This window comes from Halococcus hamelinensis 100A6, from assembly GCF_000336675.1.
Classification (GTDB): Archaea; Halobacteriota; Halobacteria; order Halobacteriales; family Halococcaceae; genus Halococcus; species Halococcus hamelinensis.
Genome location: NZ_AOMB01000037.1, coordinates 1 through 57,671, shown reverse-complemented (window position 1 = coordinate 57,671; position 57,671 = coordinate 1). Strand labels below are relative to the sequence as shown.

The window sequence follows — 57,671 nt, the reverse complement described above, 5'->3', positions numbered from 1 at the left end:
GCGACAGCGGAGCCCCCTCCCGTCGGTTCTGGCGATGGTCGTGCTCGCGCTCGTCGTCACGGTCGCCTGGTGGAACGTCGGAGTTGGCCTCTGAGCGAGTCCGCGCAACCCGCTCTCTCGTTGCGGACGATGGGAGATCGATCCGGCGACGACGACCGAGAGACGGACACGGACCCAGACATTCCGGGACCTTCCCCCGTGGATGACGATAGCGACTTTGATCTGGCGTCGTCGGCGCCGACGGAGTTAGCCCGTGGGCTGCTCGAACGGGTCCGCCGCAAGGAGCGCACCGAACAGTTCCGTCAGTCGCTGGCCGATCTGAACGAGCCGTCGCTCTCGGCAGTGCGGACGGAGCGGCAGACGGCGCTGGCCTTCTGGTTGAACGTCTACAACGCGGCGGTCCAGCTCCTGCTCGATCGACGGCCCGCCCTGTTCGAGTCCCGGTGGCGATTCTTCCGGGCTCCGGCGGTCACGGTCGCCGGCGTCGAGTTGAGCCTAGACGACATCGAGCTCGGGATCCTTCGGGGGCGCAAGTCGAAGTATGGGCTGGGATATCTCCCTCGGCTCGGCCGGACGGGCCTGTCCGCGGCGTACCGCCTCGATGCCGACCCGCGGATCCACTTCGCGCTCAACTGTGGGGCGGTAAGCTGTCCGGCCGTACTCGCCTACACCCCCGAGACCGTCGACGAAACGCTGGACAACGCGACTGAGACCTATCTGAACGGGACCGTCGAGTACGACGCCGACCGAGACCGCGTGACGCTCCCGCGGGTCTGCCTGTGGTTCGTCGGCGACTTCGGTGGACGGTCCGGGCTCCGCTCGTTCCTCCGTGAGTTCGGGCAGATTCCGACCGACGCGACACCGTCGCTCCGCTTCCATGAGTACAACTGGCGTAAGGCGCCCCGAAAGTTCGCCGACCGTCGCCGGCAAGGTTGACACCGCGCGAAGAGCCCGCGACTACGTTGAACCGTCTCCCTGAAGTCATACTCACGGGGCGTAAAACGCGTCCCGCCCGTGAGCGTCTTGCCAGGTGAACGCGAACAGCCGCCGCGCCGGGTTTCGCTTGAGCTGTCGGCCATCGGCGCTCTCACCCGTGGCGCCGTTCCAGGTCGTCCCGTCGGCGCGGGTTGGAACGTTGTATATACCCTCCACACCGGGGCCTCACCCAGGAGTGATAGCTCTCCACGGCTCACAAGCCTACGTTCTCCACGAACTGAGTCAACTATTGGCCACACACGGATACGCGACAGTTGCGCTGAAATACTTCGATGGACCTGGACTCCCATACTATCTCGAGGACATCCCGCTCGAATACTTCGCGAAGGCGATCCGATGGCTCACGGGGAAGGAACAAGTCCAGAGCACCGGCATCGGGCTTGTTGGCTTCTCGCGCGGAGTGGAAGCCGCTTTGCTTGCAGCAGTTGATTACGAGGGGCCTGCGACAGTTATTGGCTACTCAGGGGGCGGCCTCATTGCACCGGGAGTGCGGGGGATACCACCACGAGAATATCTCGACAAAGCTGCATGGACACGCAACGGGACGCCGATCGTGCAAGGTAACCGAGTTCGAAGGGTGTTCGAGACAGTCCAAGAGCAGGTGTATCAACACCGATGCAATGTTGAATCCACCCCCAATTCGGTTCGCTCGAAGGTTCCGCAACGAATGCTCGAAGATACCCTCATCCCAGTAGAAGAGATTGATGGGCCTGTCTTGTTGCTCACCGGGTCAGACGATCAGCAATGGCCGTCACCCCCGGTGGCGGCCCTTGCTATCGACCGACTACAACGTCGAAATCACTCGTCGCCGTACGGTCTTCGCACGTTTTGTAAATCCGGACATATCTTTCCATATCCCTATCGCGACTATACGGGAGAGCCAACAAACGATGTAAATGGTGGTACACCGGCCGCAAACGCGCGTGCGGCAGCCACTTCTTGGCCACTCGTAGCCCGGTTTTTAGGGCTCACATCTCAGAATCAAGTCTAGGCCAACATATCTTGCAGTAGCTCAACGCTCAATAGCAGCTTCGGTCGAATCCTGGATGTATCGCTCACAATTGTCGTCGGTCGCTCTGACCATCGTGCGAATAATGTTGGCTCTGTGGGCGAACTCGCGTTTACTCGCCCCCTTGCCAAGTTCTTTGAAGATCGCCGCCTCACCAAGCTTGGTCACAAAGAAGACGCTCTCTCACATCAAACGCTGGCGACGCTGAGTGCCATTGACCCGCATGTTATGAGTGTAGTTGACAGACTGGAAGATACGAGCCACGCTTACTCATCCTTTGCTCTCTAACCGTGAACAGCCGGTTTCAGTTTTCTCGAAATCCCTTGAGTGGCATTCCTTCAGAGATACTGATGGACGAAGTCTCGGTGTTCGGCCGCACGTTCGTCGCGCTCAGAGGGCGTAGCATCCTGGTGCCAAAGAGGGAGGCACGCCATAGCATCGATACGACACGTGAGTCGGTATACCTCCATTTGTTTGAGGGTAGCATCATCAAACGACCACTCTGGCCGTCTTTCGGCGTAACTACGTCGAAGCGTTTGACGCAGCTCGTTAGTTCTCTCCGACGAGTCGACGTCAGGCGTGAGCAGCAGTGATTCTGTGTTCGCGAGGTTGTAGGCGGGAGGGGCTGAGCTAAAGATTCCCCAGTCGAGGACAGCCTGTGTTCGGCCTGTTGTTGGTTCAACGAGGAGATTCCCATAACGATAGTCTTCATGGCTGTATGTCGAGGACTCAGGAGTCGGAAGTTCCGGAATCGTCTCTTGAAGGTACTGTCGGAGGGGCGGGACAAGGTCTGCAAAACGGGTTTTATCATCGGCGAGATCTACAAAATGGCCTCCGCTTGCGAGACTATCTAAATTGTCTTCGTAGGATGCCAGCAAGCGTCCGTGAAACGACTCGTACGATGGGAATTCGTCAGTATCCAGTATAGCGAGCTCTCCGTCGACGACACCGATTCTGCCGGATTTAGGGAGCGGCCCAAGAGTATGGAGCTCCGCGAGATTCTGGCCTGCCTCACGAAAGATCTCCATGCGCGCAGTTTTTGGGAGGTCGCGAATCCGACCCTCGTAGTTCTCTCCCTCAACGTGAGACATCAGGTAAAACGGCGTGGGATACTCGTCGTGATCATCACCGTAGCCAAATACAGTCGGAACTGGTATCGAGGTTTCTCTCCCGATAAATTCGAGAATACATGGCTCTGCGAGGGCCGTCTCCGAGGAAACGTGATCGGCCGTTGTTGCTTTGAGAACCGTGGTTATGGGTCCGTCCGGCGTTTGAACATCGACGCTGGCTACGAAGTCGGTGCCGTTGGCTGCCCGAGTCACAGCCTCTACGCTCCACGATGGCTGGAGCAACTGAACCATCTCGGCAACGATCTCATTGCTAATGTCTGTATCGAGTGACGAGCCAGCACTCACACCCTACGCTGCGGAAGGGTCATACAAGAAATAACCGCTGTGAGGACTCTCGCCGATTACTATCCACTGAGATACCTCTCTACATCGATCTTCGACGGCCACTACCGGCCAGTAGTCTCATTCGAATAGACGACGCGTGTGAGCATAGTCGGGTGTGATTCGGTCATTACATACCATATCGGCAAGAGATCATCTATTGTATGACTGGTTCGCTCACTATACTCGGGTATTCGGATCTCGAAGGGATTTACGACGAACCGGAATCAATTGCTCGACTTGGTAGCTTTCTTCTGTCGCAACGAGATGACGAGACACTCGTAGTTGGTGCTGGTGACAATACCGCTCTCGGGGTCGCAGCGACCGTTTCACACAACAAGCAGGGAATCGAACTGCCAACTCGTTCCGGACGTGCGATCGCTGCCCCGTTCTATCGGATCATTGAGCCGGACATCGAGACGTTCGGGAATCATGACCTCGACCACGGACCTACTAATGGGAAAGCCCTGGTTCGTGATCTCCCCACCGGCTGGACGTGTGGAAACCTCCATGATGATGACGGGTTGTTCGGGGCTGAGGAAGGTGTTCAGTCCACACGTATATTTGAGACGGGTGCAGGCCGTGTTGGTGTCTTTGGCGTGACAACCACCCAGATCCCGGAAATTACGCCGAACGCATCCACTCTCCAAGCCACTGACCCAATCGATGCCGCACAAAAGGCTGCCGCTGACCTTCGTGAACAGGTCGACTACGTGATCGGAGTTTCCCACTGTGGGCGTGATGACCCAGAGATAGCAGCCGCCGCTGATGCTGATATCGTGGTCGGAGGCCACCGCCACAAGCAGTATGCTGGAAAACACGACGGAACACTACTCGTTCGAACGGGAGGAACCGGTATTGTAGAAGCGACCACCGAGGGCGAATACACGTTCCATGACTCGATAGAGATACCACCTCATCAGACTCTACTCAATACCTACACTCGGGTTCGAGAAGCGCTCGGGCTCGACGATTCCATCGCTCAGGTCGACGAGCCAATTATCCGCGATAGAGAGACGCTTACGGCAGGTGAATCGAGACTCGGGAACTTCGTCGCTGATGCATATCGAGCAGCAACTGACGCTGATGTAGGCGTAATGCATGCCAGTTCCCTTCGGTCAGGTGCTCCGCTTGGGGGTAATGTCTCTGCTGGGGACGTGATTTCTGTGTCACCATTCGGTAACCGATTAACGACGCTTTCTGTATCTGGAGCTGCGTTGCGAGAAGCCTTCGTCGTTGCTTGTCCCTCAGCTACCGATGATCGATGGCATCTGTCCGTCTCTGGTGCATCAATCGTCTGGGATGATACGACGAACACATTCCAAGAGATCCGTATCAACGACGAACCACTCTCCGAGGAGCGCGAGTACACTCTAGCGATTCAGAAATACTTCGTCGTCGCTAATGCGATGTCAACACTGACGGAAGGAGATGTAGTATCTTATCACGGTTTGCAGTATGATAATCTCGTCACCCACGCAAATAATGGAGGACTCGCAGTCGGTATTGAAGATCGAATTATCCGGAGGAAGGAATGACGATCTCCTTCAGCTGCCGTTGCTAACCAGTGTGTAGCTGGGAAAGCATACTCCCCTATGAACATGAATTACGATGTCCAAAAGGCACTAACAAGGTACATGAAACGGATTAGGTGAGGAGAGAGTGATAGACAAGTATGCCTAAACTACGACGCTGGGAACTGATCTATCCGCTGTACATGGTCGTGTTTTTTCTGGTCATTGGATATACGGATCTGACCGCCCAGTATCCGCTTCTTCAGGAGGCTGGGTACGCTGGGCTGTTTCTCAGTAGCGTTGGATTTCTTTGGACGTTCTATCTACGGGAGCGCCTGACAGAACGAGATTCTATCTGAGCCTTACCATGAGGCTCCAGCGGCGGACCGGCTGTAGAACGAGGAATAGGGTGCCTATCACTCCAGAGATGATCACCCCCAGAACACCTCCAGCATAGCCAGGGTGACCGAGGTATGTAAGGTAATAGAGTTCGGTTACTGAGAGCAGAAGGAACACGATTGCAGCGACAAAATCTAGTCTATTCATTTCTGTTGGTCGGTACTGAGTGGTTGACCTACCTCCATCGTAAAATGTTGTGCTGCTCTGGCTCGGTGGACTTTCAGGTATGTATCGCGTCGTGTCACAGGTTGGCTGTCCTTACGCGAATGTTGACCTTTCGCGGCGGGTGAGAGATAGGTGAAGGATTCATGAGGTGGGTGAGGGTTATATGGGTTCTGTAGGGGTAGCTGGGAGCATCATGAGTAAATTGCTGTACATTCGAGGACGGTGTTCGTTGGTCAGTGTACACTCGGCCGCCGGGAGAGTGGAGGAACATGATCAGTAGAACTCGTATTCGGATGGTTTGTTTGCTCTATTTCATTACCTGGGTCGTCCTGGACAGCTATACAAGCATTTTCCAGCAGTATTCGACATTCGGTGCTTTGGCTGATCTTGGATTCGTAGTCATCACAGTCGGTATACTCTGGACAGGGTGGGTTGGTTGTCGCGAATGGTGGGCAGGAAGCGCTAGCGAATAGAAGGAATGTCGTAGTTGTCCCCTGACTACGACATCTTGTTTTCTGTGCCCATTCTTATATGGTATCGGTTAGATTGGGTACAAGATAATGGATGCTTTTTCTGATGGCTGGCAAAAAGAGAGTTGGGTGAAGATCCTTCTGATAGTCTGTATCGTGGCTTTGCTCACCTTAGCTGGGTGTTCAGCGGATACGCTCACGGAACCATCTAACCAAGGTGGTCCAGTTCATCTTAATGTGACAAATGGGGCGAACGTCACACAAACGTTTGAGGTGTCTGTTGTTGAGCTGCCAGCGAATATGTCGCTCGTGACTCCCGATGGTCAGGTCGGACGTGGCGATATAGGTCCTGGCTTGAGTACATATGATCCCGGCGTTCGGCATGTGTACTCAAGGGTAAAACTCCCTAATTCGGCTCGGCTTCATGGTCAGTATACGCTGAATCCGAGTGAGACAAATGTGAGCAATATCAGTACCTCGTCTACAAATTTCGCAGTGGTTGTTACTGTTCGCCGTAGTGATGGTATTGTCTCACTGGTGACGGCCACCTGTGGGGGTGACTTGACATATGTGGAGGTGGCCAGTCGCTACTCCGGGTCTGGCTCGGTCTATGACTGTAACGAAGGTCTGTTCTAAGACGTGGGCTTACAGATTCTATGACCTGTCTGTTCTTTCTTTGACGTGAGGTGGTAAGCTATATATGGCGACCTTGAGAGCGTGGATGTAACTCAAGAAAGTGAGCCGATGTCCGGGAGAAGGCCCCGGACAACCGCGTGCATTCCCAGCCCTCAGCTAGGAACATGATGGCAACACCACGAATGAATATCTTATTGAACTAGTTGGCAGTTACCAGCTATGTATATGGACCAAGACCGAGCCGATTCTCGCTGCTATCGGTGTTTTCATCGTGCTAGTTCTCTATATTCAGCTCACGCCACCTGACGCCTCACTCGTCTTTGCCGGACTAAATGTTCTCCTTGTGCTCGGAATACTCGCCTGTCTGTTCATGGATATACGAGCGATCCGCCACTCCTCGATGTCTTGGAATCCGAGTTGGGTCTACTACATTCTCGGGTCATTTTTCTTCCCGATCCTGTTTCTCTACATCTATCGCCGTTGGCGGCGCGTTGGACTGTTCTGATATCGGAAATCGACTCTAGGACTTGCAATAGTTAGTCCTATTGCGCTCGTGCTGATGGCGGTTTTCAAGCTGGGGTACTTTATAAGAGAAATAACTCTAGCAGCATTCTTGACGGTTGTCCAGTCTTTGATCTCGTCGGCAGCGTGGTTCGTGAAGGTCAACAGGAGGAGATCGTCAGGTTCGACGCCATTCTGATCAAGAATATTCGCGTATCGTCTGGTGACGGTGAACGTCTTGCCCGTGCCGGTGCCCGCATTGACGAGGTACGTGCCCTCGGTTGCGTCGATCAGTTTCTACTGCTGGTCGTTAGCGCTCTCATTTGAGCCTGGTTTGTGCACCTACCGCTCTTTGCGATACATATAGAGCGAGAGCGGTGCGAACACGACGACGATTAACGCAGAAGCGATGAGCACCCATGTCACATCCATCAAGGCCACATTCCCATGCATGAGACCCCGAGAGGCGTCGGTGAGATGCGTGACGGGATTCACACTGACCACGGTCTGGAGCCACGACGGCATAGTTGCCGGGTTGACAAAGATATTGCTCACGAATGTCAGCGGGAAGAGCACGAGAAAGCTCGCCGTCATGACGGACTCTGGGGTATCAACGAGCAACCCTGCGAGAACCCAGATCCATGAGACACTGAATGCGAAGATGAGGACGAGTGCGAGCGCTAGGACTACTCCTATAATTCCGGCTCTGGGACGGAAACCCAGAACGACACCGAGTCCAACGACCATGACTGCCGCCATCGAGTAGCGAAGCACGTCGCCAAGGAGTGCTCCGACTAGTGGCGCAGGCTGCCAGATTGGGAGTGACTGGAAGCGGTCGAACAGGCCCTTGTCGATATCCGTGTTGAGCCCGACGCCTGTGTAGACGGTAATGAAGACGATGGATTGAACGAGGATACCCGGCAGCAGGAACTGGATGTACTGCTGTGGTGATCCGGCGAGAGCGCCCCCGAACAAGAACGTAAATAGCAACGTGAACATCAGCGGGAATGCCGTGACATCAAGAAGTTGAAACGGCACGTGCTTGATTTTCAGGAGTGCTCTCCACCCAAGGGCAAGTGAGGCGGAGATTGGGCTTGGACGAGACGGCCGTTCGATTTGCGAGAGGACATCGTCGAGATCGTCCTCGACGATATTGTTTGAGGGAGTGGTCTCGCTGCTCATGTGGCCACCTCTTCAGTTGTATCCTCGGCGGGTTGACCGGTGAGTGCGAGGAAAACCTCATCAAGGCTCGCCTGCCCAAGCGAAAATTCGGCGACGCTCACACCAGCATCCGAGAGTGCTGTCAGCACCGCTACTGGCTCCTCATCGTGTGGAACGCTCGCCGAAAGGGTATCTCGGTCAGATCCATGGTAGACAGCCTCTCCGAAGTGGTCCCGTAGGATGGCTTCAGCCTCTTCTCGACGTTCCGGGTCCTGAAGCTGAACAGTGAGAGTACTCGCACCTACGGCGGCCTTCAGTTCGCGGCTTGTCCCCTCTGCAATGACATGGCCGTTGTCGATGACGGCGAGTCGGTCAGCGAGACGATCTGCCTCATCAAGGTACTGCGTGGTGAGAAGAACAGTGGTTCCCTCGGCGGCGATAGCTCGAATGATGACCCAGACTTGGTTTCGACTTCGGGGGTCAAGTCCCGTTGTTGGCTCGTCTAAAAAGAGTACCTCGGGCGTAACAACTAGGCTCGCGGCGACATCGAGTCGACGCCGCATACCACCGGAGTATGTTCGTACTTGGCGCGTAGCAGCCTCCTCAAGACCGAAGGCAGCGAGTAGTTCGTCGGCACGCTCCTTTGCAGCGCGCCAGGAAAACCCGAGTAGACGTCCCACGAGGACGAGATTCTCTCGTCCAGTGAGGTCCTCATCAACTGATGCATACTGACCTGTGAGACTCACTTTTGCACGGACTTCGGCTGCGTCCTCGACGACGTCGTATCCAAGGATAGTCGCCGTACCGGTGGTTGGGCGGAGCAGCGTGGTGAGTATTCGGATTATCGTGGTCTTGCCAGCACCATTGGGGCCCAAAAGCCCATACACTGAACCCCGAGGTATCCGAAGATCGACGCCGTCCACGGCGTTCGTTTCTCCGAATGACTTTTTGAGACCATTGGTCTCGATGGCGAAAGTCGAGTCGTCGGTCCTTCCGAAAGGTAACTTGCCATTCTCAGTCACCGATGGCGATGAATTGACAGACTCTATCTCCACCGAAGCCGTGTCTTCTGAGTTCAAGGTTCCTCTAATATCGGCAGTCCGTTGCAGCGATTGGGATTCGTTCATGCGCTTGATTCTCCATTGCCAGCTCGTGGTCGATCGCTTGCGGGTCGACGCGCTGTTTCGGTTCCGTCTGAGTGCGTTCTGTTGATACCCCGAATGCAGATTGCAGTCTGCGGATTCTCGACATGCTTATCGGTAATCATTGCTCCAGATTCCTCGAATTGTTTAGGCCTTTTTAGACGATAAACTTGAGCTGTATGCAGGGTGAAAGTGAACGATTGAGGGAATAGAATTGCTTGTCTTAGGCCTTCGTGGCATTTATTCGCAGTGCGAAGGAGTTGGACTTCGGACGCGAACTCTGTCCAAGAGATCCCTGTTCCGATGATGTCAGAACTATCCTTTTGAACAAACAGTCTTTACTGGTTTGCAAGCGGCAGTACTGCAACTCGACCTCAGGACTTAAATTTGGACTCGTTCGACTTCTAACCGTGGTAGAGGTCGTTCTTCGGCGAAACTGTGTACTCCTTCGTCGCTCGGATTTTGAAAAGCCGAAGGGGAGATTTGAACCCCCGACAAGCTCCTTACAAGGGAGCTGCTCTGGCCAAGCTGAGCTACTTCGGCCCGCTGTTTGCAATTAAACCGTCCCTGAATCAGTAAAAAGCCGTGGGTCACTCTGTATCGTCCTCGATACGTTTCATGTCTGCCTCACTCAAATCAGTCTAGTCTGCCGGCTCCCGTTAAGTGCTGACCAGTGCTCTCCGACCCATGGACTTCCCCCAACAGATGGATCGCCCTCCTTAGCGAGCAAACGATACTCGCTGATTGCTGGTTGACTCGAGCCGCTGCGGACGGTCACAAGGATTATTACCTGATATCAGAATAGAGGGCATCGATTCAATGTTTGGTTCGTCATGAACTCTATAGAGGTGATGCCATGGTGGTACGGCACCTGAAGTAGGTCTACGTTCACGAACCGACCAATTTGGTTCTCTCCAGTTCCACCGACCGCGGTGAACCATCGGACCAGTTGGCCAGGAGTCGTACTCCTCGATGGCTTTTGTCGTAGTCCTCTGGTCCTCATTTCATTCCCTACTCCCAACCGGGCGGTTAAACAACTAAACTCGGCAGGGTTGAAAGGGAATATAGTCTCGGTGAAGGATTACGATGTCCAAAAGGTACCTCTTTCCAACCTTTGACGCTCCGGGAAATCGCTCCGAGCGTACNACCTATTCAAAGACTTTCTCACAAGTGAGACACTCATAGTCCGGGTTTTCACCCGGTTCAGCGCCGACCGTCTGAACATTGTTCGCCCCCACAATTCGGACAAGTAACATTACTGGTCGTTGGCGGCAACGGACACATACTCAGGTGTGTGCTCTCGGCTTGTTGATAACTACTCTGTTCCACTGTGTTCGAGCTAATCTAGTGTTCGTTGGTTGAATGTGGCCGCCTCAGACTGGCAGAACTATTACCCCAGACACGCCACAATATACAGGAGCACACTGATGGCAAGCATTCATGATGTGGCGATGACCGTTCACACGATCTTCGCCGCGATCTGGACAGGTGGAACATTAGTGATCGCTGGTGCTGTTATCCCAGCAGCTCGTAACGAATTGCTGAGCATCGATGGCTTGACCCTTATCGCACGGCGATTCTGGTATCTCACAGTTGGTTCAGTTCTCCTGTTGATGTTTAGCGGGGGACATCTCGCAGGAACACTCTATACCGTCGAAACACTCCAGTCAAGCAGCCGGGGAAATCTCGTACTACTAATGGTTGGATTATGGTTTGTCCTTGCAGTTGTACTCTTCTTCGGCTTCCGTCGACTCACCAGTAGTAAGCCGGGACAATCAGCAGTGGTGGCTGCAACGAAGGCACGCCCATGGTTTCTTGGAGGGAGTGTGGTTGCAATCGCACTGCTCATTATCGCTGGCCTCCTGTAGCTCAGAGCAAATTCGTTAGCAGGTAACCCATTCTTGGGAAAATAGGCCACGCAAGAAGTTTTCCCATAGTCTTCACGTTGATCGCAAGAAACGACTTACTCAGCGGGGGTGCAGAGGGATTCCATCTTGGTAACGAGCTTCTGTGTTCGGGAGTAGAGAGCGCCAACGTTCTCATCAAGTTCATCGTACCCGTAGTCGGCTTGTTGGCGAAGTTCCGAGAGTTGGCTGAAGAATCGACCATCGTCCCGAGAAGCGTCACCGACGGCGATAACCTCTGAGCCGAAGAGTGAAAGAACTCCTCCATGAGATGAGGGGTCGAATTCACGGGCATAGAGAACGGCCTGAACGGAGTGAAACGCGGCATAATAGAGTCGGTTTATCACTGCCGCGTCTGAGAGCTCAGCATCTTGAGCTTTGGCAGCATCGTCGAGTGCCTGCTGGGCTTGCTGAATTTCTCGGTCGACAGCAGCGTCTCTGTCGTCATCAACCATACGACTGCCCCTCAGAGAGAACGTTCTGGATGAAGGGGTTCTGTTCCCGTTGATGGCGCTCGAATGCGGTCTCCGAGAGGATATGTAACTCGATTGCTGGGCCATATTCGAGCATCACATCGAGGGCGATATCGCGAAGCGATTCCTCAAGAGCACGCCGGTCGTTCTCCTCGACGACAACTAGGACATCAACATCACTCGATCGTCCGTGGGCTTCACCACGAACAGTTGAACCAAATACGTACAGATCGATTATGTCGGTGCCGTGTTTAGACCGTGCGCGTTTGCCAAAGGCCGCCGCTGCGTCCGTATGGGCGTCGGCAGATAGTGGCTTACGTGCGGCCTTCCCGCTCATCTCTGGAGGAACATAGGTGTTGAGGTCATTTATATTTGCTTTCCAGAGTGACTGACCGGGCGTGAGCTTCTGGGTAGAGGACTGAACCCGAAGGAGAGTCAGAGGTTACTCGTCCTTTGCTCTCCAACCATGAGTATATCTCTCCTCGGTTTTGCTGACATATCATAGCCGACACTTACAGATTGCTTGATGAAACTGACATTCGATTCATGAGGCTACTGATAGTCCTGCTAAATTCTAGCAGTCTACGTACTCTGTATCGTGACCTTTGCCGCAGTTTCCACAGGGTGGGAGGGTATCTGTTGAATCGTCCAGGTCAACCTCCCAATCACAGTTGGTGCAACAGTACGTCCCGACACCGGGTTTTTCACCCACATCGTACGTCATGATTGATCCAACTCTTCGATGCGGATACATCTGTTGTCCACCAACATTCCCTGACTTGCTTCCACAGTCCGGACAGTACATTGGATCGAGAAGGAGTCCCCCGTCTTACCAAACGCTATCTCTCACAATGCGCTAAATGTTTGGTAAGATGTTGAGGACAGGCAAAGTCGATGGCACATTATAGTCGCTGATTCTTTAAGTGCTTCTGGCGACAAGGTATAGATACGAGGGAGGAACGCACTGGTTTCTCGGTGGAGGATTACTGCACATAGCCATGCCTTTCAACTACGAGTAGCCAGTACTGGCTGCGTAATGACCGACGAGGATACTGGTCGGTATCTACTTCCAGCGGTTGAGGACCGCCACCCGGAACTGCTCAGCGAACGCGATATCTCGCCACTCAGCCAGCTTCCTGGAGATAGTACTGTTTCGCGAGCAGACCTCCAGCGCGACGAAACCGTCCGTCGATGGGGGCTCGTCACGCCGAGTGCGACGCGTATCGGTCGCGCGGACGCACCCGAGCACGACCTGAGTGAGAACGTTCGGCGGCTCCACGACGAGCGCCATCCCGCGATGGAGGGCTACAGCCGGCGTGCTCACCGGCTCGAAAAGCTCCGACTGACCCACGCTCTGTGTAGTAGTCTCGATCTCACCCCGTGGCAGCGCGACCGCGCCATCGGGACGATGGTCGATCTCGACCTCACCGCCTTCGGTAGTCAGCGTGCTATCCCCAAGGTCGCCCTCGTCGTGATCCGCCACGTCGTCGACCGCGAACGTGAGCATCATCTCGGTCTCCACGACGACGAGTGGATCGCCGATCAGTCCCCAGAGAAACTCGCAGCCCTCTACGACCAGTTCCGCTCCATCACCGATGAGGAATCGTTCACGAGCCTCTGCGAGAACCACGACCTCGACACGACCAGTCTCAATCGACTCCGTCGAACCCTCGTCGACCAACTCGACGAACGCGACCTCCACGATGCGGTCTACGGCCGCAATCCCTACCGTGACCCAAGTCTACCAAATACTGCGATTAGCTCCTTGGCCTGATTTGATATCTCGCCTTCGTCCACTACTATAATTTACAACGACCTAATTAGGCATTCAATAATCTCACGCCAGTTGAAGAGGTGTTGGAACAGTAACTAGACAGTACCCTAGTAACCAACTATTCAACCAAAATGAATGTAAAAACGGAGATTGGATTGTCCAAGATAAAGTATTAGTTCCTCTCCATCGCAGTCATTAGCAGTGAAAGAAGCTGAATTCGTTGTAGAGGTCAGACAAAGACTTGCTGACCTCTATGGTTCCGAACGCATCGGAGTGGGGCATTCACTCGCTGGTACAAGGCTCAGACCAGATTTAGTTGTCTATGAAACCACTGACCAGAATAATATATTTCTGGTTGTTGAGGTAAAATCTGGTAAGGAGAGTAATGAGCGGTTCCGAAGCGGACGAGAGGAGCTGTTTGAATACATCCGTGAGAGCGGGTCACAGTATGGAGCAGTGATAACACCAGCTCTTGACTACATTTTTAGCTTCAGTCCTTCTGATCAAGAACCGACAATTCTTCCTTCGTTCCCGGGAATCCAGACAAATAGCAGTAATCGGCCTCTTGACTCCGTTGTCGAAGTTAGATTCTTACTACGTCTATTGCTGGAAGACCTCGGAGCGCATGAGCAACACAGCTATGAGTCTAATTTGAAATCTGACGTTTTTCTGGCCCTCTTATACCAATTGACCGCCGAGAGAGACAGTGTTCAACTTGATCACTCTAACAACCTCGAGAATCAGTTGGTGCAACTTGAGGACCCTCTCAAGTCACATTATACCGCACTCGAGCCCGTCGACATAGTGCCACATGACTTAGAAACAGTTCGAACAACGCTCAGTTATTTCGGTAGTTTCGAGCTATCGAAGACATCTGCAGACGTAGCATCAGGATTTTTTGACGAACTTGCAGGTCACACGGAGCTCGGGGCTGAGCAGCTCTCGCGGAAAGTCTCTCGCCCTATGGTAGACTTTGCAGGAGTTGAACCAGAGGATCGAGTGCTTGACCCCGCTAGCGGTTTTGGAGTTCTATGCCGTGAGCTCGCTACTCGTGGGGCGAGTGCTACCGGTGTAGAAATCAACGAAACTGCTGTAATCATTGCGGCATTTCTTAACGAGCTCGGGCAACAAGATGACGCGATTGAGAGTGTCTGTGCTGACTTCTTTGAGTGGAGTTCGCAAAGTCAACCTGACTCAGACTCCAGTCTGGCTTTGGGATCGTACAGCACGGATAAGACATCGCATACCCATCGTGTCAACTCGGTCAGCCTATTCGACCGGATCGTCTTGAATCCCCCAATAGGTGAGCGAGTTTTTGCCGACCGTGTCCCTGAGTTTCACAGTTCAAGGAATCAAATTCGAATTGAGGAAGCGTTTGTGGCGCGTGCACTCTCTTTGCTAGATGACAATGGCACGCTGGTTGCCCTCATTCCAGAATACATTCTTGCGGGCGATCAATCGAAGGGGCTTCGGGATCATCTTCTTCAGCAAGCAACAATTGAGGCTATCATCACGTTTGGCGGTGCGGTGTTTTCTGATGTCAGCTTCCGGGGAGCTATCATTCGGATCCGCAACTCACGATCACCATCGCATCAAGCGATTGCAACAGCAGAGGTCTCTCCTGAGCCAGAGCACGACGGACCGAACGACATCGCCACTGCGATTGAGGTGGTTGATAGTGGACATGCGGACGTAATTGAAATTGACCCTAGAGAGGTCCGAACACTTCTCCCATCTCAGATACAGGGCGAGCGAGACGTTGTAGACGAACTCTATAGACAGTATGATGCTATCACAAAGTTAGGAGAGGTTGCGATAATTGAGTCAGGGACAACGAGGGAACCAGAACAAGCAGACTCCGGACTACCATACCTCGACACAACTCGTGACATTGAAATCGAAGATTTGTCTCTCCGTTCTCCCGATGACGTATCTACGATCGCAACTCCAACAGACGTTCTGATATCCGTTAAGGGTGGAGGCACGGTTGTCCGTCGAATCGATCGTGATGTCATCCCCTCCTCTCGGTGGGCTGTAGTCAAGTTTGACTCTGATCAGCGGGCGGACCTGTATCAGTCGTTCTTCGAATCAAAGTTAGGGAATGATATTTTGGAGGCAAATCGAACCGGGAGTGCGATAAGATACATCACGATAAGTGCATTACATAACCTTCCAGTACCGGATTTCTCAAAGGGGGTGTAAACATGGTGTTCGATACTTATACACCAAGTCAACTACTTGACGAACAAATCGAAGATACCAGGGAGATCGCAGAGACAATCATAATTGACGAACTAGAAGAGGGACCAATTAGAGAGGATTTTGAAAACGCATTTACTTCGGCTGTAGAACTCACACGCGCTTCAACAAGCAACAGTTCTGTCGGACAATCACTGTATTCGAACATAAAGCAAATTGTCGGAGCAAGTATCCGTCAGCAGGGATTCTACGATAAACTCGAATTCAAACCCGATAGACACAGTGACAACCTCGTGAACCTAGTTCGATGGTTCCGCCTATATGCAAGCGTCTATCTAGAAGAACAGATTGAATTTGAGGAAGAGTTCGCCCTTGGGTCATTCAAAAAGTACCGTGATGATCAAGAGCACGCTGGCGAGGAAGGACCACCAGTATCTCCTGGACAACCCGACCCAGTGTTAACGAGCATGCTGAATTTGATTTGGAAAGTCCTGGAGCAAATCTTGGAGGTTTGGTTGCGAATTCTGGAGATTGGGGATTTCACGCAGTTTATGAAAGGGGGTGAATTGCTTGGGGAGGAAGACCACGAAGTCGGGTTCATAGACGTCATTTACGATGATAGGATGGAAGGGAAAATAACGACATACTCAGAAGCGGAACTCGGATACCGGACGAAGTTCAAGGCACCTCTTGCCTTCTTCCCCTCGGAAGGAGATATCGTCAAAGTTCGCCCAGCCGAAAAACCAAGTAGCGACCCGGCAGAAGACGTTGAACTGTATGCTCCATGAGTACACATATTGTTCCGCACGGACGGGCGATTGAGCATATTCACCGTGGTCTCCGAGCGTTTGGGAGCGTCGAGACAGTGTATCTCCTCACAAGTGATGCCTTCCTTGATACAGGGAACGACTTAGCAACTGAGCTTGATCGGTTCGGATATGATGTCCATCGACGGACGATCAACGCCTTTGATCTTCGTGATGTAGTAGATCCAATTGTCGATATCGCAAAGAACAATCCCCAGGCAACGATGTATATCAACATTACTGGGGGAACCAACCTCGTCGCAGGAGGTGCGACATCATCATCTTTCTTTGTAGGTGCGACGCCGTATTATGTACTAGAACCTCAGACCGGTGAGGAACCGATTGATGATCTTGTGTTAGAACTTCCAACACCGAAACAGCCCCTTACCTTCGAGGTTGAGGGACTTCAACGAAATGTGTTAACGACTGTTGGTAGGTGGGACAAAGAAGGCCGTACAGGAGTTCTCTATCGAGATATCGGAGAAGAACTTAAAGAAGCAGCCCAAAAAATCAGCTACCATGTCAATAGATTGGATGAACAAGGCCTGCTAGAAACGGAAACCGATGGTCGGAGTAAACGGGTATACCTGACTGACATGGGTAGATTGTACCTTTCATGGACGCGCTAACCAATTATTGCTCTTATCATATCTGGGTGGTCAATGATATTCGTATTGATAACGACGACGCCTGATCAATTTATTGGGAAAGCTGAATTTAGAACCCGAGCAACAGGCTATTCAACTCTGAATCTCCGCATCTGAAACATCCAGTTTGTGCTGACACGGGAGTTATCCGAGTGATTTCACAATGGTGCATCGACACCTGTTGTGCGGTATCCAGTCATCCATTCGCCCTGGTGTTCCGTCGTACTTTTCGGCGTTCGTTCGCAGAATTTCCTGTAGCTCGAGGATTGAAACGGCCCCACCACGAGCCTCAATTTCTTCTGCAGTGGCCTCGCAAACAGGCGAACACCCCCGCTCGTCGTTAGGGACCAACCACTCAACGCCATTGATAAAGTCACGCTTGGCTTGGTCGTGAGCATCTGCAATGTTCCGGCGAGTTTGTACCCCGCCTAGTTCAGTCTCGATTTATCAGGGGTTTCGTCGTTCATTGATTGCTTTGTATTGTAGGTGAATTAGCTACCGATACCTGATCTCGAACGATGGAGTCTAATAACTTGGTTCATGGAGTCGCTCTTCATCCCTACCGACCCGCTTCATCGTTCCACAGATTGACGTGCAAACGTGGAGTGTAACGATATCCGTGCTCCATTGCCAGGTCAGCGACGTCCTCACGTTTCTTCGCAATCTGATTTTCAGTCTGCCCTTCTGGCATTAGCAGGATATCCTGATTCCGTACTCGAACGCTCGTTTGTTGGCGAACTCGTTCGACGAGATTAGTTATCTCATCGATATCAGTTGAGTCAGTAACGACAAATTTGAGCTGGAAGGGATAGTCTTCGATGAGACGTGTCAGCGCCGTCATATCAGTTCGTTGCTGCTCGTGCTTCTCGGCCCACTCACCATCGCCTTTGGGGTCCCTTGCTGGCGTAGGTATACTGCTGGCGAGTTTAGGACTAATGCTCGCAAGGCCGATCGACGTATCTCGGTATATCGTTCCGTTCGTTTCGACTGTGGTGTGATATCCCTCGCTGTCGAGAGCATTGATGAGTTTACCTAATTCATCGTGGATAAGAGGCTCTCCTCCGGTGACCACAATATGGGCTGCCTGACTATACGAGGATACCTCTTCGATGATGTCCTCAGCATCCATCCAGGCATGCGTCGGCTCCCAAGAGGTGTGGTAGGAATCACAGAACCAACAGCGGAGATTGCAGCCACTTGTTCGGACGAAGACGGATGGGACACCCGCAAGCTTCCCCTCTCCTTGTATCGAATAGAAGAGCTCGTTGATCGGAAAGCTCGCAGTTTCGGAGCTGTCCGGCGAACTCTCACTCACGTCGACCTCTGAATTCACAGGCATGTTATCTCAAAGGCTGTGTCCGAAGTTCACTCGTTTCACTCACTTCCACTGCTATGTCAGTGACCGAATTCGGTAATCGTTCCTCTAACCGGTCTTCAAGAATGATGCCCATCACCTCAGCTGTCGGAGGATGATCAAGAACTACAGTAGCATCTCCGTCTCCGCTCTGCTCGAACGCCTCGATAAGTGGATCACCCCGTTGGAGAAGGAATTGATGGTCCCATTCGTCAACAATATCGGTCACAGCACCTTTGTCCACGACCCAGCCTTCTTCCCTCAATTTACCAGTTACCTCGACTGCGATCTCGTAGTTGTGCCCATGTGGTCGACTGCACTTCCCTTGATGATGGAGTAACCGATGCCCAGTACTGATACGGATTGGGCGGTCCGACCCAATCGACAATATCCGTTCCTCATCAGTAAGCGACGACAGATCATGTCTATGTTCGCTTGGGACAACCTCAGGCATACTCTAGTATTATCTCGCATTCACTTATAGGTAACTGCCGATGGAAAACTAGAGTTTTTCTTCGTGCTCAAGTCTCCCATGGCGCTCATCAATATCATCCAGAATATCAAGCGTCTTGCGCATAGATGCGCGAATCGCGTCACTACGATTGACGAACTTCCCTCCATCTCCAACGTGCTCATCAAGATCATCAAGCAGCTCCTGTGGAACATCGACGCTGATTTTCGGCATATCGTATAATACCTGTGGAATACTATGAACCTTGCCTGCCCATGGAACTCAGAAAGCAGTATCCAATTAGACAGTGACTGAGTCCTGAGTTTGATGTAGTAATCCTAGTAACTACTCACGAAGACCGCTGTCAAAGGCTGCGAAGCGCCTAGGCGAGTTAGGTGGCGTGGTCGAGATAGAGGTCAGAGTTTCAATGAGTAATTAAGAGGATTATGTCGATTATTCTACTGTCGAAAAGGTACACCTAATAGGTGGCGATAGCACGCCTGCGGTGTCGCTCAAAGGTAGCCCAGTCCATCTAGTTGCTCCTTGACATCCCTAGCCGTCCGAACGTGCGTGTGCCCTTCGGTTCGGTAGGCCTCCTTGAGGTCCGGTGTGCCGGTCACCCCGCTCGCCGGTGTCACATTCTCGATGGCTGATCGGACGTCGAGTACGGTATCGGCGCTCTCGGGAATCCCCTTATGGGTCGCACCAATGAATGCGTCGGGAGTATGATGACCCTCCCGGATCCCATGATCCGAGACACATACGACCTTATCTGTCTCTAGCAGTGCCTCCCGAAGTTCGCGCGTCCAGTCGGCAGCCAGCCGATAGCTTCGCTCTTGCCACCCCGGCGCTATCTCGCCGGCGATGGGTGCGAGGTGCCCGACAGTGTCAATGAACCCAAGCCAGACAAACACTAGATCGTACTCACGCTGGACTGCCGACCGGACGATGCCGAACTTCCGGGATGCTTCACCCGCAAGCAGTTCCTCAAGCTGCGGGACCAACGCTGCCAGTGCGCGACTGCGCCCGCCGCGTTCGCCGGCCCGCAGAAATCGCTCGAACTCCCGACCTCGGTCGAAAACAACATCGAGATCGTAATCGCGCGTCACCCGGTAGTTCGGAATTGCAATCGGTCTCGCTGTACGACCGTCAAACACCGTCGAAATGTCCCGCGTTCGATAGTAGTCCGCAGAGAGGAGACCGAGTTTTGCGCCGCGACCTTCAAATCGTTTCTCGAGCGCCGCCCGGAGTCGCCGCGGTGTGGCTTTCCATACTGTCTCGCCAATCGCTTCGAATAGCGGGTGATTCGGGGCGGAGTCCTCATCAGTAGCGATGTGGACACCGTGCTCATTCGGCGGTCGGCCGGTGATTATCGACGGCCACAGTTCGTAGGTGTGAGGCTTGCCGAGAATCGGGTTGTCGAACGTTTCGAGCGGCGAGTAGTGTGGACCGAACGCTTCCGTGAGATCGTACTCCTCCACGAGAGTGCGATCGAGCCCGTCCCAACCGAGGACAACGGTCGTGCTAGTCATAGACACGGATTTCCCGGAACAGGACTATTACTGTTTTGCCTGCACGACTCCCAAGGCGAAAAAGACGCCGGATTCTCGCGGTTCAGCAATAGAATGCTCTGTGTCCCATCTATTATCGACCTTTCTGTTCTTCAAATACGAGACTTGGTGAATCTATTAATACGCGTGAGTTGGCCTCGTTGGTACTCAACTGTTCTCCAGAATCTGCAAGTGGTGTATCCCTCCTCACAGAATGATAAAGGAATATAATACAAAGAAAGAAGGCCGTTCAGAACAACGTATTTGTATAAATGTATCCGATCTAGTTGCATTATTAGCTTCCACCAACTAAGACCCACAAATTCGGTTATCTCTTCATGGTATTTCGCTAATTAGCTAAGATAGAGTTTGCTGCCGCTTAGGCGACGTTGCGACGGGGGGGAACCGCGCCTTCCTGGCGCACAAGTTCATCTACTAGTTCGCGATACAACCTGTTCTTGGTCTCAGCGTATTCGGAGTCATTCCACCGGTTATGGAGCTCCTTAGGATCCTTATTGAGGTCGAACAGTTCGCCGTACTCTTCGCCAGCATAGACAGTAAGTTTATATCGATCTGTGATAAGAGTCCGCGCACGCATTCCGAGATAGTCCTCGTCGTTTTCAATTACGACCGAGCGCTCCATCTCGTCGACTTCACCAGTCAATAGTGGAGCGAGCGAACGGCCCGCCCACGAAGACGGATCGTCACGATACGAGGGCTCGTAAGCCGCATGTGGTGAAGTCACGTCACAGCAGTCGAGTAGGGTGGGCAACAAATCCGTATGGCTACAAGTAGTCTCGATGCGTTCATCCTCGACGAACTCGTCGGGCCAGCTCCAGATTGCCGGCACGTGAAGCAAACTCTCGAATTGGAAAGGTCCCTTTCGGAGCATCCAGTGGTCGCCCATCATTGCACCGTGGTCCGAGAGGAAGATTACTATGGTGTCCTCGCGGAGCCCCTGAGCTTCAAGCGCATCCATCACTCGACCAACCTCATAGTCGATATAGCTCACCATTCCGTAGGTCTGGGCAATGAGTTCCTCAACAGAACCTTCATCGACCTCTGGACGCGGATCGGTGTAGAGGCCTTGGAGCTGGAAGAATTCACCTTCGTAAACGTCGTTGTAGAACGGTGGCAGATCCTCGAGTTCACCCTCGCGCCGTGCCGGTGGTGACACGTCCGCTGGGTCGTACATCGATCCCCACGGTTCGGGTGCGGCGTAGGGGTTGTGCGGGTCGGGGTACGAACACCACATAAAGAAGGGGTCGTCTTCGTCGGCTTGCTCTTCGAGGAAGTCGATGCTCCGGTCGCTGATCCAGTGGTTATAGTGGGCCGATTCGGGGAGTGACCACTCATCGAGGACTTGGAAGGTATTCCCGCGGGTGTTGTCAGGATGGGTGAAATCGAGTCGGTCGTAGGCGTCCGGATGGGTCTCCCGAAGCCAATCTTTGTACTCGCCAAAAATTTCGTTGACATGCCCACCAGTAAAGTCCGTAGTATCGAATCCGTAGTAGGACTCTGGTAGTTCGTCTATTCGCCCAGATTCCCAGACTTCTCGAGCCTCAGGGAAGGCTTCAGGATCATACTGAAGCTCAGAGAACTCCGTCACATCAAGTTCCTCAAACATCCCCGCTAACTGTCGTTCGAGTTCCGCTGAAAACGCGTCCCACTCTGCTTCTGAGAGGCTGTCAGCAGGCCAATCTTCAACAGTATTTTCGATAGCCTCACGAAATAGAAGTGCGGTATCGGACCACTTCGGGACGTGGATTGCTTCAAGTACGCGGGCGAGCGGGCTCTTAGCGCGGCCGGAGAACCCCTCGTGGGATTCTCCAGACGTGCGGCCCTCGCTGAAGTCATCGGGACACTCTAGCAATTCGTGGAGCACGCCGCTGAGAGTATCTCGGAGCCGCTTGGCAAACGGGGTGTCTGCCTGGGTTGAAAGTTCGGTCATTATGTGAGCAACCTGCTGAGGGACCGGAAGAGTATAGAGATCGAGGTGGATCTTCCCCGCTGAGTGTGTACGGTAACCGTCTTCCGAGAGGAGTTCGGGGAGGGCAGGAATATCCCGTGATAGTGCAACGCCATTCGACCGAACTCCGTGTTGGTGAGGGTTCTGCCCAGTAAACATCGTAGACCGGGCCGGTGTACACATTGGGTTGTTCGAGTACATTCGATCGAACGTCACCCCGGTTTCAGAGAGTGCGTCGATATTTGGGGTCTCGACGAGGTCATTACCAGTACACCCCAAGTGGTCATATCGGAGCTGGTCACAAACGAAACAGAGGACGTTCGGCCTATCAGTTGCCGCCATGTAGCAAGGCGGACCCAGGGTGTGGATTAAAGGTTGGTGCTTTTGGTATCCCTGTTTCAAGCGGTAGTCTCTGCAACCATTTGATGCATGGAACGCCGAACTGATTGCGCCAGATAAGCTACCAGACGACGCTCGGGGGCTACCGAGAGAAGTACGACAGTCAAATTCACTCTATCCCACCGACCTCTGCGACGACCCCTGCGGCATCACCACCTGGAATCCCTGGGAGTGAAACCGAACCGTAGGTCCCCGCTCGGAAGCGCGTATCCACCGCGTTCACGCTTGCAGCCCGAACCTCGAGGAGGACCTCGTCCACATCGGGAACTGGCCGGTCTATCTCATCGACTTCGAGGACATCCGGCCCACCATACTCGTGGTAGCGAACGGCTCGCATACTCCTCCTTCGAACCCGACCAGCAAAACCCTCCGGGCACGGGTGACACCTTTCTCATAGGCTCACGGTAGTGGTTTGAGGTTTGCTCGCGTAGACCCAATGTGCTCAGCCTGCGGTACTTCGTGTGTGAACAGTGCGGGACGGTCTACGCGTCGCCGGACGAGCCACCCAAATGCGACGATTGTGGTGAGCCGTCGCTGAGAGAGATCACTCACGAACTCCACTCGGACACATACTTCACGCGGTGAGAGTACTGATATCGGTCGTTTCGCTACCACGAGAAGGAATTCCCGTCTTACCAAACGCTAGTTCACATGGCGCGCCGAATGTTTGGTAAGACCTTGAGGCCACAGGAAAATGAAGATGTGTGAAGATCGCTGATTCTTTAAGTGCTTCTGGCGACAAGGTGTAGATACGAGGGAGGAACGCGCTGGCTTCTCGGCGGAGAATTACTGCACGTAGCCACGACTTTCAACTACGAGCAGGCAGTACTGGCTGCGTAATGACCGACGAGGACAGATCGAGTTGTGGACCAACCGATTCATACACCATCCGGCACGTCACCACCATGTTCAGTAGGTCTGCGGTGGCTGCTCAAGAATTTCGAAAATTTCTCGGGCACGATATTCCTTGTTGCGCCCCTTCCCGGTCACTTCTTCCAGAATTCCTTCGTCGACGAGGTCGTTGATTACTCGTGATGCCGTCGGTTGCTTGACGCCAAAGAGCCGTTGAACAGTCTTGCTTGTGACGTAGGGCTGTTCGAAGAGTTTCACGATAAGTTGGTTCTTCGTGTACGACTTTCCCCCATACTCAGCGTCGTACTGACGCTTGAGGCGGGCCAGCGAGAGCGTTCGGTCGACGGACTCGTGGGCCTGGCGAGCGACACCCTCGATAAAGAACGATAGCCACACTTCCCAATCGCCATCGTATCGAACGGCCTCCAACCGGTCGATATACGTCGGCTTGTTTCGATTGAAGTACTCACTGAGATAGAGATTCGGGCGTTCGAGGTAGCCAGCGTCGTACAACTGGAGCGTGATGAGAAGTCGGCCGAGACGACCATTGCCGTCGCCATATGGATGGATGGTCTCGAATTGGTAGTGGAAGAGTGCGACATCTACGAGCGGGTGGTAGCTCCCGCCAGTTCTGTAGTAGGTGAACAGCCCATCCATTAGGCCATCGACCTGATCTGGAACGGGTGGGAAGAACTCACCGATATGGTTCGGTGTCGTCTTGTATGCGCCGAGAGTATCGGTATCAACGCGGTCGTCTGGAACGCTCGTAAGAAGGGTCTCGTGGAATTCGTGCAATCGTTCGACGGTCAAGTCTTCGCCTCGGTCGAGTGCCTCGATACCATCCTTGATAGCGTCTTCGTAGTTGAGGACTTCCTGCGTGTCCTTCGTTTGGCCCTTCGTGGATTCGACGCTTATCTCGTCTTCACCGGCGTCAAATGAGCGTGTTTCGAGGCTGTAGAGAGCATCGTAGTCAACGTCGGCACCTTCGATTTCAGCGGATTGCATGGCTTCCTTACGGAGGAGTGAGGTGTAGAGTACTGGCGGGAAATCGAGTTCGAGACTTATTCCACTGAGTTTCCCTAACCAGAACGTTGCGTCTGAGAGCGTTTCATAGAAGTCGGGTCGGAGAGCGAGGTCGCGGGATGGCGGCAGCGGAGCAGGCTTGTAGTACGACCTCCGTCCGTACGAAATGAGTTCACCAGGAGCGTTAGAATCGAGGTCTGACTGTTGCATACATACTCAACCAGTAGATCTCCCCGAAGTATTAATCCATTGGTGGTAAATGAATAGATAGATGGTAGGAATCGGCTGTAGATGAATTTACCTACAGCAGATGAATCTCATGAGGTCATATTGTGTTGGTAGATACAGCTCACAGGGACGGTCGGATAATTGGGCACGCTGACCGCTCTATTTCAGAAACAGACTAGCTTGCCCTCACAGAATTCCATCGGTCGGAAGGTGTGAAGTCGTGGTCTTCAATTCGATTGCCTTACCAGAGCGATTCACCGTCTTCTATCGCCGTCTGGACCCTCGAGATGGTTGCAATCTCGGTGAGTCCCTCGGTGTCGATCGTGAACTGACTTGACGGTGTCCCGGAGGCGTAGGTCTTTTCGACCCGTGGTTCGCCATCCGTTGGGTTGTTGAGTGCGTTGAGGACATCGTGAGCACCATCCCGATGCATCACCACCCAGAGGGCATGGTCCGGTTCACACGCCGCCATTTTATCGAAATCGTCCGGAACGGACGTATACCGGTCGTTGTTGCTTCGTTCGGCTTCGACCGCCACGACGACCTCGCCATCGGCATCCAGGGCAACGAGATCGAGGATATCGCCCTCAGTCTCATAATCGTTGAGTAGTAGGCTGTACGCCCCGGTCGTAGACTTCTCGCGAGCAAGCCCGAAGACTATCCTCGCCAATACCTTTTTAGATTATGGATTACTCTAGTGAATACAGAATGAGTACGTCGAATCGATTACTAAACGAACGAGCGAGTGAAAATCATGTATCTCCATTCTTCGAGGTAGCAGATAATGGTGGGCTACTAGCGATCGACCCCATCGAACGCCATCGCTATACGCTGTCGACACCAGAAGAGGTATTTCCCGAGCCGGCTACGACGGACGACTTTCAGTTTCCCGTCGATACTGCTACTTCGATCACCACTACCGCCATCTCGCTACCGAGGGTTATCTCAGTACACATCCGCGATGAAGACGGGTCACCAGTCTGCAAAGCGAATCATTTCGCCTATGAGGAACTCCCAGTGGGTGAATACACGGTCGAGTTACACGCACCCATCAAGCTCTACCTTCGGGTTGAGAGCGCCATCACACTGAGTGCGACTGCAGAGAGCATGACCATCGAATTCGATGGGCCCACGGAGGTCGTAGTGGGGGCTCGCTCATATCACGATCAACCAGCGGCGACAGTCACGACCACAACGGACCCTGAGGATCTGATGCGAGTAATTTCGGCATTTGGTTCGGCCCTCAAGACAACGAGTTCGGAGCGCTCGTACCCCACGCTCAGAGGTCATCCACCGATGGTCGAAGTAGGCGATGAACTCGATCTCGCCGGGCTGGAACCACCCAAGACCGGCGTTGCTATTGAAGTCCCGCCGGACTGTCGTTCAGTATTCCTCGTTGCATCACTGGCGTACTATCTCGGTGCACGAGTGGTTCCCGGTGACGAACCTCTCTTACGAACCGAGAAGGGATTCGAATACAGTCTGGATGGGCCAACGGGATTCGAGCAGACGGTCGAACGCACGCTGAAGCAGGTCTTCTTCCTCGATTGTCTCACCCGGACTGAGGGGCTCTACCCTATCGAAGTCCACGAACGACGTATGCTGGAAGCGAAGATCGGTCTCGATTTCCCTACGTTATACGACACCTCGCTAGCCGATCAGCTCGAAGCCTACCTCGCCGTGCCGTTCGAGACGCTCGAGGACCATCTTCCGGAGTGGAAGCTCACCACTCACGTGAGCCCTACTGCTTCTAGTGTCGAAATGCTCCCGTTTGCCGTCAACGACCTCGCGACGATTCGGTGTGAAGATCCAGAACCCGCCCCGAATCCCGCGATGGCTGGGGCCGTAGAAAGCGGCGATGTTGCGATATCCGAAACAGCCAGGAGTGAGGGCTTCACGCGGAGCGCGACTTCGAATAAGGGAGTCCAGTCCGAGGATCCGTTTGTCGAACCTGAGCCGGATGAATCACTCGAACAGATGTGGGTTGGCGAAGGGACACCCGTAAACGCAAGTAAGGGGTCCGTTGAGGCTTACAAGCATCGCCTTGCCCGTACTCCGACTGACGGTGAGATCGGTATTACCGTCGTCTGCAACGACGCGTCGATGGATGAAGAGCGAGATTTCATCAATGAAACTTACGGTGAGCGCGATGAGCTACCCTTCGATATCACTGTTGAACGCGACCTTACGGTCGAGCAGCTCAAAGCGGTACTCTCGACCCAGAGTGACTTTCTTCACTACATTGGACACGTCGACCCCGAGGGGTTCGAATGTGTGGATGGAAAACTCGATGCCACGACGTTGGAATCGGTGGGTGTGGATGCCTTCTTACTCAACGCCTGTCAGTCCTACCGCCAAGGGATGGCACTCATCGAACATGGTGCTATTGGGGGTATTGTCACCCTCACGGACGTCTTGAACTGCGAAGCCGTAACGATGGGTCGGACGCTCGCACGCCTTCTCAACTCCGGGTTTCCGCTGCGCCCTGCGCTCGGGATCGCTCGTGAGGAGAGTATCATTGGGGGGTGAATACCTCGTTGTGGGCGATGGGACTCTCTCAGTCGCACAAACCGATAGTGGAACAGCAAATCTACTAGGTATAGAACGGAAAGGCGAATCATTCGATTTGACGATCAAATCATATCACACCTCAAGCACTGGATTGGGGACACTAGTTGCACCACATCTCGATGACACCGAATATCATATCTCTACTGGAGAAATTCGAGAGCAGGACCTTTCTCAGAACGAACTGCTGAATTTCCTTCCACTATCGGATGCTCCAACCAAGATTGATGGGAAGCTACATTGGAGCTCCCAAATCGATGCTGACGATCTGCAGGGTTAGGGACCTGAGATGAAGCTGGTATGGCTCGCTGCCACGCTCCCGATCTGGGATAGCAGGACTGTTAGGCCGAACAGCGTGCCGAGGGTTTTCGGGTGGCTTTGCAGGTACGTCCGGAGGTCGTCATTGTCGGACATGACATCCTATCCAATGCGCGCAACTGATATGAATATTTTCGAATAGTTATTACATGAATTGAATTGGTTTTTCTATCTGAAACATATAGATTTCCGACGATGGTTCGTGATATATCCAGGGTAAGGTGGATTTTCTGTTTGTCAACCCAGTCTTGGAGTAATCCTGATGAACCTATCGCTGGCACACCTAAGAAGGTCAGACTGTAGGCGAACAGCAGGCTACCGCAGCTCTACGTGGGATACGAGCGGAGTACCAGTAGCCACAATAGAACGATCAAGCCGCTCAGACTGACAGAGAATCTCCCTCAAGAAAGGAACCCGATCGAGTGAAGAAGTAGATGTTGTTCTTTGAGAAATGAGCTACGAGACCTTCTTGAGGAGGTTCTCCCAGCAATCCGAACACACCTGCTGATTGAGACAGTATCGATCGACTTCAGTTTCCTCAGCCGTTATCTGTTTTGCGGGGCGTGTTCTGTCTTCAACCCTGAGAACGACCTTATGCCGTGGCCGCTCCGCAGATACAGGCTCGTCGCATAGGGGACACTCACTCATACTATGGTAGGATGCAATACATATACTTAAATATTTCATAATATTTATTTTTGAACATATAGTCTGGAGCCTCGGGGTTTGAGGTGAGAAGCTCCGACTAGTGCTGATAGTGTTCGCTGGAAAGAACCCTGCAAGCGTCAAACAGATATTTACAAGCGTAGGGTCCAAACCTCGTGTATGAGTACCACAACCAAACCTGCTTACTTCGATGTCTACAAAGATGCCCCTAATAGTTGGGGCTGGCAATTCATCAGCATCAACGGCACTATCCTCGCTGAATCACGTCAAGATTATACATCCGAACAGGCCGTACTCCGTGACTTACGGACTGTTCAGGCGAACGCCTCAAGTGCTCCTGTTGAGCTTCCGGATGAGTAGTTTCTACCTGCCAATCCCCGCTTCATTGGTATCGGGTTGAGGTGGATACAACGAAAACTGGTACTGACCGTAAATTGGTAGAACTCTTTAAGCGATTATCGCAGAGAGCCGAGCAAGCAGGGTAAACACTATTATCTTTGATGTAGTAATGATCGGTATGAGCACCCGATCCGCATCACGGCAATCGCGATGTCTGAAGTGTGGGTTCGAAGCGGATTCCGGCAGTGACGAGTGGAATCGAGTTGATGCACCACCGTTCCGTAGCCTTACACAGTGTCCGGAGTGTGGCAGCACCGATGTTCTCAGTCGGTCATGAGGCTAGCGGCTGTTCTGTAACCTCCAGTATATCACTTGGTTGACCTTCTGTTATTGCGTCTCTTGCACTCCAGCTGACAACGAGTAGATTCGACGACGCAATGTCGTTGATTCGTAGTGTCGAGATGGATATTTAATTATCACCACCTCTTTATCGTACTCTCAAGGGATTCGTTTCGGTATTCATTGGTAACCAGGCGGATCCCTTCCTCAAAGGTGATTTGCGGTTCCCAGCTGGTTTCGGTAGTCATCTTCGTAATATCGGCCATGGTATCGTGAACGTACACATCCTCAGGAATGGGATTCTCGACATGGTCGGGCTCGATATCGGTCCCCAACTCGTCGTTCAATAACTCAATGATGGTGTTGAACGAGTAGCTCTCTCCGGTGCCGAGGTTGTAGATCCCGTCGAGGCGTTCGTCGGCGGCGATTTCCAGCCCACGAACGATATCCTGCACGTGTGTGAAGTCGCGGGTCTGCGTTCCGTCACCGTAGAGAACCGGTGTCTCACCGGTAGCGAGGCTGTCGGCGAACTGAGCAATGACATTCGCGTACTCGCCTTTGTGCGCCTCGCTCCCGCCATAGCCCTGAAAGACGGAGAAAAAGCGCATCCCAGCACAGGTCATGTCGTGGAAGTTCGAGTAGTACTCGGCGTAGCGTTCACGGGCCAATTTGGAGGCTTCATAGCCCGTGTTTGCCTGGACGTCCATATCCTCTGGAGAGGGCTCGGTCCGGTTTCCGTAGATCGAGGAAGTGGACGCATATACCACGGTTTCACACCCCTGGTTGCGTGCTTGCTCGACGACGTTGACGAACCCCTTGACGTTGACACGGGCGCCTTGTTGGGGGTTCGCTTCGTGCATCGCGTACGAGGAGAGCGCAGCGAGGTGGAACACGACATCCACATTCGTGGGGAGATCGTCGTCGAGGACACTTGCCTCCACGAACTCTACCTTATTGTTTAGATTCTCTTCGGTGCCGAGGTACCCGTTGTCAAGGGCTATCACGTCGTTTGACTCGGCGAGATGGTTGGCGAGATTCGAGCCGATGAAGCCCGCGCCACCAGTTACGAGAACCCGTTTCCCGTTCATAGGTGTATTTGGTACTGGCTCTCTCTGTCTTAGCTATTCAGTCAATGAGGATTTCATTTCGCTATTTCGGTCCTCTGAATGCGGATTCCCCACTTGATCGCAGCGCGTATTCGACGGTCGGTGACGTGGATACCGACGGCTCTGTGTATAGGGGTATCGTCGTTCGTGTCCGTATCGGGCGAAATATCTATCTGGATCTCGGATATATACCCGTAGTTCCGGTGGAGATGCTCACAGCCGCCGACAAATCGACCATTGCCGAACCCACGTTCTCAAAATATGAGCAAGTAGTTCGGGCCAAAGAGCTATTGTACACGACAGTGGTGCCTGAACATCTAGACTATTTGTACACACATACACAGGTAGTTCCGCTGGAGTAAGATCTACCCGTGGAGGATCCGTGTGGCCGATGAGTGCTCTCGATCGCGCATACCGCCGCAGTGTCCTTTGGAGGAATAGGGATGGACCAGTACCATTCGCGTCAAGGTAGAGTTCTCGTCCAAGACCACCACCAAGACCTGCCTGCTAGCTCAGATCGGACGAGTAGCGGCCCACGACTCGTAATGGGTTCGGGTAATCAGTGCTCTCTGTAAGGGGAGATCATCTTCCTTCGATCGTGGGTGATAGGGGTGGAAACTATGCGAGCGGAAAAATCTGCTTCACTTTTCCCATTTGACTCCCATACTCGCTGATCTCGAATGCCTCTGCGTGTTCTATGGTGTGGCCGACCGTGCTCCCGTACTGTGTGATGAGTGATTCACGAAATCGTTCCGCGATTTCGGTCGTCACCGCCACTTGATTTACCCCACCGGCTTTGAGCCACTCCAAACGTTCATCGGCAGCTTCCGGTACTGAATCCAGGTTCCCCTCATTGGACGGAAGCCATTCGTACATCTGTGATTCGTGGCAATCGAGCATCGCGAATTTGCGGTCGATGACCTCGTCGATGCCAACGACAACGTCCGGTGAAAAGGCGTACGGGCGACTGAATTCATCGGCGAAATACGCGAATACCGGGTCTTGACATCCTCCCACGACTTCAGTCGTGGGATTCCTTCGCCGGGGTCTCGGGCACCGGTGCCCACCCCGCGAGGGCAACTTATGGGTTCGTGCGCGCTACTTTGGGACGATGAGAGCGTGGTGACTCCAGCCACTTTTGGCTGTCCCACTCGTATCGCACGGGCCGTGCCATCGGCCTGAATCGCTTCGTCGCCGCGTGTCGCTGCAGGAACGTTTCGGACGCCACCAGATCTGCGTGCCCCTCGAAACCACACTCGCAGGTGAGCGTGTCTCGGTGCCGTGTCGTTCGGTCGGTCGAACCGCACTGCGGGCACTCTTGCGAGGTCCACGCTTCCGACCGTTCTTCGGCCTCGATCCCGAACTCCTCGGCAGTCGTTTCAAGACGGTCGATGAACGCGCTGAACGCCCAGAAGTTGTGCGTCTTCGCGTTCGCTCGCACCGACCAGTGAGTTTCGAGAACATCCGTGAGAGCGCCGACGTACACTGTCGCCACTCCCCTGGCGTGCAGTCGCTCCATCAGGTCGCGGGCCATCCCCTCCATCGCGTGATCCCGGCGGGCGGTCCGCTTGCGATAGAGGCGGCGGATACGGTGACTGCTGTACCGTCCCTCGGGGAGTTTCGATTGAAGGCGTGCGATCTCGCGCGTCGTCTCGCGGAATCGCTCGAACTCGTCACGCCCGGCGTACAGGAACTGTTCGCCGGTCGTGGTGGTACAGGCGACGAGATTGTTCGCGCCGATATCGAGGGCAGCCGATTCGTCGGCTAGTGGTGTTCCGAGACGGGGGTGAGAATCGTCCACCTCGACCGGCTGATAGGCCCTGTATCGGTCGCGCTGTTCGTCGTACTGTATCTCCAGTTGTCCCTGCTCGCCGTCCCATCGTGGCTCGCCGCGCACTTCGAGGCGAAGGCGTCCGGTGAGGTCGTATTCGTCCTTCAGGTCCTTGCCGACCGGGATTTCGAGGCGCGAGCGGTCGCCCCACTGGATCGTGTACTGGTCGTTGCGACCGAACCAGTGGAGTTCACGCCCCTCGTCCTCATTGCCCCAGTAGCCCGGTAGACCGGTATCGTCCTCGTCCGAATCAAAGAACCCGCGCCACGCCTGACCGGATTTTCGGATGGCCTGTTGTGCCGAGGCGGAGCCGAGGACGCCGACGTACTGCATGCGGTAATCCTCGGTGTCCCATACGGATTCGCCGTCGAAGAGGTTCTGACGCCGCTCGTAGGTGAGTTCGTTCCACAGCGAAGCGGTTGCGTCCATCACGCGTCGAAGCAACTCCTCGTCCACCTCGGACATCGGAACCACCTCGAAGGTGTTGGTCCGCCTCATGGGATCCATCCTTGAGCACAACATACAATAATCTATGGTTTGTGTTTGGTCATGTGGTGACGAACATTCACATCGAGGTGCCGGATGAGGATCAGTATGACCATCTGAAAGAGGTAAAGGACAAACATGGGTTGACGTGGCGCGGGATGCTGGTTTGTGCCGCCGACAACTTAGAAGACGGATGAGGCCCGGTCTGGTGTTACGAAGTGGCGCTCAGACCCACGACTGAAGTCGTGGGCTTCCGCTTGCTACCGGTCAGTATCACCAATTAAAGCCGATACCATCGAGTGAGGCGAACAAGCCAACCTGAGTATGCCGAATTGCGAAAACTGCGATGGGTTCGTTACTCAACAATATGTTCGTGTATTCGCTCCGACTGGAATGGACACTGTCCAGATCTGTCCTGATTGCCTTGACATGCTTTGGGACGGTGGCGACGTTCGCGAAGCGAAATCGAAGCGCCGGAATTAGCTCTCGTCGATAGCATTCGACGCTTCATTATATACCTCCTGTCCGAATTTATCTAAAGGTTCGAAAACGAATAGTAGGGTACACCGCCAATTATGCCGACATTCAGTGAGAGATCCGCTACTAATCGTCGGAAAGGGGGCTTGTAGACGGGGTTTCGAACGATGGAAGGCGGGACTCGATTTCCTTGCGTTCGCTCTCCAACCAGTCGGGGAGCGCGAGGTCCGTGCCGAGCTCGTCCTGGCTCTGATCAACGCTGAAGCCGGGTCCCATCGTTGCGATCTCGAAGAGGACACCACCCGGTTCGCGAAAGTAGATTGATTTGAAATAAACCCGATCGACGATATCAGTAACGCGCAATCCTTGGTCGATTAGATGATCGCGCCACTGCTCTTGTTCGTCAGTGTCCTCGGCCTTGTAGGCAATGTGGTGAACAGTGCCAGTACCCATCTGCCCTCGTGATCGCTCCGTTTCAACGAGGTCGATGATAGAGCCTGGACCTCCGGTGGCGGACCGATATCGATGCCGCCCATCCTCCTTGGCCTCGAATTCGTAGCCAAGTCCCTTGGTCAACACGTCGGCAGTCGGTTCGATATCATTGACACCGAGGGTGACACTGTGAAAGCCGCGCAGTTGGTGTTCGTTGGGAACAGGGCTCTCCTCCCATGGTTTTGCCTCGGGTGCATCGTCCGTGGCAACGAGCGCAAGCGTGATGCCATCAGGATCGTCGAACTCAATGACGGTCTCGCCGAACTGTTCGGTCGGTCCTTCGATATCGATATCGTGTGCTTCCAGCCGATCGAGCCAGTATTCAAGCGAATTTTCGGAGATGAAGTACGTCGTGACCTTGGTCTGTCCCGCACCGAATTGCCCGGGGCGGCCGCGCTCTCCCCAGGGGAAGAACGTGATGTTGGACCCTGGTGTCCCCTCGCTATCGCCGAAATAGAAGTGGTAGGTGTGTTTGTCGTCGTGATTGACGGTCTTTTTCAGAAAGCGCAGACCGAGCGTTTCGACGTAGAATTCGGCGTTTCGCTGTGGGTCACCCGCGATAGCGGTCACGTGATGTAGCCCCGGTGTCGTCGGTGACATTGTAGTGGCCCTATGAGGCTAAACCGGTTATATCTCTGCTAACCCTCAAAGCATCAGATAACAGCAACTTTACTACCCATTGCCTAGTCATTCTCCTATCCAGAGTTCAGTCCATTCGAACATTTACCACAGGATCTCAAGACGGATTGGTTCACTATCTCGCCCGGGCCGCACACTGTCAGGAGTGTGGCAGCACCGATATTCTCAGTCAGTTTTGATGACAGCGTCTCCCCTTGGACCAACAGACCACTATTGAGCGCTGCGCTCCACGCCTTCCGATACGAGTACTGACACACATCGTCAGTTGTTAGATTCGGCGTTGTGTTCTCTCGATCGTCTGGGTAGCGGTCTAAGGGATTTCACCTACCTGTAGCGGACCAATGCGTACACCGCGTTCGTTCCTGGAAAGATGACTCCTATCTCTTCGGTGTTATCTCACAGCTGATTCGCTGACGGGGTCTCCTTCGTGGCTACTGACGACGAGTGACACTCGTGCTCCGTTTCCAATGGTGGTTCGAGAAACATCTTCCCGTGACGGTCATGATGGAAAAACTTGATCCGGCCTTTCGAGAGCTCTTCGAGCGCTTCCGCGGCGCGGTAGACTTGTCGCCAGGCGAGTTTCTCTCCCGTTGCGGTCCGGAGGAGGGTCTTCAGTCCATCCTTCAGGACGTGGCCCCTCGGCGTTTTCTTCGCCCATTCGTCCCAGTGTTCGTAGATCGCGACGGCCCGTTCGATGGATGGCGTGACCTCGATGCCTGTACCCTCATTGCCGAGCTTCGCGACGCGTTCGATGGGAGTTAGCTCCGTGTCGCGAGCACTGGTGTCCTGACTCTGGTTCTCCGATGTGGAGCTACTCGCTTCGAGATCAGTGAGTTGGTTCTCCAGGTCGATGATATCGTCGAGTAAGTGGCTGTCCTTGACTTCGGTTTTGTCGACGCGCTCTCGGAGCTGTTCGTTGGATTTTCGAAGGTCGTGGTTCTCGCGGGCTACTGCGTGGTGGTCCTCTCGGTGTTGTTTGTGGACGCTGTCGAGTTCTGCTTGGAGTCGGTCGTTCTCGGCTTCGAGGGCTTCGACGCGTTGGAGCAACTGGGTGAGTTCGTCGCTCGATTCCGTGTCGATGGTGTCGGTGCTGTCGATAGCGGTGGCTGTGTCTGTGGGCATCGCTGTATCGGGTAAGGAGTGAAGTGGTCACTCCTGGTTGGAGGTTAGCTGGCTATGCGTCCGGACTGGTGGCTTGTTGACGAGTCTCTGGGGCCCGTGAGGCCCTCTCCGTGTTCGAACTGGCAGTGGGATGGACCTCGGCCTTGGTCCATCTTGTGAGCGCTGACAGGAGGCTAGATTCGCTCACAGTCTACCGCCCTCCTTCGGGCCACATTCGTCGAGTATCTCCACACCCTGGAGGATCAGTCCGTGCGATTGGGTTGTGACATCGGAGGTGGTGACGAGTCGCGCTGTCGCCAGCCACTCATAGCAGCCGCGTGCGGGATGTTCGATACGGCGATGGTCGCATGCGCTACAGTAGAGCCGTGTGACCGAGACGCGCTGTGCTTCGGCAGGTCGATAGGCATAGACAGTGACAGGATCTCCTTCACCGAGATCGCTCGTACATCGCTGGCAGAACGCGGTCGTGTTGATGCCGACACTCCACCCGCTAATGGACTGCTCGGCCGCCGGAGCGGAATCGATACTCATTCGACTGCCCTTAACGCGGCGATATGAATGCCGCCGGTATAGCACTCAGGAGCGCACTCGATACACCACCTATCCGCTTTCGCTTCGTCACTGTACTCCCACATATCTACCCCGCATCTGACACAGAAAGTGCTCATTTTTGCGCACCCCGCATCGCACATTTTGGGGAGCAGAACACATCATCCGCAAGGAGCGACTCGGTTCGACCATCGCCCTCCTCGGTGGGCTGACCACAGTGGTCACATCGTTCGCTTGGCTGTGCGCCTGAACAGTCGGCAGTTTCAAGACTGCCGGATTCGTTAGTTCGCATGGGCTTTCGATCCACCGTGAAGGCCTATGCTCGGATGTTGGCGCATCCGGGCGTTCTCGCATCGTAACACCCCAAGAGCACCGCCTTCACATCCATTACAACCACCTGTATAGGCAAAAGCCTTTCCAAGTGATTGTAATGGATGGCTCTCACTCACCAAACCGTTATATCTACTTACAGTGCTACCTCAAACCCTATCGATGCCTGAGCGTGATCAAGATACTGGCCGTTATACTGCGGAGTACTCTACAGCCGATTTTCTTGAGGCGATCGAAAGTCTTGGTGGCGCGGGCGGTACTCAGGAGATCGCGGATCAGGTGGACTGTATTTACGATACGGCCTACAAGAAACTCCGACATCTTGAAGATAGTGGCGAGGTCAAAAGCAGAAAAGTGGCGAACGCTCGACTGTGGTCCATAGCTGACGAATGAAGAAACCCTCTCACGACCGCTGATAACCGATTAATCTAACTTTCTTATATAAGTTCATTGTATATCGTATGTGGTTTGCGTGTTTTCTACTTCATTTTCGTTTCCGGATTATGTGATGTCTGAATAGAACCGTGTACTTAGCAAACGAATCACTTGACCAACTAGAGAAGTAAATCAAACTCATCTACAGATAACCCATGTCAGAAAGCCACTCTCTTCTGGCTTCTTGGTCTTCTTCGGTCATGACAGATTTTCTCGTACTCTGCTGGTAGTCTTCAGTCTGTACGGAAGACTCGTCAGCAAGCATCTCTTGTTGGACCGTGCCATGCATATGTTCACCTACGGGGACCCCGATCATGTGCAGGATCGTTGGAGCTACATCAATTATCGACGCGTTGAACGGCTCTGATTGTGCGTCGATGTTTGGGCCATTCCCCATCCACACGCCTTCTCGGGAATGGATGTGCCCTGTCCGTTGAGCGTTCTTCTTGGAGAACGTGGACGAAGTGATTTGAGGGTCAACGCCGACTGATTCTCCCGCCTGGAGGAAAATGTCTGGGAGATCCTCACTGTATCGGCCTCCATTGTAGAGGTCCTCAGCGAGCCATGCGTTCTTGACTGCTGGAGTGCCAGACGGTGTTTGAACTGATTTGAGGTTGGAAATGATCTCATTGGCTACCCGTCGGCGTTTTTCTCCAGAGGCGTTGATGTGGATGGTGGATGGAGACCCGACCCGTGCGATAGAGTCGGGTTTCACGCCAGGAGTGTTCAAATACGAACGGTCAAACCAAGGAGGGTCTGGATTCTCCTCGGACTCGTCGTTTAGGAGGCTCAGAACTCGATGGAGGTACTTTGTTGGAACGTGTCGCCGGGCTAGTGTTTGGCCGGTTCGAATCACTTCCCCTCCAATTCGTCCGCCATAGAGTTCCAGATACCCCTCATCGTACAACCACTGGTTTAGGTGGAAGGACCACTCAGAAGGCGCTGAAAATCCGTGGTCGCTTAGTACGAACGTGTCGCCCTCGGTGGTTTCCAATACCCGCCCGATAGATTTGTCTGCCGCTTTGTAGAAGCGTCTGAGTTGTTCCGGATGTCCCCAGAGTCGGTGCTGGAGGAAGTCTGTCCCACCGATCCAAAACATGTTGAAACCGGACTCTTCGGTCGAGAGTATCTCCATGAAGGACTCAAAACGGCGATTCAAGATCTCGATTGAAATATCTGTGACCTCTTTGGGGTTGTCGGTAGCAGGAACTAACTCCTTGTGTCGGCGGTGGTCCAACTCCTCGGCACGGAAACCCTCAATCCGCTTGTGAAGGCTAGGGGGATGAACATAGTCGCTATCTTCGCCGGGTGCAGGGTCGCCTGCGACGACCACACCGTTCGTCCGGTCCGGAGGGTAAGTCGTCCGGACGTTGACAACCGAAGAACGGATATCATGCTGACCAAGCATCGTCCAAATCCGGGGGGCGTCTATGTCATCAGCCGAGATCGTCTCGCCATTTGGCTTGGTGAACCCAAGGAATCGAGCTCCGAAGGGTCACAGCCAGTGTAGAGCGAAGGGATGGCGGGGCTGGTTCGCGACGGAACCGTACTGTAAAGCGTCCCCGAGAACCCATCTTCCATCAGCTGGGAGAGATTGGGAAGATCCCCCTCTTCAAGCAGCGGCCGGAGTACGTCCCAAGTCGCACCGTCGAGCCCAATAAGCGTGACTGAAACCATAGTTCATCGTTTTTCCCCGGCCTCAAAAACCTACTCGTAGTTATTGTGAACGCGTCGAGCTGTTCCTCGAAACGTCCGTGACGGTTAGTTCTCCGTTGATGGTTTTGTATGTAGAGCTTACCTCCATTGCGAGCTTGCATATCATCGTTTTCTCGGATTTGAGCAGCGTCCTTCCTCATGCTTTGTTGTGGTTTATTAAGCCGTATATCTCCACCACAACAAAAAAATTGGCCCCAAAAGCAAACATTCCCAGCTAGGTTCTCTCACTCTATGAGCTATCGCTATGTTGTGTCTCGTCACAAAGCAGTAACATATCCTTGACTTTCTCTTAGTCGTATAAGGACATCCGATTCTTGAGCATCCACTCATCTCGATATCCGTGACCTGAGGTCTTCCCGGCGCATTCCGTAGTTATAAGGACTATTGAAGGAACCAGATATCATACGGACCGTTTGTGTACGCCTTACTAACAGTGGGATCGTTTTCAATCTTGGTTAGGTCTGTCTGAGTGTACCCGCGTTCTATGTTTCCATCGCCATATTGGCTTTCAGTCCACACCACGTCGGGTGTCTTCGTGATGATATATTGTCTCGATCCGAACACTTCTTCGGCGGTGCCATTTCCAGTGTACCCAAGATGCTTGGGTAGTTGTCGGCTCTCCAAGAAGCGCGAAAACGCGACGCTACTTGCTCTGGCGAGATTGTTGCCTTGAATATAGAATTGCACACCACGGCTCATCCGGAACGACCTAGTCTGGATGTCGGCGTCGCGGTGTTCAAGAAACCAACTTGAACCGTCGATAGTGGTATGGGTTACTTGTCGGTTGTCTTCGTAAGCAGTCCCCGCACCCAAGAGCGCAGTAGACAGTACGACCATAATCAGGATCGCGCTCGCAATACGCGCTGTTCTGCGCTGTGAGTTCTGCGAGGCTGCCCAGAGCCCATACCCGATCAAGAATATAGAGAACAGCAAGCAAAACTGTGAGATCCGAACGGGGTTCCGCGCGAGAACTTGTCCGGCTGCCAAGGACACGCCGAACAGACCACCGGCAACATACTGTGCTGACACCATCTGAATCTCAGCGCGTTGCCGACCTCGAATTGAGCGGTAAGTTATCCACAATACGATCAGGCCACCGAAGCCCATGTAGAGCACCGCGGTCCCCCAACGAATGATGAGAAAATTCACGACGAGATCGTAGATATTTCGTCCGCTATTGGCAGCCTCCGAAGCATACGTGGCAACCCCACCCCCGGTAGCTGCACCAGTTGCAACTCCGGCGATCATGCCCTGAACCCTATCAGACCCGATCGCCCATATCGCAGCTATAACACCGATCGCGAGAGGTAGCCCAATACTCTGATTTCTTCGAGAGCGAGATAACCATGTCCAAAGTGTGTATACAGCTACCACGACGGTCATGAATAGGCTCGTCAAGGGATGGTACATCGTGATAGCAACTGCGAAGACCAATGCCACGATTTGAGAGCCAACCCCGACTGCCTTGTGTAGCGTCAATAAGAAGAGCGGAATAAAACAGATGGCGTAGAACCAAGGGAGGATCGTTATTTGGAGGTCAGCATATACGAGTGGGATAGCTGCTGCGAGGACATATCGGCCAGCTTGAACTCCAAATAACCCCCGGCCAGCCACGAAGCATCCGGTTATTAGGAGTACCGAGAACAAGTATGAGACTGGCATCTGGAACGTGTTGGCGGAGAGCCCGGTGAGTATGGAGAGTTCACTGAATAGTATGTGAGTTGCCGGATATAGTTCGTTTGGGATATGACCATTGGAGATAATATCTGAGACAACACCCAGATGGTAGAGTGAATCGGTTAGGGGTGTCCCATAGATTTCATACCCGCGAACGAGTGGGAGTGAGTATAATACAGCATATGCCACAAGGATAAGCATGAGCCCGACAGCCCATGAAATGGCTTTCGATCGTGTCCCGTCAATAATGAGCCCAATACCACCAAGGAGTACAGCGAGAAATGCAAATTTGAGGAATGGGCTATACGCGCCATGGATGGATATCTCGTACCCAGAGGGAGCAGGAGTGAACGACACAACCGTGATCACTACCGACAGAAGAGCGAACAAACTAACAGAGAAGGACCTCCTACGGGATGGCTCAGACACTAATCAAGGTAAACCCGGTCCAGACTTGAATATTACCCATCTACTGTCTGATTAGAAGACGAGTATCTCACACCCACCCGTCGTTCAAGAACTAATGTGCAACTCTATTATCGATGTCTCCGGGTGTTAGACACCTAAATTCATCCCGTCCACTGGCCGGTCATATTGGGATCTCCATGGTTGTACAACCCTATTCCACACAAACCCGGACGTCTCGATACCGATTCAGTGAGTCCCAGTCTCTATCCAGTTGCAGTGTTATCTCACACTCTCGCCTCGTCCGAGCCGCTATATTGAGACAGTTAGTACGCATACTCATACGGGGTACTGTGTTCGTCGATGACGCGATTGTCTACCAACTAAAGATCCGTGAAGCCCCTCAAGACCATCGCGTTCAATTGGGGCCCTGTAGCGGTATCTGTTCTCGGATCATTCTCTTGAAACCAGTATTCATGGGGTGCGCCGTGATTATTACACTTCTCAAGCAGTAAGTGACCGACAACATCGAACGAAAAGGGAATTCCGTGCCATCACACACGTCTAAAAGTTGTTTTAGCCGCTTGGTTCCGAGCAATCTATCTGGACCCGACAAATGAGTATGCCGGTTTGGTGGGTCGTTAAACATGCTTCCCCACCCCGACTCGATCTCTATACTCCTAGATAGCATACGATCTCAGACAAAGTCGGGTACTAAAATCCTCAAGTTCACATCAGAAGACGACTGATTCAAATATATGTAAAATTTATATTTACATATAGCCAGCAGCAATATCGATTTGAGTATCGAAGACTTGTAAAAGTATTTTGGCTAGTTCATAAATATCCAAGATCCTCTAAGTGTTCTCGAGGTGCTGCTACATCTGTTTGGGGTTCACTATGAGATTCAGTAGTGACAGTATGCTGTTCAATCCACTCTCGAACATCAAATACGCTCTTTGGCAAGTCTCCAGACTCAGTAGAAGATATCATTGCACGCCACGAATGTACACCCGGTTTCCTATCATCTGTTTCTGTAGTTTGCATACCATGATCCGAGACGATGAGCAATTTGTCGACTTTCTTTTTGAGCCAGCCTACTAGCCTATCGATCGCGTCGTAAACACTACGTAGTTTATTTGGTCTATCTGCATAGAGGTGTCCAACGTGGTCCAGAATATGAATATGGACACCTGCAACTGATACACCAGCAGTGTCCTGTCCAGCTAGCCATCCAATCCCTGAACCGGCATTACCAAGCGCCTGTCGAATAAACTCTTGTCCATTCATGTTCCCACTGTTTATCGATCGAAACCAATTTCCTTCTGTCTCCCATTCAAAACACGGTGTCAAGCCCGGCCAGTTTTTGATACTGCCGGTATGAAAAGCGTGTGAGTGTTGTGTTTGTGGAGGTTGAGGATTTTGTACCCGTTGATACAATTTCCGGAGACTATTCTGTACTGTGTCTGGAAGCAATCTGTTTGCTTGTATTGCAGCTGATTTGCCCCATCTAGACCGGTTCTCTGCATGAAGATGTATTCCGTGCTCATCCGGCGGGACCCCTGTGGCGATAGTCGGCCACACTTCTAATGTTGCTGGCAAATCGATTCCATCAGAGAATGTGCTGAGTTGGCTATGGTTGCTAAGCTGTAGGTTGCTACACCCCCATTCTTTCACAAGGGCATAATCCGCAGCGTCAATGCCAAGGACACAAAGCGTAGGATCCATGTGCGTGATACTTATACCAGGGTAATAAATCTGCTAGAAACATCTCCTGGGTTTTTCAACAAGAGAACAGAAGCGAAAATCCGAATATGATTCTCTCTTATATGGATAGGAGCAATCGCAATTTTAAAGATTTGACTTCAGGGGAATGGAAAGGGTTGGATAAAATAGTTTTGAACAAATTCTACTTGCTTCACCGTTACCGCTATTGGTCTTGCTTGCTCATATTCGGGAGCCGAGAGCTACTTCAAGAGACCGTTGAAAGAGGGACACGATTTGTTGGGGTAGGACCTGGCCAAGTGTCCTGATTGTTTCTGATCTGACCAAGGGACGCACTTCGGATAGCTCGATGGCGTGAGTGCGGAATGCTAGTATCGTGTAGACAACAAACCCAATGGGTGGAACCGCAATTAGTTGGATAATACCCTCCAATAACCACGAGAGACCGAATATTGGAATCGCTGTGAGCGCGGCTGTAGCCATAGTTCGAGAAAGTCGCAGATCAGCGGCTGGATTAAATCCAAGTGTTTGAGCAGCCCGAATATGGAATACAACCATCGAACCGTAGCCAGCACTTGTAGCAATCGCAGCCCCGGTTACTCCGTAGCGGGGAATAAGTACGAGGTTGAGAACGACGTTGAGTATTGCAGCACTACCTGTAGCTAGTAGAACGGGCCGAAGGTTTCCATGTCCTTGACTCGTCGCAAAGATTGGACGTGCCACCGCGAGTCCGAGTACGCCGGGGAGTAGGTATAGAACTGTTTCTGGCGTTCGTGAAAATCCTTCCCCGAAATATAGCGAGACAAGCGGCTCAGCCAGTGCCGCCACACCGAGAACAAGCAATAGCGTAAAGAGGAGCGTAAATCGGGCTGCACGTGATGACAGTATCGAGATACGAGCGTTTTCGCCATCGGACCATAGTCGCGATGTTGAGTGGAGCAATCCTACCTGCACTGCAGTTGGGATGAGCCAAAGGAACTGAGCAATAACGAGTGCTGCACGGTATGAGCCAGTTGCCGTACTACCGACGAGCAATCCGAGAAGTATAATATCTACGTTGTAAAGGGATGTGACGAGCAGCTTGAACACCACTGTCAACACGTTGTACGACAATAGGTTCCGTCGCGGAAATGATGCAGGTGCTATCTTCACTACTTCTGACATATCGATCTTGCGCCAGATGAAGACCAACATGAATACAACTACACAGAGATAGGCGAGTAAACGACCAATGAGTGCGCCAACAACGCTCCATCCAAGCCACACCAATGTGAGCGCGAGTAGTGCAAACAGCAGTTGCTGCAGAACGTACAGTGGCTCGGAACTCGATTCGAGGTCGAGACCCATGAGCACGCTTCGCGAGAGTTTGAACCCCGCTTGTAGTGGGACGAGTAATGCGAGAACGTAGAAATATGGCTCGTACGCTGGGTTGAGTACCAACGCGACCACTCCAAGTTGTGTAGCAACAATAAAAAGAATTCCCACAATAGCACCGAGTACGATCACTACACGGGCATAGAAACCAAAGACGTGCTCGCGCCAATTTTCCGTTTCACGTTGTTCAGCGATGAACTTCCGAGCGCTATCGAACGTTCCGGCCGAAACTACGACTACAGAGACTGACAAAACTGAGAGGATAAACGCATACTCGCCGTACGCCCCAACACCGAGCAATCGAACCAGTAGTGGCGTGAAAACAATCGTGATCGCCTGCGTGCCAAGGGTCGAACCAAGTACTGCAAGCACACGATCGACGACGCTTTCACTCATTCTATAGCGCGTATCATTTTCTGACACAACAGTCTGTGCTTGTTAAATGGTTCCAGTAGATGTCTCATTATTCGAGACGGGTAACATATGCTCTGTTATTTCCTCTCAGGTTGGGGTGTCGGTGTCGACGTCCGACGCAAGGAACGCCCGAAAACGCTCGGCAGTCGCTTCGAAGGAGTGTATCGAACGGATGTATGCTCGGCCGCGACTGGCCATTTCATCGAGGTCGTCGCGGTTGAGTGTTCGGTCAAGCACACGAGCAATCGTCTCTGGATTGTTATCGGTGAGAAGCACTCCGGTTTCATCAGAAACGACATCAGGCACACCACCGACTGGCGTCGCCACGGGTATCGTCCCACACGCCAGTGCTTCGAGTATCGTCTTAGGAACGCCCTCCGATTCAGACGGGAGCACAAGTAGCTGACTTTCGGCGAGGTGGGTTGGGATCGCCTCGTGGTCGACCCATCCTGTCAGATCCACCTGTTCGGTGGCATCCCCATCTTGGAGAATGCCTGTTACCTCATCGTAGAGCGATCCATCGCCGATAAGTTTGACACGTACATCAGGACGTCGTTCAGCAAGACGTGTTAACGCGTTTGCAAGCTTGACGATGCCCTTTTCCTGTTCAAATCGTCCGATATATACGATATCGTACGGTCGCTCGCTGACCGGTGGCCCTCGCTCGAAACGGTCGCAATCTATGTAGTTGAGATTGGATGCAACACGTTTTGCAGTCGAAAGTTGCCCGTCACCTGGAGAAACCATCCCCTCTGAGAGCACGAGAATACGATCGGCAAGTCGACTTGTGACCCACTCAAGTGCAACAAGCTGCCGGGTAATCATTCTAGAAACGATCCCTCGCTTGTGGTTCTGTTGATACGATATACGAACCGAACCAAGGACGAATAGATTCACGGCCGATCCCCCTAATCGACACGCTATAACAGGAAGTAGCATCGCTGTTCCACCAATGTGGAAGAATATTGAATCACAGTGATTACGCGCTTGAAATAGTTTGATGGCGAGCCGACACTGATACCAAACATAACTCAATATTCTAAAGACAGTATTCTTGGGAGCATCGCGTGGGAGAGGTATTACTTTGACACCCTCACGATCGATATCTGCGTCTGACGGTCCAAAAATCAATATTTCTTCGGTTTCGTTTATATACAGCTCAATGAAATTCTGTACAGCTGGATATGCGGCGTTCTGGTCGTCAAGAACGTCTACTAAAATGACGAATCCAACGACAGGTAGGCTCATTTTGTTGTATGCATGACTTCAGAATGGAGTGTATAAAGCGTTCCTCTAGTACTTCTCGTGTGCCTCATAGACTAAAATTCACTACCGTTTCTCGACGGTTACCGGCCACGCATTCGTGTTTCGTCACAGTAGCCTTCGTAGTCACCTTCCGAAAATAATTCTTTGCTGCTCTACGTTATTCGTTCAATGGACGTACTCGTTTGTCTCACGGATAGTCGAACCGGAGGGCCACAGATACGTTCGCTCTCAGTTGCTCGACTGCTCCGCGAACGGGGGATCGAAACATCGTTCCTGTTTCCACCCGGTGAGGATGTCTTTGCGGAGCGATTGGCGGAGGAAGGGTTTTCGGTATACCGTCCGCACTTCTCCTGCGTTCATCCTCCTGCGCGCGTATTTGCGAATCTGAACTACGTCGGCACGTTTCCCGTATCCGTTGCTCGAATTCTCGGTTGCATCCGTGACCTCGACCCCGACCTCGTTCACGTGAATATGTCGTTCAACTTCCAATCGGCCGTTGCTGCCTATCTGAGTGACGCAAAGGTTCTGTGGCACTTGAACGACGTCAACGCCCCGTGGCCGATCAATCGGGCCGTCGCGACCGCTGCAAAAGCCATGTCGGACACCATCGTCGTGTCTTCAAATGTCGTTAATCAACACTTCTTTGTTGAAGATTGGGAAGGATCAGAAACAGTATATCCAATAGTTGATACAGACCAATACGATCCCTTGAAGACGTTTGTTGATAAAAATCCGCTCCACGAAATGGTGGATATCGACGCCTCAACCCCGATCGTTGGTTCCATCGGGAACGTTAATCGAACGAAGGGGTATGAGTATCTGCTGCGAGCGGTTCGTCATGTAGTCGATAGCTATGGTCCGATCTGTGTCCCGATTGCAGGTTCGATATTGGATACTCAGCGAGAATACTATCGATCGCTCTTGAAACTACGATCTGAGTTGAAATTAGAAGATACCGTCCATTTTCTTGGCCGACGGTCTGATATTCCTCAACTGCTATCTGAATTCGATGCTTTTGCTATGCCATCCGTGGCCGAGACCGGCCCCATGACGCTTATGGAAGCAATGGCAATGGAAAAACCGATAGTGACGACCAACGTTGGGGTCGTTCCAGAGCAGTTCGTCCACAAAGAACACGGCTTAGTTGTTCCTCCAGCGGACTCGGAATCCCTGGGAGAAGCGATGTGTGACCTTCTGAATGAACCCAAAAAATGTCGTGAATACGGACGAAGTGCTAGAGAACGTGCTAAGGACGCGTTCTCGGTTGATCATATCGCGGATAGGCACATAGAGGTATATAGCTCAACACTTGAGCCATAAAATATAAGACAAATGATATGTAGTCGGATAGTTTGTTTAGTCGAGTAGTGCCGTACTAGTCGTGTTGATTCCTGCAAAGATCATGTCCCCAGCGCGCTTGCCGAGTACACTCCACTGGTGATTTTCGGCAACGAATACAGTACCTCGACGGCCTGCTCTAACACGGTCATCATCATTGGCAATCAGTTCATCCATTGCGTTGGCGACTTTCTGTGGCTCATTCTCGACTGCTCTCCCTGCTCCCGAGTCGGCGGTCACGGTCTCGATCTCAGCAACCTGACTTGCGATGTAGGGAGTGCCTGCGGCCATTGTCTCCAGTAACTTCGTCGGACGCGCGTAGTCAAGACTGTGGGTGGTCTTCAGCGGCACCCATGCCAGTGCAGCCGATTGCAGTATCGCTGGAATTTCCTCACGGTCGACAGGTCCTTCAAAGCTTACTCGATCGTTGATTGCTAGTTCTCTCGTGAGTTCTTCGAGCTCTTCACGACGATCTCCGAAGCCGACAATACGGAGACTGTAGGTCGTGTCGAGCTGTGCAAACCCACGGAAGAATGGTTCGAATGCTTGTGCCTGTCCGAGCTTACCCGTATACACTATCGAGCGATCGCTGGTGGTGCTACCATCCGATGGTGCAAACCGTTCGACATCGATGCCATTCGGTATCACTACGAAGTCCGCCGCTTGCATCTCGTGCTTTGCAGCGTACTGTTCGGCCATCGTCTGTGTGATGACAGTGATCCCGTCAGCAAGTACGAACGCATAGGATTCGAGTTTCTCGACCGCTTGATGTGTAAGCGAATCACGTGAAACGAATCCAAGGTCAGCTGCATTATCGATCCACATATCGTCGATATCGACAATCCATGACCGACCGAACGCCCGTCCGACGAAGCCAGGGAGGAGCGTGGAATGAGGCCCGATGAAGGAGACAATACAGTCGTATCGCCACCAATGAGTGAAGACGTACAACGAGGCAAACAGAGCGAAGATGGTGAAATTCAGAATGCGTCCAATGCCGGTCCAGTCATCATTAGTCGGCTGGTAGGTCCACAATCGAGTAATAGGCACCCCGTCGATCTCCCCGGATTCCCACAGATGAGAGCTGCGCTCAAATGTTCCCAATGGGACGATGGGTGGCGGTGCCAATACATGTGGTTCGACTTCTTCTGGAAGGTTTTGTGCGAGCTTCTGCCAGCGATGCGCCCCACCCATCGATTCCGGTGGGAACAGTTGTGAGATAATGAGAACGCGAACGCTGTTCTCTGTCGGTTCTTCAGTCATGCTGTGTTGGATCGAGCGGATCCTCTCCAGTGAACTGGAGTATTTGGACATCATCTTCCCGTAAATCTGAATACATTCTGTTGAGTTCGGCGACCGTCTCTGTATGTGGAACAAGCTGGAGGACAACGTCGGGTTCCTCTCGTTCGATCAATTCCGAGAGGGTGGAGTAGCTATCTCCATCGACATACCGATCGTGGCGGGTTACGCTGTACCCGTCGGCGTCGAGGTCGTCAGCAACTGCTACTGCCGCGCTGTTGCGCATATCATTGGTATCCGGTTTGTAGGTTAGACCGAGCGCGAGAATATGCGGATCGGTCAGATCGGCGACGGCACGACGCACTTTGCGAGCGGCTACCCGAGGCATCCGTTCGTTGATGCGTCGGGCGTTGGTAATGAGCGTTGTTTGCTCCGGATTGGCGTCGTTGAGAAACCACGGGTCGACTGGAAGGCAGTGTCCACCAACACCGATACCCGGAGTGAGGATATCGACCCTCGGATGATGATTGGCGAGCTCGATGACCTCGTTCATGTTCACGTCGAACTGCTCGCCGACGAGCGCGAACTCGTTCGCCAGTGCGATATTGACGTCGCGGAAGGTGTTCTCCATGAGCTTACACAGCTCTGCCGAGAGCAGATCCGTATAGTAGGTCTCTGCGTCGAGGAACGGTTCGTAGATCTTCGCAGCACGGCGTCGACTGGCCTCGGTGACACCGCCAATGATCCGGTCGTTGTGGACTATCTCCTCGAAGACGTTTCCAGGGAGGATACGTTCGGGGGAGTGTGCGAGCTGGATCTCCTCGCCGACATCGAATCCGGCTTCCTCGATGAGCGGTATGACCGTCCGCTCGCAGGTGAGCGGCGGAATCGTCGATTCGATGTTGATGAGATCGCCCGCTTCGAGATAGGGGAGTATGGACTCGACCGCACTGACGACATAGGTGAGGTCAGGTGTTTTCGTCTGCTCATCAAGGGGTGTCGGGACCGACACGACGAATGCGTCACCAGTCCGCGGAGTGGTACTCGCTTCGAGATGTTCGTTCACCCGGTCGCTTTCGACCAATGTCTGTAGTTGCTCCTCGTCGAGATGGAGCGTTTGGTCGTTGATCGCATCGACGAGGTTCTCATCGATATCTACCCCGACCACTTGCTTGCCGTGTTCGGCAAGCATCAACGCGAGTGGAAGACCCACGAAGCCGGTTCCAACGACGACGACCTCGTCGATCGCTGCGAGCTGGTCGTCGGCCACCGTCCCCGTGTCACTCAACGTCGTATACCGTCTTCATCCACTCGATCGTTCGTGGAACCCCTTCTTCGAGCGAAATCTGGTGTTCATGACCGAGATCCCGTTTGGCTTTCTCGATACTCGCCTTCTTGTTCAGCGTGTTGTGTTCTTCGACGCCTCGATACTCGACGAGGTCGTCGTCTTTGTCGAGATAGTCGAGCACGATGTCGGAGAGCTCCTGGATGTTGCGGTAGTTCTCGCCGGCGATGTTGTACACTTCACCGGGGTTGAACGTCTCAACGATGTTCGCCAGCGTGTGAATCGTGTCGTCGATGTAGGTGAACGATCGGTGGTGATTGTCGTAGACGTGATACGGTTGGTCGTGGAGTGCGCGGTAGCAGAACTTCGCCACTACACTCCGGTACTCACTGTATTTCTCACCTGGGCCGTACGTATTGAAAAACCGGACCCGAACCGTCTCGGTCCCGTGTCGCTCCGCCGAATTCAAGATTTGCTGTTCGCTCACCCACTTCGAGATCGCGTAGTCGTTGAGCTGACGGATCGGGGTTTGTCGAGGGACTTCCTCACTCATCTCGCCCCCGTAATCGCCGTAGACCTCGCTGCTGGAGGAGAATATCATCCGGAAGTCGTGCTCTTGCTGTAGCCGGAGCATGTTTTTTGTGCCTATTGCGTTCGATTTCCACATGGTATCGTAGAAATCCTCGCCGTTCTTGCGACCGAACTCGGCTGCGAGATGGTAAACGTAATCAAAATCATGCGATTCGAAGACCGATGCGATCTGGCGGTACTCGCTGAGATCACATCGGTGGTATTGCTTTCGTTCCGACCAAGGTAGGTCTGCGACCCAGACGTCATGACCCCGTGTTTCTAATTCTTCAGTCAGGGGTGCTCCGATAGAGCCTAAACCACCTGTGACCAGTATTTCAGCCATTGTGATGTCTCCGAATTACTTTGTTATTAAGCTGTGGATTTGAAAGGTTCTTTGCAATTCACTTATTGTTTTTGGCTTCAATTGTCTAACCTATGATAGATGGTGCTGAACTCAATTATTGTACGGTAATCATGTTGGTCGAGATTATCATAGTGCAGCTATCGCACCCACGTCGTTAGTATCGTACGCGTCAATCCGATCGCGTAGCCGAGGCGTGGCTTCTTCGTCTCGCCGGCCTGTCGCTCCTCGATGGTGATCGGGATCTCCTCCAATCGGAGCCCGTTCTTCCGAGCCTCGATGATCAACTCCGGCGCACTGAATCGTTCCTCAGTGAGAAGCAGTTCATCGAGTTCCGACCCGCGAATCGCACGGAAGCCGTTCGTACAGTCCGTGATAGAGGACTTCGTGAGCACGTTTATCATGGTCGTGAAGGCTCTGATACCCGCGCGCCGAAGGAGGTGATTTCCGGAGCGATCCGTTCCCTTGTGCCGCGACCCCATGACGTAGTCCGCCTCGTCGTCGACGATCGGGCTCACCAACGCCTCCAGCTCTCCAACCGGGTGTTGTCCATCGCCATCCATGGTGACGACGATGGACGCACCCTGCTTCATCGCGATCTCGAAGCCCGTCTGCAACGCTCCACCCTGGCCCTGGTTCAGCGGGTGCTCGACGACGACGACGCCGTCCTCTCGCGCGCGGATCGCCGTGTCGTCCGCCGACCCGTCCGAGACGACGATCGGCTGTACCAGATGGCCCCGCACTTTCTCGGGTAGCGAACTCACGACGTCCCTGATCGTCTCCTCTTCGTTGTATGCCGGGATCACGATGCTGAGGATGTCCTCCCCGCCGTCCGCGATGGCCGCATCCGCCTGATCGACCGACAGGCTTCGCGTGAGGTCGTTGACCCTCGTGCGGGTGTTCCTGATCAGGGACACCAAGTATAGCACACAGCCGATGAGCCCGATGTTTGCGAGCAGTGAGATGGTCACGTACCGTCTGCGGATGTTCAGGACGTTCCCCACCCAGTCGTACACCGTCGGAACGAACGCGATCGCGAAGAGCCCTATCGCGGCCGCTATCGCGATGAGGAGTTCGCTCTTGCTAAAGCGGGACCGGTAGCGCTCGAAACCCCAGAGAAGTATCCCGAGTGCAACGATTCCAAGCAGAAGGTCTAACGGTAGGTTCATTCGCCCCCTGTGTTATTCCCCGTATCTAGTTCCATCAACGACCGTTCCCCGTTCAAAATCAACTTGTTCGGAGAGGAGATAATACTACCGGTCTCGATACATTATCTATCCCGAAAACACTCGGTGTCAGTCCTTATACCGCAGTTGTACTATTCTGGCATCCGATTTTAGGTTGTTCGATATATATCGAAATATAATTGCTGGACAAACGCTCGTGGTACCAGTAACAGAATAACGGTGATACGCGATGAGAGGTCGGGCGGACCGTGACCAGTTCCTAATTTTTGCCACCTCTCGGAGTTCTGGAGGGAGGGTCAGCGCGGGAAGACCATCGACGTTGGATTCTATCAGCGCGTCCTGAATTGCCAGCAGGATCGCCAATCCTACTGATTCGACGAGCCGATCTGCGCTCGCTCACCCGTCACGATGCTCGGAGAGGTGCTCCCAGACTTCCGCACACCCACAGCCATCAGCAACCCCATCCAGATGTCCATCAACTGCCTCCTGTTCCCGCTCCTCGTCCGTCTCTCCCCCGGTCTCCCCTTCGGCGTTTGATTCTGCGACCATAGTTACTCAGTTTCTGAGTAACTTGTATCGGTTCACACCTATAAGTTTTACTTCCATATTATTGACTCGTAATCAAACAACTAGTATCGATACCTCACGCAGTCGAGCCCGATGAATTCCGTGAGAAAAGGAGTTCAAGAATACGAGTGCCCCTCGAAGAGCCAACACACCACAGTTAAGCGGAGTGGCTGTATGGTATCCGAAACAGAGGAATAGAGTAACTGTGGACCGTTTTGCAAGTATCGACCGACGATCGACGGCTCACACGAACCACTACCGTTTCATCTTCGGCGATTCCCAGAGGGCGCAACCTTTCCGCTAGAATGAGTCGTAATCGTCAGTACTTGGTCGTCGTTCTCGCCGTTTTCGCGGTGGCGCTCGGAATGCGAACGCTAACGCTTCACTGGAGTCCGTACCCGGCGACGACCGACGGGTTCGGCTATGCGGCCCTCGCGCGGGATACACTTGCGACTGATTCCATCCCCCTGGATCAGTTCCGTGCCGACAACTTCGCCTTTGCCAACGGATTGGCGATGCTCAGTGCCGTCGCGGACATGAAGCCGGTAAAGACAGCCCAACTGCTCGTTGCCGTTCTCGGAGCCGGGTCCTGTCTGACAGCCGTCGCCATCGTTCGGCGTCTCGGAGCAGGCTTGGAACTTCCCGATCGGCAGGTTCGCTATGCGGCCGTTCTCGCCGGCCTGGGACTCGCCATCGAGGGGCTCTATCTCAGACGAACCGGTGTCGCCGACGAGGAAGCGATCGGCATCCTGCTCGTCCCACTGCTCGCGATCGCCGTCCACAGAGCCGTTCGAACGCGCCGGGCAGCCTGGATCGCGACGACCATCGTACTCACCGTTACGTTTCCCCTCGTCCACACCTTCAGTACGCTCATTGCAGCGCTCACGATCCTCGGGGTCCTCACAACACAGATCCTCCGTGTCCCCACCACCCGCATCGTGACGGTCGGTGTCGCCCTCGTCGGTGGGTTCTGGGGCTACTTCGCGCTCTATTACGACGTTGCTGCCCGATTCGGGCTCACAGTCCCCTACGTGGGCCGAGTGGCGGCCTATCCGGGATTGTTCGTCGCCTGGCTCATCGTCCTCGTGATCGGGATTCTCTGGCTTCGCTCGACCAGCCAGCGCCTTCAACGAACGATTCTCATCGGGGCCATTGGGTTTGGATATACCGTCTTGGTTGCGAACGTCTTCCTCCCGATATTTCCGGGAACGGTGACGACACCGCTCCCTATCCTAGTGCTCGTACTCGTCTTTCTCGTCCCGGCAGCACTAGCGAGCTACGGGCTCCCGCTGGCCGCGACCGATCCTCGGGATGGTGCCGTCGTCGTCGCACTCCTCGTCGCCCCGATCGCCGAGGTATTCTTCGCCCTCACCGCGTCGTTGACCCCCGAGTTCTTCGGCACGGTGATGCGAGCCCAGACGTTCGTTCATCTCCCCCTGTTCGTCCTCGCCTCACTGACCGCGGCAGGCGGCCTCCATGCCCACTCTCGGGGACGGATACCGACACCGAGTCGTCGCTCCCTTCGGGTGGCTCTTGGTGTCGTGTTGGTCGTCAGCGCGGCCGTGACCGCTCCGTTGGCGTTCGTCGACCTCGATACGCTCTCCTATCCCAGTACCACCACCCCCGAGGAATTCGATGGCACGACGTTCGCTACAAACCACGTTCCCGGCCAGTGGACGACCGAGCACTCCCTCTGGAAGGTCGGAATTCTCTACTATCCAACTCAAACTCAGGTATCCTACACACCTATCGCGAACTGGCTGAATAATGGACCACAGCCGAGGTGTCCGGTACTCTCCGCCGAATCGTGGACCACCACGGGCGCTCACCTGTTCCCGAGCGCCCCGGAGACGATATCCGACGCCAGATATCACGAGTGGCTCAGCAGTCACAACTTGGTATACACCACGACAGGTCGGAATCCGTTGTCGTTGACAATTCCGACCGGTAGAGCCTCGTCGAAATGTTAATATTACTACTCCAACAAGCACATCTCGTTTCGTAGCTATAGGAGGGGACTATAGTATCCGACTGATTGGGGCATTTGCTAGTAGAATTCGTGACTACAGCCATCGCCGATGACGAACTTCCATACAGTTTTCTTCTTTGACTCTAACTCTCAATGAAGCAAAGCTTATTTTCTTTCAGACATGACTTGTCATTGCGTCAGAATGAGTCGGCAAATCCGAGTAACCATCCTCGTTACGACGATTCTGGCACTTACAGCGATCAGCACTCCAATTGCAACCGATCTCACAGTCCTTGCCAAGGAGAATCCCGGTGGTCATTCGGGTGAACGCTCACTCGGAGTTGATGTCTCCTCTGAGGGTGACGCTCTGGACAACGTCCCCGTTACGGTTGTTAACAAGAAGACCAAAGACCAGGTCTTCAGCGGCTACACTGACAGTGCCGGCCAGATCAGCGTCACTCTGCCACAGGGTCAATACGACGTCGTCGCTCAGGGCCAGAAGGGCAAGAGCGTCAACCTGAACAAAGACCAGAACGTCTCCTTCGATCTCAACTCCGATGAGCGGCCCAAAGAATGACCACCTCTCCCTTTTCGGATTCTCTGTTCGTCTCATAGAATCGTGCTCTCGCTCAGAAAGTAGCGTCAGAGAGCGGTTTTCCCGTGAGACTTTGCGGTGTTATACTTTCCTCGGTGTGTTGCGTCACCAATCATACCACTTCTACTCCCGTTGCCACCGAGAGCGTGGAGCACATCAGCGTTGCCGGATATCTCCCTTGGTGATCCCCTCTCTCACGACCACCTCTGGCACGGTTCAGCGACCATACATTTGAGATATCTTATCGGTGCATATGTTACCGAATGCGTGTCACTCCCGTCTAGGCCCCTAGAGTAAACTCCTACAACTCTTGAGTGTCGACCTGCTTTCGATGGTTTACGATAGAGGAACAGCACTTGAGCAGTACTGCCCAAGTTGCGGAGAGACTCAGTCCGTTGTGCGGACGGTATCCTGGCAACCGAACCAATGTCGGGTCTGTGGAAACGAGATCCCCTCAGAAGAGTAAACAATCAAAGTGTGGGTGGCTATCTGGCGTTGCTGCTTCCGGGTACGACACTCTCGAATTAGATTGGTGGATCAGCAACACTAGTCGCCACTGACCTATCGCTAGTGGAATTCTTCGAAATTGAAGTACAGACGTGAAGGCGTTGCTCACGCAGCTGTATCATCCAGTGCAAACGAGCCGTGGTCGATCTCTCCAGCTCGCTCGTATCGAAGCATTTGAACCCCCGTACTCGACGTTTCAGCACCACTCAGTTCGAAGGCTGCGGGCACCGTTCCCTCGCCGAACAACCGCTTGCCCCCTCCCACAACCACGGGAAAGACCCAAAGCCAGAACTCATCGACGAGATCGTGTTTCAACAGCGTCTGGATCAAGTTCTGGCTTCCCGATACCGAAATCGTCTGTCCTTCGTACTTCCCTTTGAGACCGAGGACCGCCTCGGCAACGTCTCCTTCGAGGAGCGTCGAGTTCTCCCATTCTACGTCCGAGAGATCTCGAGAAGCGACGTACTTCGGTACGTCGTTCAATTTCGCTGCTGTCGGGTCGTCCTCTGGATCGATGTTGGGCCAGTGTGCGGCGAAGATGTCGTACGTCCTTCGACCGAGCAACAGTGCGTCACCCTCGTTCATCTGCTCGTCCATGACCTCTCCCATCTGCTCGTCCCAGTAGTTGACCGTCCACCCACCCTGATCGAAGCCGCCGTCCCGGTCCTCCTCGGGTCCTCCTGGTGCTTGCATCACACCGTCGAGTGTGAGGAATGTTTGAACAGCGAGCCGCCCGGTTGAATCGTTCGTGTGACTGATACCCATAGCCCGCATTACGCGAGAGCAGGAAATAGCTTCATCGGCCCAGTTCATCGTGATGGGCGTATCGACGTACTCGCAGACAGCTTCATGCTCCTCGCACCCCTACTAAAACCGTAGAATTCAGAAAAACCCACGAAACCACCGGTCGCGGCAACGAACCGTCGAACCAACGGATATGAACATCATGAAATCCATCACAGTGGAAGTCAGCGAGTGGCCCGGTGTTTCCGTCGGGTCACATCGGTATGGCGGCGAGGAGTTCACCGTGAGCGGGCGGGAGATCGGTCATGTTCACGGGAAGCAACAGGCGGATATTCCCTTTCCCAAACGACTCCGTGACGTTCTCCTTGCAGAGAACAAAACATCGAAGCACCACATCTACCCCGAGTCGAGTTGGGTGACCCACTACTTCGACACCGAGGCGGATATCGATGAAACGATCGAACTACTGCTGATCTCGTACATCTATCACGTCCGTGCACAGCAACACCGTGAGGACGTTGACCCTGCGATCGCCGGGGTCGACGTCGAAACTGAACTGACGAGACTCAACCCGAGTGAGGCCCTCAGAGCGGCATTCGACGGACGGGCGCTGGTCTGAACTCACTTTGGGACTCCTGTATTACTCCCCTGAAACCCCACTCCGGGTTACCCATTATCAGAAACGGGAACCGGATTTTTGGCCTTGTTGAGAAACACCTGGTTGATGGCAGCTTTCAGCGGTCGTACTGGATACGAACCTGCGTTTCACAACACAGCAGCGTTGGCAGAGATGACGGATATTCGATAACATAGTCCATATACTGGCGAGGAGGTCACGAGGTGGAGGCACGAACGACCGTGTGAACTGTTATATCCTCGGCCCACGTTTGCAATGCATGTCTCGTGATATCGAACCACCCACACCGCCAGCACCGTCAGTTGAAGATGGAGACACATACGAGGCGGATCGCTACCGCCATCGGGACCTCTTCGAGTACCTCGAACAGGGAGCGTGGGAAGATGCGTTCAACCAGTGGGCCCTCGATACCGGACTTAGCGAACAGGAATATGCGATCGCCCGCGAGCTCGATCTGTTCGCTGACTTCGAGTTCATGTGGGACGACGAAGCCGGGGTGGTCGATTACCGTGCACCGGAACTCCCTGAAGATTGGCTCGAACGGGAGATTCATCCAGATCTCGACTCGATCGAGCAGGCCAATGTGGTTGAATCCGAACTTGACGATCTGGGAGATATCGTTGCCGGCACGCTGACCGTCTACTACGTCGACTGGGAGGATGAAAGGGATGCTTTCGGTCCGCAGTACAATGCCCAGGATGAGAGCCTCTCGGAAGGCGAATATAGCGAGCAGAACGAGCTTTTCGATTAGGTCTCTGTAGCTGGTGCCGACGTCGGACTCGACCTACTCTCGTACTGTACAGATAACCTCCGTTGGGTTTCCGTAGCCTCCCGAAGACTGTGGACACCGGCCAGACTGTTGGCGTCTCGCTTCGCTTCAGGACCCCCTTGATCAAGTCAATACGTCACTGCCGGTCACCGTTCGATCGACACCGACATCGCTCTCCCTCAGCCCCTCACAGGTCTCGGTCAACGGCTCGAACGTGAGTGCCCTGGTTGTCAGCGTTGCAGGCCGACTCACAACGAGCGGGCAGCCACTCCGAAACGAATCCGTTGTACTCGTGGTCAACGGGATCGAGGCTGGAATAGTAACTACCGGTGCCGACAGCAGGTCTTCTGGGTCATCCGAAAACTCCCCGCCTGCACGGTTCAAAGGGAACTAGGGTGTCAGTCGGCAGAGTTCGGGGTCGACGCTGAAAGACCGATATTCATGACCTCACGTTTCCAGAAGAGGCCCACACTACCGACCACGACGATGACCGCCCCGATGAGGAACGGTATCGTGGCCCCGTAATTACTTCCAATATAACCCGCAGAGATCGGGG

The 57,671-nt window shown here is 53.4% G+C and carries 51 protein-coding genes, 1 tRNA gene and 1 pseudogene (1 of these 53 running past the window's edge); 19 read left to right on the top strand and 34 right to left on the bottom strand.

The window, feature by feature from the left end; translation table 11 throughout:
- The 3 genes from C447_RS13400 to C447_RS18990 form a co-directional block, all read left to right on the top strand.
- A protein-coding gene (locus C447_RS13400) for a prenyltransferase (protein ID WP_007694805.1) crosses the window boundary here: on the top strand, positions 1-94 show its end. The gene continues 881 nt to the left of window position 1, outside the view; 94 of the gene's 975 nt are visible here — the last part of the coding sequence; its start codon lies off the left edge, out of view; it ends in the stop codon at positions 92-94.
- A 104-nt stretch (positions 95-198) separates the two neighbouring features.
- Positions 199-936 carry a DUF547 domain-containing protein gene (locus C447_RS13395; RefSeq protein ID WP_007694804.1) on the top strand — a complete coding sequence of 246 codons (738 nt, stop codon included), beginning with the start codon at positions 199-201 and terminating at the stop codon, positions 934-936.
- A 94-nt stretch (positions 937-1,030) separates the two neighbouring features.
- Positions 1,031-1,987, top strand: a complete 957-nt coding sequence (locus C447_RS18990) for an acyl-CoA thioester hydrolase/BAAT C-terminal domain-containing protein (RefSeq protein ID WP_152416170.1) — start codon at positions 1,031-1,033, stop codon at positions 1,985-1,987.
- A 356-nt stretch (positions 1,988-2,343) separates the two neighbouring features.
- Here C447_RS18990 and C447_RS13390 read toward each other — a convergent pair whose 3' ends face one another.
- On the bottom strand, positions 2,344-3,420 hold the full coding sequence (locus C447_RS13390) for a phosphotransferase family protein (protein ID WP_237713356.1): 1,077 nt from the start codon (positions 3,418-3,420) through the stop codon (positions 2,344-2,346).
- Between the two features lie 200 nt (positions 3,421-3,620).
- Between C447_RS13390 and C447_RS17430 the strand changes: the two genes are divergently transcribed.
- Positions 3,621-4,994 (top strand): bifunctional metallophosphatase/5'-nucleotidase, encoded by a 1,374-nt coding sequence (locus C447_RS17430; protein WP_007694800.1) that lies wholly within the window; start codon positions 3,621-3,623, stop codon positions 4,992-4,994.
- A gap of 2,117 nt (positions 4,995-7,111) precedes the next feature.
- On the opposite strand, the gene C447_RS18820 is transcribed toward C447_RS17430, so the two are convergent.
- The 4 genes from C447_RS18820 to C447_RS13365 form a co-directional block, all read right to left on the bottom strand.
- Complete coding sequence (locus C447_RS18820) at positions 7,112-7,435, bottom strand: UvrD-helicase domain-containing protein (protein ID WP_272942156.1); 324 nt, start codon at positions 7,433-7,435, stop codon at positions 7,112-7,114.
- 48 nt (positions 7,436-7,483) lie between these two features.
- Positions 7,484-8,323, bottom strand: a complete 840-nt coding sequence (locus C447_RS13375) for an ABC transporter permease (protein ID WP_007694796.1) — start codon at positions 8,321-8,323, stop codon at positions 7,484-7,486.
- Positions 8,320-9,429 (bottom strand): ATP-binding cassette domain-containing protein, encoded by a 1,110-nt coding sequence (locus tag C447_RS13370; protein ID WP_079255038.1) that lies wholly within the window; start codon positions 9,427-9,429, stop codon positions 8,320-8,322. Before C447_RS13370 ends, C447_RS13375 begins: the two co-directional genes overlap by 4 nt.
- 483 nt (positions 9,430-9,912) lie before the next feature.
- Positions 9,913-9,987 (bottom strand) — tRNA-Thr (locus C447_RS13365).
- 884 nt (positions 9,988-10,871) lie between these two features.
- Between C447_RS13365 and C447_RS17420 the strand changes: the two genes are divergently transcribed.
- Positions 10,872-11,312, top strand: a complete 441-nt coding sequence (locus tag C447_RS17420) for a hypothetical protein (protein ID WP_007694788.1) — start codon at positions 10,872-10,874, stop codon at positions 11,310-11,312.
- 95 nt (positions 11,313-11,407) lie between these two features.
- Here the strand turns inward: C447_RS17420 and C447_RS13360 are convergent, their stop codons facing one another.
- The 3 genes from C447_RS13360 to C447_RS18985 form a co-directional block, all read right to left on the bottom strand.
- Positions 11,408-11,803 carry a HEPN domain-containing protein gene (locus tag C447_RS13360; RefSeq protein ID WP_007694787.1) on the bottom strand — a complete coding sequence of 132 codons (396 nt, stop codon included), beginning with the start codon at positions 11,801-11,803 and terminating at the stop codon, positions 11,408-11,410.
- Positions 11,796-12,158: a nucleotidyltransferase domain-containing protein gene (locus tag C447_RS13355; RefSeq protein WP_010612281.1), complete on the bottom strand. Its 363-nt coding sequence runs from the start codon at positions 12,156-12,158 to the stop codon at positions 11,796-11,798. Before C447_RS13355 ends, C447_RS13360 begins: the two co-directional genes overlap by 8 nt.
- A 237-nt stretch (positions 12,159-12,395) precedes the next feature.
- Complete coding sequence (locus C447_RS18985; RefSeq protein ID WP_007694785.1) at positions 12,396-12,545, bottom strand: zinc ribbon-containing protein; 150 nt, start codon at positions 12,543-12,545, stop codon at positions 12,396-12,398.
- Between the two features lie 312 nt (positions 12,546-12,857).
- Here C447_RS18985 and C447_RS18665 point away from each other — a divergent pair, with 312 nt between their 5' ends.
- From C447_RS18665 to C447_RS17405, 4 genes are all read left to right on the top strand, one after another.
- Positions 12,858-13,595, top strand: coding sequence for a hypothetical protein (locus tag C447_RS18665; protein WP_010612280.1), 738 nt, complete (start codon positions 12,858-12,860; stop codon positions 13,593-13,595).
- Positions 13,596-13,796: 201 nt separating this feature from the next.
- Positions 13,797-15,797: an Eco57I restriction-modification methylase domain-containing protein gene (locus C447_RS17770; protein ID WP_152416168.1), complete on the top strand. Its 2,001-nt coding sequence runs from the start codon at positions 13,797-13,799 to the stop codon at positions 15,795-15,797.
- A gap of 2 nt (positions 15,798-15,799) precedes the next feature.
- Positions 15,800-16,582: a hypothetical protein gene (locus tag C447_RS17765; RefSeq protein ID WP_152416167.1), complete on the top strand. Its 783-nt coding sequence runs from the start codon at positions 15,800-15,802 to the stop codon at positions 16,580-16,582.
- A complete protein-coding gene (locus tag C447_RS17405; protein WP_080505390.1) occupies positions 16,579-17,229 on the top strand; it encodes an HFX_2341 family transcriptional regulator domain-containing protein in 651 nt (216 codons plus the stop codon). Before C447_RS17765 ends, C447_RS17405 begins: the two co-directional genes overlap by 4 nt.
- Positions 17,230-17,806: 577 nt before the next feature.
- On the opposite strand, the gene C447_RS13340 is transcribed toward C447_RS17405, so the two are convergent.
- From C447_RS13340 to C447_RS17755, 8 genes and pseudogenes are all read right to left on the bottom strand, one after another.
- Positions 17,807-18,586 (bottom strand): 7-carboxy-7-deazaguanine synthase QueE, encoded by a 780-nt coding sequence (locus C447_RS13340; RefSeq protein ID WP_029601874.1) that lies wholly within the window; start codon positions 18,584-18,586, stop codon positions 17,807-17,809.
- A 1-nt stretch (position 18,587) separates the two neighbouring features.
- Positions 18,588-19,055, bottom strand: coding sequence for a 6-pyruvoyl trahydropterin synthase family protein (locus tag C447_RS17400; protein ID WP_007694777.1), 468 nt, complete (start codon positions 19,053-19,055; stop codon positions 18,588-18,590).
- Positions 19,056-19,103: 48 nt separating this feature from the next.
- Complete coding sequence (locus C447_RS17395; RefSeq protein WP_007694775.1) at positions 19,104-19,286, bottom strand: ribbon-helix-helix domain-containing protein; 183 nt, start codon at positions 19,284-19,286, stop codon at positions 19,104-19,106.
- 278 nt (positions 19,287-19,564) lie between these two features.
- Positions 19,565-20,584, bottom strand: coding sequence for an alkaline phosphatase family protein (locus C447_RS13330; RefSeq protein WP_007694772.1), 1,020 nt, complete (start codon positions 20,582-20,584; stop codon positions 19,565-19,567).
- A gap of 397 nt (positions 20,585-20,981) precedes the next feature.
- The gene (locus tag C447_RS13325) at positions 20,982-22,913 is read right to left on the bottom strand and encodes a sulfatase-like hydrolase/transferase (protein WP_079255040.1); all 1,932 of its coding nucleotides are present in this window, start codon (positions 22,911-22,913) and stop codon (positions 20,982-20,984) included.
- A 178-nt stretch (positions 22,914-23,091) separates the two neighbouring features.
- Positions 23,092-23,307, bottom strand: a pseudogene (locus C447_RS13320) (alcohol dehydrogenase catalytic domain-containing protein); the annotation flags it as partial.
- A 572-nt stretch (positions 23,308-23,879) separates the two neighbouring features.
- Positions 23,880-25,055, bottom strand: coding sequence for a Fic family protein (locus tag C447_RS13315; RefSeq protein ID WP_029601878.1), 1,176 nt, complete (start codon positions 25,053-25,055; stop codon positions 23,880-23,882).
- A 259-nt stretch (positions 25,056-25,314) separates the two neighbouring features.
- Positions 25,315-25,743 (bottom strand): hypothetical protein, encoded by a 429-nt coding sequence (locus tag C447_RS17755; RefSeq protein WP_007694762.1) that lies wholly within the window; start codon positions 25,741-25,743, stop codon positions 25,315-25,317.
- Between the two features lie 38 nt (positions 25,744-25,781).
- Between C447_RS17755 and C447_RS13305 the strand changes: the two genes are divergently transcribed.
- Positions 25,782-27,602, top strand: coding sequence for a hypothetical protein (locus C447_RS13305; RefSeq protein ID WP_338034870.1), 1,821 nt, complete (start codon positions 25,782-25,784; stop codon positions 27,600-27,602).
- 315 nt (positions 27,603-27,917) lie between these two features.
- Here the strand turns inward: C447_RS13305 and C447_RS18250 are convergent, their stop codons facing one another.
- Positions 27,918-28,055: a DUF7503 family protein gene (locus C447_RS18250; protein ID WP_007694758.1), complete on the bottom strand. Its 138-nt coding sequence runs from the start codon at positions 28,053-28,055 to the stop codon at positions 27,918-27,920.
- 729 nt (positions 28,056-28,784) lie between these two features.
- Between C447_RS18250 and C447_RS17385 the strand changes: the two genes are divergently transcribed.
- A complete protein-coding gene (locus C447_RS17385) occupies positions 28,785-28,985 on the top strand; it encodes a YegP family protein (RefSeq protein ID WP_079255031.1) in 201 nt (66 codons plus the stop codon).
- A gap of 455 nt (positions 28,986-29,440) precedes the next feature.
- Here C447_RS17385 and C447_RS13300 read toward each other — a convergent pair whose 3' ends face one another.
- The gene (locus C447_RS13300) at positions 29,441-30,391 is read right to left on the bottom strand and encodes an NAD-dependent epimerase/dehydratase family protein (RefSeq protein ID WP_007694754.1); all 951 of its coding nucleotides are present in this window, start codon (positions 30,389-30,391) and stop codon (positions 29,441-29,443) included.
- Positions 30,392-30,516: 125 nt separating this feature from the next.
- On the opposite strand from C447_RS13300, the gene C447_RS17750 reads away from it, so the two are divergent.
- Complete coding sequence (locus tag C447_RS17750; RefSeq protein WP_152416166.1) at positions 30,517-30,771, top strand: hypothetical protein; 255 nt, start codon at positions 30,517-30,519, stop codon at positions 30,769-30,771.
- Between the two features lie 256 nt (positions 30,772-31,027).
- Here C447_RS17750 and C447_RS13295 read toward each other — a convergent pair whose 3' ends face one another.
- Together C447_RS13295 and C447_RS13290 are read right to left on the bottom strand one after the other, a co-directional pair.
- The gene (locus tag C447_RS13295; protein WP_007694752.1) at positions 31,028-31,426 is read right to left on the bottom strand and encodes a hypothetical protein; all 399 of its coding nucleotides are present in this window, start codon (positions 31,424-31,426) and stop codon (positions 31,028-31,030) included.
- Between the two features lie 64 nt (positions 31,427-31,490).
- Entirely contained in the window at positions 31,491-32,738 is a 1,248-nt protein-coding gene (locus tag C447_RS13290) for an IS200/IS605 family transposon protein TnpB (RefSeq protein ID WP_007694750.1), read from the bottom strand.
- A gap of 312 nt (positions 32,739-33,050) precedes the next feature.
- Between C447_RS13290 and C447_RS19055 the strand changes: the two genes are divergently transcribed.
- A complete protein-coding gene (locus C447_RS19055) occupies positions 33,051-33,209 on the top strand; it encodes a DUF7563 family protein (protein WP_449404674.1) in 159 nt (52 codons plus the stop codon).
- Positions 33,210-33,329: 120 nt separating this feature from the next.
- Here C447_RS19055 and C447_RS13285 read toward each other — a convergent pair whose 3' ends face one another.
- Both C447_RS13285 and C447_RS18660 read right to left on the bottom strand, forming a co-directional pair.
- Positions 33,330-34,295, bottom strand: a complete 966-nt coding sequence (locus tag C447_RS13285) for a ring-cleaving dioxygenase (RefSeq protein ID WP_049904503.1) — start codon at positions 34,293-34,295, stop codon at positions 33,330-33,332.
- Between the two features lie 435 nt (positions 34,296-34,730).
- Positions 34,731-35,456: a hypothetical protein gene (locus C447_RS18660; RefSeq protein WP_007694744.1), complete on the bottom strand. Its 726-nt coding sequence runs from the start codon at positions 35,454-35,456 to the stop codon at positions 34,731-34,733.
- 1,041 nt (positions 35,457-36,497) lie between these two features.
- Here C447_RS18660 and C447_RS17375 point away from each other — a divergent pair.
- A complete protein-coding gene (locus C447_RS17375) occupies positions 36,498-36,728 on the top strand; it encodes a transcriptional regulator (RefSeq protein ID WP_080505389.1) in 231 nt (76 codons plus the stop codon).
- A gap of 184 nt (positions 36,729-36,912) precedes the next feature.
- On the opposite strand, the gene C447_RS13275 is transcribed toward C447_RS17375, so the two are convergent.
- From C447_RS13275 to C447_RS13260, 6 genes are all read right to left on the bottom strand, one after another.
- Positions 36,913-38,202 carry an alkaline phosphatase family protein gene (locus tag C447_RS13275; RefSeq protein WP_338034872.1) on the bottom strand — a complete coding sequence of 430 codons (1,290 nt, stop codon included), beginning with the start codon at positions 38,200-38,202 and terminating at the stop codon, positions 36,913-36,915.
- Entirely contained in the window at positions 38,199-38,447 is a 249-nt protein-coding gene (locus C447_RS18980) for an alkaline phosphatase family protein (RefSeq protein WP_080505387.1), read from the bottom strand. The genes C447_RS13275 and C447_RS18980 overlap by 4 nt, the downstream gene beginning before the upstream one ends.
- A gap of 420 nt (positions 38,448-38,867) precedes the next feature.
- A complete protein-coding gene (locus C447_RS13270) occupies positions 38,868-40,592 on the bottom strand; it encodes a glycosyltransferase family protein (RefSeq protein WP_239639186.1) in 1,725 nt (574 codons plus the stop codon).
- Positions 40,593-41,405: 813 nt separating this feature from the next.
- A complete protein-coding gene (locus tag C447_RS13265) occupies positions 41,406-42,296 on the bottom strand; it encodes an alkaline phosphatase family protein (protein ID WP_007694738.1) in 891 nt (296 codons plus the stop codon).
- A gap of 219 nt (positions 42,297-42,515) precedes the next feature.
- Positions 42,516-44,063 (bottom strand): oligosaccharide flippase family protein, encoded by a 1,548-nt coding sequence (locus C447_RS17365; protein ID WP_007694737.1) that lies wholly within the window; start codon positions 44,061-44,063, stop codon positions 42,516-42,518.
- 105 nt (positions 44,064-44,168) lie between these two features.
- The gene (locus tag C447_RS13260) at positions 44,169-45,329 is read right to left on the bottom strand and encodes a glycosyltransferase (RefSeq protein WP_007694736.1); all 1,161 of its coding nucleotides are present in this window, start codon (positions 45,327-45,329) and stop codon (positions 44,169-44,171) included.
- 186 nt (positions 45,330-45,515) lie between these two features.
- Here C447_RS13260 and C447_RS17360 point away from each other — a divergent pair, with 186 nt between their 5' ends.
- On the top strand, positions 45,516-46,667 hold the full coding sequence (locus tag C447_RS17360; RefSeq protein ID WP_007694734.1) for a glycosyltransferase family 4 protein: 1,152 nt from the start codon (positions 45,516-45,518) through the stop codon (positions 46,665-46,667).
- Positions 46,668-46,703: 36 nt separating this feature from the next.
- Here C447_RS17360 and C447_RS13250 read toward each other — a convergent pair whose 3' ends face one another.
- The 5 genes from C447_RS13250 to C447_RS18240 all read right to left on the bottom strand — a co-directional run bounded on the left by C447_RS13250 (position 46,704) and on the right by C447_RS18240 (position 51,876).
- The gene (locus C447_RS13250; RefSeq protein ID WP_237713357.1) at positions 46,704-47,948 is read right to left on the bottom strand and encodes a glycosyltransferase family 4 protein; all 1,245 of its coding nucleotides are present in this window, start codon (positions 47,946-47,948) and stop codon (positions 46,704-46,706) included.
- Complete coding sequence (locus C447_RS13245; RefSeq protein WP_007694730.1) at positions 47,941-49,194, bottom strand: nucleotide sugar dehydrogenase; 1,254 nt, start codon at positions 49,192-49,194, stop codon at positions 47,941-47,943. Before C447_RS13245 ends, C447_RS13250 begins: the two co-directional genes overlap by 8 nt.
- Positions 49,195-49,204: 10 nt before the next feature.
- On the bottom strand, positions 49,205-50,122 hold the full coding sequence (locus tag C447_RS13240; protein WP_029601838.1) for an NAD-dependent epimerase/dehydratase family protein: 918 nt from the start codon (positions 50,120-50,122) through the stop codon (positions 49,205-49,207).
- 158 nt (positions 50,123-50,280) lie between these two features.
- Positions 50,281-51,309 carry a glycosyltransferase family 2 protein gene (locus tag C447_RS13235; RefSeq protein ID WP_007694727.1) on the bottom strand — a complete coding sequence of 343 codons (1,029 nt, stop codon included), beginning with the start codon at positions 51,307-51,309 and terminating at the stop codon, positions 50,281-50,283.
- Positions 51,310-51,723: 414 nt separating this feature from the next.
- Entirely contained in the window at positions 51,724-51,876 is a 153-nt protein-coding gene (locus tag C447_RS18240) for a hypothetical protein (RefSeq protein WP_169316562.1), read from the bottom strand.
- A 344-nt stretch (positions 51,877-52,220) separates the two neighbouring features.
- On the opposite strand from C447_RS18240, the gene C447_RS13230 reads away from it, so the two are divergent.
- Complete coding sequence (locus C447_RS13230) at positions 52,221-53,864, top strand: sodium/phosphate symporter (RefSeq protein ID WP_237713358.1); 1,644 nt, start codon at positions 52,221-52,223, stop codon at positions 53,862-53,864.
- A 201-nt stretch (positions 53,865-54,065) separates the two neighbouring features.
- On the top strand, positions 54,066-54,440 hold the full coding sequence (locus C447_RS17740; RefSeq protein ID WP_152416165.1) for a hypothetical protein: 375 nt from the start codon (positions 54,066-54,068) through the stop codon (positions 54,438-54,440).
- 630 nt (positions 54,441-55,070) lie between these two features.
- Here the strand turns inward: C447_RS17740 and C447_RS13220 are convergent.
- A complete protein-coding gene (locus C447_RS13220; RefSeq protein WP_029601855.1) occupies positions 55,071-55,730 on the bottom strand; it encodes a dihydrofolate reductase family protein in 660 nt (219 codons plus the stop codon).
- Positions 55,731-55,911: 181 nt separating this feature from the next.
- Between C447_RS13220 and C447_RS13215 the strand changes: the two genes are divergently transcribed.
- Both C447_RS13215 and C447_RS13210 read left to right on the top strand, forming a co-directional pair.
- On the top strand, positions 55,912-56,328 hold the full coding sequence (locus C447_RS13215) for a luciferase domain-containing protein (RefSeq protein WP_237713375.1): 417 nt from the start codon (positions 55,912-55,914) through the stop codon (positions 56,326-56,328).
- A gap of 277 nt (positions 56,329-56,605) precedes the next feature.
- Positions 56,606-57,097 (top strand): hypothetical protein, encoded by a 492-nt coding sequence (locus tag C447_RS13210; protein WP_007694719.1) that lies wholly within the window; start codon positions 56,606-56,608, stop codon positions 57,095-57,097.
- The last annotated feature ends 574 nt before the right edge of the window (positions 57,098-57,671 follow it).

Coding starts and splice junctions, on each gene's coding strand:
- C447_RS17430 (WP_007694800.1), top strand. CDS start 3,621: ATGACTGGTTCGCTCACTATACTCGGGTATTCGGATCTCGAAGGGATT.
- C447_RS13375 (WP_007694796.1), bottom strand. CDS start 8,323: ATGAGCAGCGAGACCACTCCCTCAAACAATATCGTCGAGGACGATCTC.
- C447_RS13370 (WP_079255038.1), bottom strand. CDS start 9,429: ATGAACGAATCCCAATCGCTGCAACGGACTGCCGATATTAGAGGAACC.
- C447_RS17420 (WP_007694788.1), top strand. CDS start 10,872: ATGGCAAGCATTCATGATGTGGCGATGACCGTTCACACGATCTTCGCC.
- C447_RS13360 (WP_007694787.1), bottom strand. CDS start 11,803: ATGGTTGATGACGACAGAGACGCTGCTGTCGACCGAGAAATTCAGCAA.
- C447_RS13355 (WP_010612281.1), bottom strand. CDS start 12,158: ATGAGCGGGAAGGCCGCACGTAAGCCACTATCTGCCGACGCCCATACG.
- C447_RS18985 (WP_007694785.1), bottom strand. CDS start 12,545: ATGACGTACGATGTGGGTGAAAAACCCGGTGTCGGGACGTACTGTTGC.
- C447_RS18665 (WP_010612280.1), top strand. CDS start 12,858: ATGACCGACGAGGATACTGGTCGGTATCTACTTCCAGCGGTTGAGGAC.
- C447_RS17765 (WP_152416167.1), top strand. CDS start 15,800: ATGGTGTTCGATACTTATACACCAAGTCAACTACTTGACGAACAAATC.
- C447_RS17405 (WP_080505390.1), top strand. CDS start 16,579: ATGAGTACACATATTGTTCCGCACGGACGGGCGATTGAGCATATTCAC.
- C447_RS13340 (WP_029601874.1), bottom strand. CDS start 18,586: ATGCCTGTGAATTCAGAGGTCGACGTGAGTGAGAGTTCGCCGGACAGC.
- C447_RS17400 (WP_007694777.1), bottom strand. CDS start 19,055: ATGCCTGAGGTTGTCCCAAGCGAACATAGACATGATCTGTCGTCGCTT.
- C447_RS17395 (WP_007694775.1), bottom strand. CDS start 19,286: ATGCCGAAAATCAGCGTCGATGTTCCACAGGAGCTGCTTGATGATCTT.
- C447_RS13330 (WP_007694772.1), bottom strand. CDS start 20,584: ATGACTAGCACGACCGTTGTCCTCGGTTGGGACGGGCTCGATCGCACT.
- C447_RS13325 (WP_079255040.1), bottom strand. CDS start 22,913: ATGGCGGCAACTGATAGGCCGAACGTCCTCTGTTTCGTTTGTGACCAG.
- C447_RS13315 (WP_029601878.1), bottom strand. CDS start 25,055: ATGCAACAGTCAGACCTCGATTCTAACGCTCCTGGTGAACTCATTTCG.
- C447_RS13305 (WP_338034870.1), top strand. CDS start 25,782: ATGAGTACGTCGAATCGATTACTAAACGAACGAGCGAGTGAAAATCAT.
- C447_RS18250 (WP_007694758.1), bottom strand. CDS start 28,055: ATGTCCGACAATGACGACCTCCGGACGTACCTGCAAAGCCACCCGAAA.
- C447_RS17385 (WP_079255031.1), top strand. CDS start 28,785: ATGAGTACCACAACCAAACCTGCTTACTTCGATGTCTACAAAGATGCC.
- C447_RS13300 (WP_007694754.1), bottom strand. CDS start 30,391: ATGAACGGGAAACGGGTTCTCGTAACTGGTGGCGCGGGCTTCATCGGC.
- C447_RS13290 (WP_007694750.1), bottom strand. CDS start 32,738: ATGAGGCGGACCAACACCTTCGAGGTGGTTCCGATGTCCGAGGTGGAC.
- C447_RS19055 (WP_449404674.1), top strand. CDS start 33,051: ATGCCGAATTGCGAAAACTGCGATGGGTTCGTTACTCAACAATATGTT.
- C447_RS13285 (WP_049904503.1), bottom strand. CDS start 34,295: ATGTCACCGACGACACCGGGGCTACATCACGTGACCGCTATCGCGGGT.
- C447_RS18660 (WP_007694744.1), bottom strand. CDS start 35,456: ATGCCCACAGACACAGCCACCGCTATCGACAGCACCGACACCATCGAC.
- C447_RS17375 (WP_080505389.1), top strand. CDS start 36,498: ATGCCTGAGCGTGATCAAGATACTGGCCGTTATACTGCGGAGTACTCT.
- C447_RS18980 (WP_080505387.1), bottom strand. CDS start 38,447: ATGGTTTCAGTCACGCTTATTGGGCTCGACGGTGCGACTTGGGACGTA.
- C447_RS13265 (WP_007694738.1), bottom strand. CDS start 42,296: ATGGATCCTACGCTTTGTGTCCTTGGCATTGACGCTGCGGATTATGCC.
- C447_RS17365 (WP_007694737.1), bottom strand. CDS start 44,063: ATGAGTGAAAGCGTCGTCGATCGTGTGCTTGCAGTACTTGGTTCGACC.
- C447_RS13260 (WP_007694736.1), bottom strand. CDS start 45,329: ATGAGCCTACCTGTCGTTGGATTCGTCATTTTAGTAGACGTTCTTGAC.
- C447_RS17360 (WP_007694734.1), top strand. CDS start 45,516: ATGGACGTACTCGTTTGTCTCACGGATAGTCGAACCGGAGGGCCACAG.
- C447_RS13250 (WP_237713357.1), bottom strand. CDS start 47,948: ATGACTGAAGAACCGACAGAGAACAGCGTTCGCGTTCTCATTATCTCA.
- C447_RS13240 (WP_029601838.1), bottom strand. CDS start 50,122: ATGGCTGAAATACTGGTCACAGGTGGTTTAGGCTCTATCGGAGCACCC.
- C447_RS13235 (WP_007694727.1), bottom strand. CDS start 51,309: ATGAACCTACCGTTAGACCTTCTGCTTGGAATCGTTGCACTCGGGATA.
- C447_RS18240 (WP_169316562.1), bottom strand. CDS start 51,876: ATGGTCGCAGAATCAAACGCCGAAGGGGAGACCGGGGGAGAGACGGAC.
- C447_RS17740 (WP_152416165.1), top strand. CDS start 54,066: ATGAGTCGGCAAATCCGAGTAACCATCCTCGTTACGACGATTCTGGCA.
- C447_RS13220 (WP_029601855.1), bottom strand. CDS start 55,730: ATGGGTATCAGTCACACGAACGATTCAACCGGGCGGCTCGCTGTTCAA.
- C447_RS13215 (WP_237713375.1), top strand. CDS start 55,912: ATGAAATCCATCACAGTGGAAGTCAGCGAGTGGCCCGGTGTTTCCGTC.
- C447_RS13210 (WP_007694719.1), top strand. CDS start 56,606: ATGTCTCGTGATATCGAACCACCCACACCGCCAGCACCGTCAGTTGAA.